62 protein-coding genes and 3 tRNA genes (2 of these 65 cut by a window edge) are annotated in these 53718 nt (G+C 67.2%); 30 read left to right on the top strand and 35 right to left on the bottom strand.

The features are described 5' to 3' along the window. Positions 1-719: the final stretch of an error-prone DNA polymerase gene (locus AC2YG9_RS20220; RefSeq protein WP_487299799.1), read on the top strand. The gene continues 2596 nt to the left of window position 1, outside the view; only the last 719 of its 3315 coding nucleotides appear in the window; the start codon falls outside the window, past its left edge; the stop codon is at positions 717-719. Between the two features lie 194 nt (positions 720-913). On the opposite strand, the gene AC2YG9_RS20215 is transcribed toward AC2YG9_RS20220, so the two are convergent. From AC2YG9_RS20215 to AC2YG9_RS20205, 3 genes are all read right to left on the bottom strand, one after another. Further along, complete coding sequence (locus AC2YG9_RS20215) at positions 914-1540, bottom strand: hypothetical protein (RefSeq protein WP_487299798.1); 627 nt, start codon at positions 1538-1540, stop codon at positions 914-916. 77 nt (positions 1541-1617) lie between these two features. Further along, on the bottom strand, positions 1618-2853 hold the full coding sequence (locus AC2YG9_RS20210) for an MFS transporter (protein ID WP_487299797.1): 1236 nt from the start codon (positions 2851-2853) through the stop codon (positions 1618-1620). Between the two features lie 155 nt (positions 2854-3008). Continuing rightward, positions 3009-3084: transfer RNA gene (locus AC2YG9_RS20205), tRNA-Ala, on the bottom strand. A gap of 161 nt (positions 3085-3245) precedes the next feature. On the opposite strand from AC2YG9_RS20205, the gene AC2YG9_RS20200 reads away from it, so the two are divergent. From AC2YG9_RS20200 to AC2YG9_RS20185, 4 genes are all read left to right on the top strand, one after another. Further along, positions 3246-3551: a YggT family protein gene (locus AC2YG9_RS20200; protein WP_487299796.1), complete on the top strand. Its 306-nt coding sequence runs from the start codon at positions 3246-3248 to the stop codon at positions 3549-3551. Then, on the top strand, positions 3548-3826 hold the full coding sequence (locus tag AC2YG9_RS20195; protein ID WP_487299795.1) for a DUF167 family protein: 279 nt from the start codon (positions 3548-3550) through the stop codon (positions 3824-3826). Before AC2YG9_RS20200 ends, AC2YG9_RS20195 begins: the two co-directional genes overlap by 4 nt. Positions 3827-3935: 109 nt before the next feature. Continuing rightward, complete coding sequence (locus AC2YG9_RS20190) at positions 3936-4877, top strand: hypothetical protein (protein WP_487299794.1); 942 nt, start codon at positions 3936-3938, stop codon at positions 4875-4877. A gap of 88 nt (positions 4878-4965) precedes the next feature. After that, positions 4966-5892, top strand: coding sequence for a hypothetical protein (locus tag AC2YG9_RS20185; RefSeq protein ID WP_487299793.1), 927 nt, complete (start codon positions 4966-4968; stop codon positions 5890-5892). Here AC2YG9_RS20185 and AC2YG9_RS20180 read toward each other — a convergent pair. Then, entirely contained in the window at positions 5889-6467 is a 579-nt protein-coding gene (locus tag AC2YG9_RS20180; protein ID WP_487299792.1) for an MORN repeat-containing protein, read from the bottom strand. The genes AC2YG9_RS20185 and AC2YG9_RS20180 overlap by 4 nt on opposite strands. 88 nt (positions 6468-6555) lie before the next feature. Here AC2YG9_RS20180 and AC2YG9_RS20175 point away from each other — a divergent pair, with 88 nt between their 5' ends. Continuing rightward, positions 6556-8151 (top strand): M28 family peptidase, encoded by a 1596-nt coding sequence (locus AC2YG9_RS20175; protein WP_487299791.1) that lies wholly within the window; start codon positions 6556-6558, stop codon positions 8149-8151. Positions 8152-8155: 4 nt separating this feature from the next. Here the strand turns inward: AC2YG9_RS20175 and AC2YG9_RS20170 are convergent, their stop codons facing one another. Both AC2YG9_RS20170 and AC2YG9_RS20165 read right to left on the bottom strand, forming a co-directional pair. Further along, positions 8156-8713 carry a hypothetical protein gene (locus AC2YG9_RS20170; RefSeq protein ID WP_487299790.1) on the bottom strand — a complete coding sequence of 186 codons (558 nt, stop codon included), beginning with the start codon at positions 8711-8713 and terminating at the stop codon, positions 8156-8158. Between the two features lie 75 nt (positions 8714-8788). Next, complete coding sequence (locus tag AC2YG9_RS20165; RefSeq protein WP_487299789.1) at positions 8789-9412, bottom strand: YceI family protein; 624 nt, start codon at positions 9410-9412, stop codon at positions 8789-8791. A gap of 638 nt (positions 9413-10050) precedes the next feature. On the opposite strand from AC2YG9_RS20165, the gene AC2YG9_RS20160 reads away from it, so the two are divergent. Next, positions 10051-10356, top strand: a complete 306-nt coding sequence (locus tag AC2YG9_RS20160; RefSeq protein ID WP_487299788.1) for a hypothetical protein — start codon at positions 10051-10053, stop codon at positions 10354-10356. 185 nt (positions 10357-10541) lie between these two features. Here AC2YG9_RS20160 and AC2YG9_RS20155 read toward each other — a convergent pair whose 3' ends face one another. After that, entirely contained in the window at positions 10542-11402 is an 861-nt protein-coding gene (locus tag AC2YG9_RS20155; RefSeq protein WP_487299787.1) for an alpha/beta fold hydrolase, read from the bottom strand. 69 nt (positions 11403-11471) lie between these two features. On the opposite strand from AC2YG9_RS20155, the gene AC2YG9_RS20150 reads away from it, so the two are divergent. Genes AC2YG9_RS20150 through AC2YG9_RS20135 form a run of 4 tightly spaced genes read left to right on the top strand, consistent with a single transcriptional unit; the run spans position 11472 to position 15985 of the window. Beyond that, on the top strand, positions 11472-11963 hold the full coding sequence (locus AC2YG9_RS20150; RefSeq protein ID WP_487299786.1) for a MarR family winged helix-turn-helix transcriptional regulator: 492 nt from the start codon (positions 11472-11474) through the stop codon (positions 11961-11963). Between the two features lie 11 nt (positions 11964-11974). Beyond that, complete coding sequence (locus AC2YG9_RS20145; protein ID WP_487299785.1) at positions 11975-13069, top strand: HlyD family secretion protein; 1095 nt, start codon at positions 11975-11977, stop codon at positions 13067-13069. Next, the gene (locus AC2YG9_RS20140; RefSeq protein WP_487299784.1) at positions 13066-14589 is read left to right on the top strand and encodes a DHA2 family efflux MFS transporter permease subunit; all 1524 of its coding nucleotides are present in this window, start codon (positions 13066-13068) and stop codon (positions 14587-14589) included. The genes AC2YG9_RS20145 and AC2YG9_RS20140 overlap by 4 nt, the downstream gene beginning before the upstream one ends. Further along, positions 14573-15985: an efflux transporter outer membrane subunit gene (locus AC2YG9_RS20135; protein ID WP_487299783.1), complete on the top strand. Its 1413-nt coding sequence runs from the start codon at positions 14573-14575 to the stop codon at positions 15983-15985. Before AC2YG9_RS20140 ends, AC2YG9_RS20135 begins: the two co-directional genes overlap by 17 nt. 161 nt (positions 15986-16146) lie before the next feature. On the opposite strand, the gene AC2YG9_RS20130 is transcribed toward AC2YG9_RS20135, so the two are convergent. The 7 genes from AC2YG9_RS20130 to AC2YG9_RS20100 all read right to left on the bottom strand — a co-directional run bounded on the left by AC2YG9_RS20130 (position 16147) and on the right by AC2YG9_RS20100 (position 21377). Next, entirely contained in the window at positions 16147-16629 is a 483-nt protein-coding gene (locus AC2YG9_RS20130) for a hypothetical protein (protein ID WP_487299782.1), read from the bottom strand. 147 nt (positions 16630-16776) lie between these two features. Beyond that, complete coding sequence (locus AC2YG9_RS20125) at positions 16777-17931, bottom strand: site-specific integrase (RefSeq protein ID WP_487299781.1); 1155 nt, start codon at positions 17929-17931, stop codon at positions 16777-16779. A gap of 352 nt (positions 17932-18283) precedes the next feature. After that, entirely contained in the window at positions 18284-19399 is a 1116-nt protein-coding gene (locus AC2YG9_RS20120; RefSeq protein WP_487299780.1) for an AAA family ATPase, read from the bottom strand. 360 nt (positions 19400-19759) lie between these two features. After that, positions 19760-20056: a hypothetical protein gene (locus tag AC2YG9_RS20115; protein WP_487299779.1), complete on the bottom strand. Its 297-nt coding sequence runs from the start codon at positions 20054-20056 to the stop codon at positions 19760-19762. After that, positions 20053-20430, bottom strand: a complete 378-nt coding sequence (locus AC2YG9_RS20110) for a hypothetical protein (RefSeq protein WP_487299778.1) — start codon at positions 20428-20430, stop codon at positions 20053-20055. Before AC2YG9_RS20110 ends, AC2YG9_RS20115 begins: the two co-directional genes overlap by 4 nt. 108 nt (positions 20431-20538) lie before the next feature. Next, entirely contained in the window at positions 20539-20931 is a 393-nt protein-coding gene (locus tag AC2YG9_RS20105) for a hypothetical protein (protein WP_487299777.1), read from the bottom strand. Between the two features lie 116 nt (positions 20932-21047). Then, positions 21048-21377: a hypothetical protein gene (locus tag AC2YG9_RS20100; RefSeq protein ID WP_487299776.1), complete on the bottom strand. Its 330-nt coding sequence runs from the start codon at positions 21375-21377 to the stop codon at positions 21048-21050. A 167-nt stretch (positions 21378-21544) separates the two neighbouring features. On the opposite strand from AC2YG9_RS20100, the gene AC2YG9_RS20095 reads away from it, so the two are divergent. From AC2YG9_RS20095 to AC2YG9_RS20075, 5 genes are all read left to right on the top strand, one after another. Then, positions 21545-21781 carry a helix-turn-helix domain-containing protein gene (locus tag AC2YG9_RS20095; RefSeq protein ID WP_487299775.1) on the top strand — a complete coding sequence of 79 codons (237 nt, stop codon included), beginning with the start codon at positions 21545-21547 and terminating at the stop codon, positions 21779-21781. 160 nt (positions 21782-21941) lie between these two features. Further along, positions 21942-22487, top strand: a complete 546-nt coding sequence (locus AC2YG9_RS20090; RefSeq protein WP_487299774.1) for a hypothetical protein — start codon at positions 21942-21944, stop codon at positions 22485-22487. Further along, a complete protein-coding gene (locus AC2YG9_RS20085; RefSeq protein WP_487299773.1) occupies positions 22484-23794 on the top strand; it encodes a 7-cyano-7-deazaguanine synthase in 1311 nt (436 codons plus the stop codon). Before AC2YG9_RS20090 ends, AC2YG9_RS20085 begins: the two co-directional genes overlap by 4 nt. Next, a complete protein-coding gene (locus tag AC2YG9_RS20080) occupies positions 23791-24924 on the top strand; it encodes a helix-turn-helix domain-containing protein (protein ID WP_487299772.1) in 1134 nt (377 codons plus the stop codon). Before AC2YG9_RS20085 ends, AC2YG9_RS20080 begins: the two co-directional genes overlap by 4 nt. A 4-nt stretch (positions 24925-24928) precedes the next feature. Then, complete coding sequence (locus tag AC2YG9_RS20075) at positions 24929-25453, top strand: PIN domain-containing protein (RefSeq protein ID WP_487299771.1); 525 nt, start codon at positions 24929-24931, stop codon at positions 25451-25453. 109 nt (positions 25454-25562) lie between these two features. Here the strand turns inward: AC2YG9_RS20075 and AC2YG9_RS20070 are convergent. The 5 genes from AC2YG9_RS20070 to hemC form a co-directional block, all read right to left on the bottom strand. Next, positions 25563-25638, bottom strand: a tRNA-Thr gene (locus AC2YG9_RS20070). Positions 25639-25669: 31 nt separating this feature from the next. Then, positions 25670-27190, bottom strand: coding sequence for a heme biosynthesis HemY N-terminal domain-containing protein (locus AC2YG9_RS20065; RefSeq protein ID WP_487299770.1), 1521 nt, complete (start codon positions 27188-27190; stop codon positions 25670-25672). Next, positions 27187-28068, bottom strand: coding sequence for a COG4223 family protein (locus tag AC2YG9_RS20060; protein WP_487299769.1), 882 nt, complete (start codon positions 28066-28068; stop codon positions 27187-27189). The genes AC2YG9_RS20065 and AC2YG9_RS20060 overlap by 4 nt, the downstream gene beginning before the upstream one ends. Before the next feature lie 37 nt (positions 28069-28105). Further along, on the bottom strand, positions 28106-28783 hold the full coding sequence (locus AC2YG9_RS20055; protein WP_487299768.1) for a uroporphyrinogen-III synthase: 678 nt from the start codon (positions 28781-28783) through the stop codon (positions 28106-28108). Between the two features lie 69 nt (positions 28784-28852). Then, complete coding sequence (hemC, locus tag AC2YG9_RS20050) at positions 28853-29806, bottom strand: hydroxymethylbilane synthase (protein ID WP_487299767.1); 954 nt, start codon at positions 29804-29806, stop codon at positions 28853-28855. 72 nt (positions 29807-29878) lie between these two features. Between hemC and tsaD the strand changes: the two genes are divergently transcribed. From tsaD to AC2YG9_RS20030, 4 genes are read left to right on the top strand one after another with little or no spacing between them, the layout of a single operon-like run. Then, positions 29879-30964: a tRNA (adenosine(37)-N6)-threonylcarbamoyltransferase complex transferase subunit TsaD gene (gene tsaD / locus AC2YG9_RS20045; RefSeq protein WP_487299766.1), complete on the top strand. Its 1086-nt coding sequence runs from the start codon at positions 29879-29881 to the stop codon at positions 30962-30964. Continuing rightward, a complete protein-coding gene (locus AC2YG9_RS20040) occupies positions 30961-31950 on the top strand; it encodes an NAD(P)H-dependent glycerol-3-phosphate dehydrogenase (RefSeq protein ID WP_487299765.1) in 990 nt (329 codons plus the stop codon). The genes tsaD and AC2YG9_RS20040 overlap by 4 nt, the downstream gene beginning before the upstream one ends. A 2-nt stretch (positions 31951-31952) precedes the next feature. Further along, positions 31953-32237: a YciI family protein gene (locus AC2YG9_RS20035; protein ID WP_487299764.1), complete on the top strand. Its 285-nt coding sequence runs from the start codon at positions 31953-31955 to the stop codon at positions 32235-32237. After that, positions 32207-32596 (top strand): Rieske (2Fe-2S) protein, encoded by a 390-nt coding sequence (locus AC2YG9_RS20030; protein ID WP_487299834.1) that lies wholly within the window; start codon positions 32207-32209, stop codon positions 32594-32596. Before AC2YG9_RS20035 ends, AC2YG9_RS20030 begins: the two co-directional genes overlap by 31 nt. A gap of 4 nt (positions 32597-32600) precedes the next feature. Here AC2YG9_RS20030 and AC2YG9_RS20025 read toward each other — a convergent pair whose 3' ends face one another. The 3 genes from AC2YG9_RS20025 to AC2YG9_RS20015 form a co-directional block, all read right to left on the bottom strand. Then, entirely contained in the window at positions 32601-32921 is a 321-nt protein-coding gene (locus tag AC2YG9_RS20025; RefSeq protein WP_487299763.1) for a hypothetical protein, read from the bottom strand. Positions 32922-33043: 122 nt separating this feature from the next. Then, positions 33044-33118: transfer RNA gene (locus AC2YG9_RS20020), tRNA-Gly, on the bottom strand. Positions 33119-33216: 98 nt separating this feature from the next. Continuing rightward, complete coding sequence (locus AC2YG9_RS20015; protein ID WP_487299833.1) at positions 33217-33960, bottom strand: DUF6065 family protein; 744 nt, start codon at positions 33958-33960, stop codon at positions 33217-33219. 174 nt (positions 33961-34134) lie between these two features. On the opposite strand from AC2YG9_RS20015, the gene AC2YG9_RS20010 reads away from it, so the two are divergent. Genes AC2YG9_RS20010 through AC2YG9_RS19990 form a run of 5 tightly spaced genes read left to right on the top strand, consistent with a single transcriptional unit; the run spans position 34135 to position 37711 of the window. Continuing rightward, positions 34135-35367, top strand: coding sequence for a hypothetical protein (locus AC2YG9_RS20010; protein ID WP_487299762.1), 1233 nt, complete (start codon positions 34135-34137; stop codon positions 35365-35367). Between the two features lie 2 nt (positions 35368-35369). Then, a complete protein-coding gene (locus AC2YG9_RS20005; RefSeq protein ID WP_487299761.1) occupies positions 35370-35888 on the top strand; it encodes a prolyl-tRNA synthetase associated domain-containing protein in 519 nt (172 codons plus the stop codon). 54 nt (positions 35889-35942) lie between these two features. After that, positions 35943-36842: a thioredoxin gene (trxA, locus tag AC2YG9_RS20000; RefSeq protein WP_487299760.1), complete on the top strand. Its 900-nt coding sequence runs from the start codon at positions 35943-35945 to the stop codon at positions 36840-36842. A gap of 10 nt (positions 36843-36852) precedes the next feature. Further along, positions 36853-37506: an LON peptidase substrate-binding domain-containing protein gene (locus AC2YG9_RS19995; RefSeq protein WP_487299759.1), complete on the top strand. Its 654-nt coding sequence runs from the start codon at positions 36853-36855 to the stop codon at positions 37504-37506. A 10-nt stretch (positions 37507-37516) separates the two neighbouring features. Beyond that, positions 37517-37711 carry a Trm112 family protein gene (locus tag AC2YG9_RS19990; protein WP_271067072.1) on the top strand — a complete coding sequence of 65 codons (195 nt, stop codon included), beginning with the start codon at positions 37517-37519 and terminating at the stop codon, positions 37709-37711. Here the strand turns inward: AC2YG9_RS19990 and AC2YG9_RS19985 are convergent, their stop codons facing one another. The 8 genes from AC2YG9_RS19985 to AC2YG9_RS19950 form a co-directional block, all read right to left on the bottom strand. Next, positions 37712-38260 carry a hypothetical protein gene (locus AC2YG9_RS19985; RefSeq protein WP_487299758.1) on the bottom strand — a complete coding sequence of 183 codons (549 nt, stop codon included), beginning with the start codon at positions 38258-38260 and terminating at the stop codon, positions 37712-37714. It abuts the gene before it with no gap. A gap of 12 nt (positions 38261-38272) precedes the next feature. After that, positions 38273-38461, bottom strand: a complete 189-nt coding sequence (locus AC2YG9_RS19980; RefSeq protein ID WP_487299757.1) for a hypothetical protein — start codon at positions 38459-38461, stop codon at positions 38273-38275. A gap of 8 nt (positions 38462-38469) precedes the next feature. Further along, positions 38470-39483 carry a hypothetical protein gene (locus AC2YG9_RS19975; RefSeq protein ID WP_487299756.1) on the bottom strand — a complete coding sequence of 338 codons (1014 nt, stop codon included), beginning with the start codon at positions 39481-39483 and terminating at the stop codon, positions 38470-38472. A 59-nt stretch (positions 39484-39542) separates the two neighbouring features. Then, positions 39543-42236, bottom strand: coding sequence for a type IV secretory system conjugative DNA transfer family protein (locus AC2YG9_RS19970; RefSeq protein ID WP_487299755.1), 2694 nt, complete (start codon positions 42234-42236; stop codon positions 39543-39545). Further along, a complete protein-coding gene (locus AC2YG9_RS19965; RefSeq protein WP_487299754.1) occupies positions 42233-42910 on the bottom strand; it encodes a hypothetical protein in 678 nt (225 codons plus the stop codon). The genes AC2YG9_RS19970 and AC2YG9_RS19965 overlap by 4 nt, the downstream gene beginning before the upstream one ends. After that, complete coding sequence (locus AC2YG9_RS19960) at positions 42907-43434, bottom strand: hypothetical protein (protein ID WP_487299753.1); 528 nt, start codon at positions 43432-43434, stop codon at positions 42907-42909. Before AC2YG9_RS19960 ends, AC2YG9_RS19965 begins: the two co-directional genes overlap by 4 nt. A gap of 82 nt (positions 43435-43516) precedes the next feature. Continuing rightward, positions 43517-44776, bottom strand: a complete 1260-nt coding sequence (locus tag AC2YG9_RS19955) for a UbiH/UbiF/VisC/COQ6 family ubiquinone biosynthesis hydroxylase (RefSeq protein WP_487299752.1) — start codon at positions 44774-44776, stop codon at positions 43517-43519. Positions 44777-44818: 42 nt separating this feature from the next. Beyond that, complete coding sequence (locus AC2YG9_RS19950; RefSeq protein ID WP_487299751.1) at positions 44819-45703, bottom strand: isoaspartyl peptidase/L-asparaginase family protein; 885 nt, start codon at positions 45701-45703, stop codon at positions 44819-44821. A 78-nt stretch (positions 45704-45781) separates the two neighbouring features. Between AC2YG9_RS19950 and AC2YG9_RS19945 the strand changes: the two genes are divergently transcribed. From AC2YG9_RS19945 to AC2YG9_RS19930, 4 genes are all read left to right on the top strand, one after another. Beyond that, the gene (locus AC2YG9_RS19945; protein WP_487299750.1) at positions 45782-46780 is read left to right on the top strand and encodes an NADPH:quinone oxidoreductase family protein; all 999 of its coding nucleotides are present in this window, start codon (positions 45782-45784) and stop codon (positions 46778-46780) included. Between the two features lie 69 nt (positions 46781-46849). Further along, positions 46850-47737: an SDR family NAD(P)-dependent oxidoreductase gene (locus tag AC2YG9_RS19940; protein ID WP_487299749.1), complete on the top strand. Its 888-nt coding sequence runs from the start codon at positions 46850-46852 to the stop codon at positions 47735-47737. Positions 47738-47752: 15 nt separating this feature from the next. Continuing rightward, entirely contained in the window at positions 47753-48475 is a 723-nt protein-coding gene (locus tag AC2YG9_RS19935) for a 2OG-Fe(II) oxygenase (RefSeq protein ID WP_487299748.1), read from the top strand. Beyond that, entirely contained in the window at positions 48475-49446 is a 972-nt protein-coding gene (locus AC2YG9_RS19930) for a DMT family transporter (RefSeq protein WP_487299747.1), read from the top strand. The genes AC2YG9_RS19935 and AC2YG9_RS19930 overlap by 1 nt, the downstream gene beginning before the upstream one ends. A 262-nt stretch (positions 49447-49708) precedes the next feature. Here AC2YG9_RS19930 and AC2YG9_RS19925 read toward each other — a convergent pair whose 3' ends face one another. The 3 genes from AC2YG9_RS19925 to AC2YG9_RS19915 form a co-directional block, all read right to left on the bottom strand. Then, the gene (locus tag AC2YG9_RS19925; RefSeq protein WP_487299746.1) at positions 49709-50458 is read right to left on the bottom strand and encodes a lysoplasmalogenase; all 750 of its coding nucleotides are present in this window, start codon (positions 50456-50458) and stop codon (positions 49709-49711) included. A gap of 77 nt (positions 50459-50535) precedes the next feature. Continuing rightward, entirely contained in the window at positions 50536-51414 is an 879-nt protein-coding gene (locus AC2YG9_RS19920) for a hypothetical protein (RefSeq protein WP_487299745.1), read from the bottom strand. Between the two features lie 48 nt (positions 51415-51462). Beyond that, positions 51463-51876, bottom strand: coding sequence for a YkvA family protein (locus AC2YG9_RS19915; RefSeq protein WP_487299744.1), 414 nt, complete (start codon positions 51874-51876; stop codon positions 51463-51465). A gap of 56 nt (positions 51877-51932) precedes the next feature. Here AC2YG9_RS19915 and AC2YG9_RS19910 point away from each other — a divergent pair, with 56 nt between their 5' ends. Continuing rightward, entirely contained in the window at positions 51933-52721 is a 789-nt protein-coding gene (locus AC2YG9_RS19910) for an SDR family NAD(P)-dependent oxidoreductase (protein WP_487299743.1), read from the top strand. A 157-nt stretch (positions 52722-52878) separates the two neighbouring features. On the opposite strand, the gene AC2YG9_RS19905 is transcribed toward AC2YG9_RS19910, so the two are convergent. Together AC2YG9_RS19905 and AC2YG9_RS19900 are read right to left on the bottom strand one after the other, a co-directional pair. Then, positions 52879-53463 (bottom strand): CC0125/CC1285 family lipoprotein, encoded by a 585-nt coding sequence (locus AC2YG9_RS19905; protein WP_487299742.1) that lies wholly within the window; start codon positions 53461-53463, stop codon positions 52879-52881. A 90-nt stretch (positions 53464-53553) separates the two neighbouring features. Further along, on the bottom strand, positions 53554-53718 hold the end of the coding sequence (locus tag AC2YG9_RS19900) for a LysE family translocator (RefSeq protein ID WP_487299741.1). Its footprint extends 465 nt past the window's final position; only the last 165 of its 630 coding nucleotides appear in the window; its start codon lies beyond the right edge, outside the window — the gene reads right to left on this strand; its stop codon occupies positions 53554-53556.

Here is a 53718-nt window from a genome sequence, read left to right as displayed (position 1 = left end):
AGCGGGCCGCCCTGCCGGCCCGCGCCCTCGAACTGCTCGCCGCCGCCGATGCGCTGGGCTCGCTGGACCTCTCCCGGCGCGGCGCCCTGTGGGCGGCGCGCGGGCTGCCGCGCTCCGCACCGTTACCGCTGTTCGCCCAGGCCGGCGTAGCCGAGGAGGACGGGCCGCCGCCGGTCAGCCTGCCGGCGTCCTCGCCCTCCGAGGATGTGGTCCACGACTACGAGAGCATCCGCCTGTCGCTGAAGGATCACCCGGTGACCTTCCTGCGGGATCGGCTGAGCAAGGCCGGGGCGATTCCGGCGAACCGGGTCAACACCGACCCCGCCGGGCCCAGGACCGCCGTCGGCGGCGTCGTTCTGGTCCGCCAGCGGCCGGGGACGGCCAAGGGGGTCTGTTTCATCACCCTGGAGGACGAGACCGGGGTGGCCAACATCGTCGTCTGGCCCTCGGTGTTCGACGCCTTCAGGCCGGTGATCATGGGGTCGCGGATGATGCTGGTGCGTGGCAAGCTGCAGCGGGCGGAGGGGGTCACCCACCTGGTCGCCGAAAGCCTGGAGGACTGGACCTGGTCTCTCGGCCTCTTGTCAGCCCAGCCCTTGAAGACCGTTCCGGCCCACGGCGACGAGGCCGCCTCGAGCGCGCCCGGCCGTGGCGAGGACCATCGCATGCGCCATCCCCGCGACGTCCGCGTCCTGCCGCGCAGCCGCGACTTCCACTAATCCCCGCTTTGGGCTGTGTCCGAACGCCGCCTTCGCGCGGGTCCGCGAATCATGCTCCGCTCGGGCTGGCAACTCTCAGGGAGGCAGCGCGTTCAGACGCTGGAGGGACTGCAAATGAAAGATGTCATGTACTGGACGCTCGGGGTCCCGACCCTCTGCATCCTCGCCCTGGCGGCGCTGAAGCTGATGGGCGTCTAGAGCGCGCCCTCGGCCACTCGGAAGATCATCTTTATCAATCCGCGGCTCTGCGCGGCCGACACACCGGTGCAGCCGAATAGAAGCGCGCCCTTGGGCGTCAGAACCACACCCAAAGCCATAAAGTCGTTACGCCCGCGCAAGGGCCCCGAGAACAGCGCCACGCGCACGGGCCTTCCCTTCGCGCCATCGGTCAAATCGATCATCCGGCGATCCTCGACGATTATCTGTTTCGCCGCGCCCTCCCCCCACTCGCCCGCGGGGTCCAGAATCCGATCAGCCTGAGCCTGCAGCTGCGACAGTCTCTTGCCCGCATCCGGACCGCCCGGAAAGCGTGCGGCCGAGCAGATTCTGACGTTGCCGCCGCCCTTGACGTCGAACAGCTTGGCGCCCGGCTGATTACCGTTGGTGATGACGTGCTCGGGCGGCAGCACCGCCGTGTACCAGCCCTCTTCGTCATAGTAGGTCGCGCCGTAGGCCGCATTGCCGCTGATCGGAACGGCCCTCCCGCGCTGCGCCCCCGGAGCCGTATCGATCTCGAAACCGTCTGCCGCGCCCGTTTGCGCCGCCGCCGACCCTGCCAGGGCCATCAGCCCCAGCGCCACCATGGTCACGAAACGCCGCATGCCGACCTCCGCCCAGTCTATGTCGGGAAGCTGACACGACGCCGGACCCGGTCAATGACCCGAAAGGGGGGCGAGCCTCAGGTGACGGTGGGGAGCGGCTGTTGGCCGTTCTCCGCATCTCCGCCGCTCTTGAAGGGCCGGAAAGTCAGGGCGACGAGGACGGCGATCACGCCCAGCGCGAAGGCGCCGAGGAACAGCCCGCCATAGCTGCCGAAGCGGTCGTAGATCAGGCCGCCGGTCAGCGGCCCGGTCGCCATCCCCAGGCCCCCGGCCATGGCCGTGCCACCGATCACCGTGCCCATCATCCGCATCGGGAAGTTCTCCCGCGCGATCACCGCGTACAACGGCATGGTCCCGGCGTAGATGAAGCCGAACATCGCCGCGACCGTGTAGAAGGCGAACAGTTCGCGGACCCAGAAATAGCTCAGCGCAACCAGCGCCTGGGCCATCAGGCCTATGATCAGGATCCGCCGCGCCCCGAAGCGGTCGCCCAGCAGGCCGAAACCCAGCCGTCCACCCATCCCGGTCAGGCCCTCGAGACTGTAGATCGACACCGCCGCCATGAGGGGGATGCCGCAGGACACCGCATAGCCGACGGTATGGAAGATTGGTCCCGAATGGGTGGCGCAGCAGAAAAAGTTGGTCGCCACCAGCACCAGGAACTGCGGCGACCTCAACGCCTGCTTGAGCGACATCGGTGGCGGGCCGGCGGCGGCGGCTGTCGCCGGAACAGGCGCCTCAGGCTGGGCCGGCGCGGCCCGCACCAGGAAGGCGGTCGGGATCATCAGCGCCGCCGCAATGCCGGCGATGATCAGCAGCGAGGTGCGCCAGTCATTGTGGCTGATCAGCCAGGCGGCCAGCGGCGACATGGTCAGCGGCGCCATGCCCATGCCGGCCGAGACCAGGGACACGGCCAGGCCGCGGCGGGTCTCGAACCAGCCGGTCACCGTCGCCATCAGCGGCGCGAAGATGGCGGCGATCGAGCCGCCGACCATCACTCCGAAGACCAGCTGGAACTGGATCAGCGAGGTCGTCCGGCTGGCCAGGGCCAGGCTGGCGGCCAGCACCACTGATCCGGTGATCACCACCACGCGCGGCCCGTAGCGGTCCGACAGGGCGCCCCAGGCCATGCTGGCGAAGGCCATGGCCAGGAAGGCGATGGTCATCGCCGTCGAGATGCCGGTCACCGACCAGCCCGTCTGGCGGGCCATGATCTGCAGGAACACGGGCAGCGAGAACATCGAGCCCATCGCCACGCAGCCCAGCAGCCCGCCGGCCGCCACGATCACCCAGCCGTACTTCGGATTGCCCATCCGACGCTTCCCATCGCTGTGACTTCTGGCCAAAGGACGGATGACCGATCCCAGATCCTACAGCAGGCGTGACAGAATTCACCGCCGCCGGAGGGCTGGCAACCTGACGATGTCAAAAGGGGATTGTCCTGGATAAACCAGAGCCAACCTGACCCTGGTGGAGCCGAGGGGAGTCGAACCCCTGACCTCGTCATTGCGAACGACGCGCTCTACCAACTGAGCTACGGCCCCCTCCCAGGATGAGGGAAGGGCGGCACATACGGCCCGGGGCCTTGGCCTGTCAAGAAGGGGGGCTGTCAAGGCGGTGACGGCGACAACTTCGGCGGCCGCGCATTGCCGTCGGGGGCGACGCTCACTAGGTTCCAGGCATAACGCAACGGAGACGCGCCCACATGGGTCACGCCATCGTCGGACTGGTCGGGATGATCATCAGCCTGATCGTCTTCATCCTCATCATCCAGGCGGTGATCAGCTGGCTGCTGGTCTTCAACGTCATCAACCTGACCCATCCGGCTGCCCGGCAGGTGGTCGACTTCCTGAATGCGGTGACCGAACCGATGCTGCGGCCCCTGCGGCGCATCGTTCCGCGCCTGGGCGGGGTCGATCTGAGCCCGATCGTGCTCATCCTGCTGCTCTATTTCGTGCGGACGCTGTTCTATTACACCCTGGCCGGGCCGCTATACCGCCTGCTGGGGTGAGCGAGACCCGTCTTGCCGTCCGCCTGACGCCCCGCGGCGGCGCGGACCGCATCGACGGCTGGGGCGAGGACGCCGCCGGTCGGCCCCTGCTCAAGGTCCGGGTCAACGCCCCGCCTGTCGACGGTGAGGCCAACGCCGCCCTGGAAAAGCTGCTGGCCAAGGCGCTCGGCTTGCCGAAATCGGCTGTCAGCGTCGCCGCCGGCCAGACGGCCCGCATCAAATCCCTGGCCGTTCAGGGCCTCACTCTCGAGGACATCCGCGCCCGCCTGCCCTGACCTGCGACCGGATGCCTCAGGGAAATGGGTATCTGGCCGCCCGTTTTGAGGAACGGGCGGCTGCTCTCGTTCGCCGAACGGAGTACATTCGCCGCAAGGGGGATGCCGGATGGCCCAACAGCCGCCCGTGCGGGTTCTGATCCGCAGCTATGCCGATATGAGCCTGCGCGCCGGCTATGCCGAGCGCGGGCCGTTTGACGGCGACCCTCTGAGCACCTTCATTTTCAAGACCCTCTACGGCGCCAACTGCGGCCACCTGCCCTACACCTCCGCAGGGGCGAGGCTGCTGGGCCAGATCGGACCGGCCGCGGCGGCCGCCATGGACGAGCGGCGGGCCCTGCTGCGACCGGTCAGCATCCATGCGGTGGCCCAGTCCCTGAACCTGCCCTACGAAACCGTGCGGGCGCGGGTCCAGGTGATGATCGGCCGAGGCCAGGCCGAACGGGTCACCGGCGGCCTGCTCGCCGTCGCCGGTCTGCAGGCCGATGGGCCGTTCGCCGAGGCCTTCGCCGGCACCTACGCCATCGTCCTGGAGAGCTTCCGGGCGCTCAAACAGCTAGGGTATGACTTTTCGGCGTCAGCCGCACCGTCCCAGGTCGAGGCGCCGCCGCCGCCGGGCCTGGTGGTGCGCATCGTCTTCGACATGAACAACCGTTACGCCGAGCTGCTCAGCCCGACCTTCGGCGGCATCCTGCCGACCACCATCTGGGCCGGGGCCATGCGGGCCAACGTCCGCAAGCTGATGGCCGATCCGGAGTTGGCCTGGCGCTACGCCGAACAGGACACACCGCCGCCCGACCATCTGCGCCAGCCGATCAGCGTCCGCGCCCTGGCCACCGAACTGATGCTGCCGTTCGAGACCACCCGGCGGCATGTGGCGACGATGATCGACAAGGGCTGGCTGGTTACCGTGCCGGGCCAGGGGGTCATCGCCCCGGCCGCGGTGCTCGGCGGCGACGCCCTGGGCCGCACCAATCTACAGCTGCCCGGCCTCTATGCCCGGATGATCGGGGATCTGACGCGGGCGGGGTTCGATCTCTCGACGCTGTGATCGAAAAGTCGGACTCCCGACCCAAATCGGGCACAAGGCCGCGAGCGCGATTCATGACGTCTGATAGATTCTCCAGGGGGAGAATCGCATGGCCCAAGACCTGCCTGTGCGCGTGCTTCTGCGCAGCTTCGTGGAGCTGTGGCTGGGGGTCAGCGCGGCGCGTGGCGCGGCCCACGACAATGACCCGATCAGCACCTACGTTTTCGAGGTTCTGGCCTGCGCCAACGCCGCCCATCTGGCCTATGCGGCCCCGGAATCGGCCCGGCTGGCGCAGCCTGGCCCCGCCGACGACAAGCTGGCCCTGCTGCGGCCCGTCAGCGGCAACGCCGTCGCCCAGTCGCTCAACCTCCCCTACGAGACCGTTCGCGTCCGGCTGCAGAAGATGATCGCCGACGGGCGCGTGCTGCGGGTGCCTGGCGGCCTGCTGGCCGTCGCCAACCTGGAAGACAGCGGGCCGGTCGCGGCCACCCGGCCCGCGACCTATCGCGCAATCCTGGGCAGCCTGCGCGACCTCAAGGCCATCGGCTACGATTTTGCGGCCCACCGCGAGGCCGTCCGGACGGAGGGGCCGCCGTCGCCCGGCCTGGTGGTTCGGGTCATAACCGGGATGATCAACCGGGTCGTCGAGCTGCAGGCGCCGGCCTTCGGCGGCCTGGTCAACATGACCATCTGGACGGGCGTCGCCCGGGCCAATGTCCGGGCGCTGGTGCGCGACCGCGAGGCCAGCTGGCGCTATGCCACCCCGGACTCGCCGCCGCCCAACGAGGTTCGCCAACCGATCAGCGTGCGGGCCCTCAGCGCCGAGCTGGACCTGCCGTTCGAGACCACCCGTCGCCACGTCGCCTCGATGACCGACCGCGGCTGGCTGACGGCGGTGCCGGGCCAGGGCGTGATCGGGCCGGTCGCCGTGGTTTTCGGGGACGGCCTGGGCCGGGTCCACCCCGACATTCCCGGCCTCTATGCCCGCGCCCTGACCAACCTCTGGCGGGTCGGCTTCGATTTCGAGGCGCTCTAGTCGATCTTGAGCACCGGCTGACGCCAGGCGGTGTAGCTCAGGGACCCGGTGGTCATCCGGCCGTCGGGCAGCTTGACCTTGCCGGTTCCGTTGACGTCGCCGCCGTACCAGGTCTTGTCGGCGGTGACGTAGGTGACATAGCCCCGCGCCTCGCCCTCCCGGAATGTGCCGTTGAGCGTGGCGCCGTCCTTGTAGGTCCATTCCCCCGGCCCATCGGCCACGCCGAAGACCCAGGTGGCGCGGAAGCGGTCGCCGTTTGGTGTGTAGTAGTAGCCCACGCCCTGGCGCATGCCGTTGACGACCGGCCCGTCGTACTTCGCCGCATACTGGTTGTTGCGATACCAGACGACCTGGCCATTGCCCTGGGCGACCCCGTCGACGCACTTGCCGTACCAGCGCACGAACATGCCCGGCTCAGGGCGCGAGGTGTAGACGACGCATTTGTAGAGCACGTCCTTCACCCAGTGCGGATCGTTGCCGTACAGGTCCGGCTTGCCTGGATCCTTGGGCGCGGCCTGGGCGGAAGCCGCCAGAAACGCCGCGGCGGTTGCGGCCAGGGTTATCGGTGTATTCAAGACGGGTCCTCCCGGACCGGCGCCCTGACGGGCGCCGCCCTGTTGGCCGAACGATGCTATGCTTTCGCATTCGGCGAAAGAGGAAGCGATGGTCTGGCGTAGCCTGCTGCTTAGTCTGTTGGCCCTGGCGCTGATCGGCGCCTCGCCGGCCGCCCCGGCGATCGATCCCGCCCGGCTGTCGGAGCATGTCCGCATCCTGTCCTCCGACGCCTTCGAGGGCCGGGGCCCCGGAACGCCCGGAGAGGACCGCACCCTCGACTATCTGGCGAACCATTTCGCCGCCGCCGGGCTGCGGCCGGCCGGCGAGGACGGCGGCTGGTTCCAGACGGTTCGCCTGCATCGCTTCCTCATTGAAGGCCCGGTCACCCAGTCGGTGCGCATTCACGGGCGGACCCGGTCTATCGCCTATCTCACCGAAGGCGCGGTCGGGCCTGAGCGCGCCTCCGGCCGCAAGGTGACGGATGCGCCAATGGTCTTTGTCGGCTACGGCGTCCATGCGCCGGACCTCGGCTGGGACGACTACAAGGGCGTCGACCTGCGGGGCAGGATCGCCGTGGTGCTGGATGGCGATCCCGACGCCCTTGCGGCCACGCCCGGCCGGTTCGGCGGATCCGAACAGGCCTATGACGGCGATTGGGCGCGCAAGTACGCCGAGATCAGCCGCCGGGGCGGCGTCGGCATGCTGATGATCCACGATCCGGCCGTCACCGGCTTTCCCTGGCCCGATCTGGCGAAGTTCTGGCCCGGCGCCCAGCTCGACATCGCCCGGCCCCCGGCCGAGCTGGCCCGCGCGCCGCTGACCGGCTGGCTGCGTGGCGACATCGCCGCCTCGATGTTCGCCGACGCCGGCCTGGACCTCGCCGCCCTCAAGGCTCGGGCGCTGGGAAGCGACTTCCGCCCGGTCGTCCTGCCGGGCGCGCGCTTCTCGGCTGCCTTTCAGGTTCGCCGCGAGGACCGTTCCAGCCGCAACATCCTGGCGGTCCTGCCGGGGGCCGAGCGGCCCGAGGAGGCCCTGCTCTATGTCGGCCACTGGGACCATCTGGGACGCGGCGAGGCTCAAGCCGATGGCGACGACATCTACAACGGCGCCCTCGACAACGCCTCGGGCCTGGCCGGTCTGCTGGAGCTGGCGCGGGTGTTTGCCGCCGGCCCGCCCCCGCGCCGCTCGATTGTGTTCATCGGCTTCACGCACGAGGAGTCGGGCCTGCTCGGCTCGCGCTGGTATGCGGCCCATCCGCTGCGGCCGCTCGAACGGACGGTGGCGGCGATCAACATCGACGGCCTGCCCAAGATTCCTGCCGGTCCGGTCCGCATCGCCTTCGGCGGATCCGATCTGGAAGAGGTTCTGAAGGCCGCCGCCGCCCGCCAGGGCCGCGAGGTCACCGGGCCCAAACCCTGGAAGAGCGGGGCCTACGCGCGCTCCGATCACTTCTCCCTGGCCCAGGCGGGCTTGCCGTCCCTGTTCGCGGGCGCCCGGGTCGCCGATACCGACTATTTCAGCAGGCAGTATCACCAACCGGACGACGAATGGGCCCCTGACTGGGACTGGACCGGGGCGGCGACCGAGCTCGAGCTCTATCGCCTCATCGGTCAGGACCTTGCCAACAGCCGCGCCTGGCCGGCCTGGCGGCGGGATTCCCCCTTCCGGCCGGCCCGCGAACGTTCGCGGGCCCTGCGCCGCTGAGCGGTCAGACCTTGCGCCAGTCCATGACCCACTGGTCCTCCCAGCTCTTGCCGCCGTCGCGCGAGATCAGCTGGCTCCAGCGGCAGGACCGGTCGGTGATATTGTCCCAGACGCCCTTGACCTTGATCGGCGTCTCGCCGTCGAAATCGTCGGCCTCGAAGATGCCGGCGCCGTTCTTGAAGTAGCCGGTCTGGCCCGGGGTGGTGACGACGCCGCTTTTGGCGTTGACCCAATGGTCGCTCCAGACCCTCTTCTCGACGTCGAGCAGCCGCAGGCCCATGCCCATGAAGTTCCGGCTCGGCACGCGCAGCTCCTCGACGCTGCCGACCCCGCCGAGAATGGTCCAGCAGGTCGCCTCGCCCTCGAAGGTTTCGAAGGCGGCGCCGGCCGCGGGGCGGCGGCGGTGCTGAATGCGCCACTCCCCGGCCAGGAAATCGAAGTCCCCCGGCTTGCCGGGCGGCGGCGCTTCAGCCGCGGCGGCGCCTGTGAGGGCGACCGGCGCCAAGGCCAGGCCGGCGGCGGACTTCAGCACGGCCCGGCGGCCGGGACGATGGGTAGGCATGGTTGGGATCCTCGCGATTTGGGATCGCGAGGATGCCTGGCGCCACCTGACAGCGGCTGTCAGGATTTATCTGCCTCAGCCGACTTTCTTCAGCTCGGCTTCAAGCTCCAGGGTCACCTCGTCACCCAGCGCCGGCGCGTAGGCCGACACACCGAAGTCGGTGCGCTTGATCGTCGCCTTGCCGGCGAAGCCCAGGGAATAGGTCTTGTCGACCGGATTAACGCCCGCCTGGTTGAAGGTCGCCTTGACGATGACGGGTTTGGTCACGCCGCGCAGGGTCAGGTCGCCGGTAATGTCGGCCGTGCGCTTGCCGGTCAGCTTGATCGACCTCGCCTTGAAGGTCGCGGTGGGGAATTTGGCCGTATCGAGGAAGTCGGCGGTCTTCAGGTGGGCGTCGAGGGCCGGGCTAAGGGTGCCGACGGAGTTGGCGTCGATGGTCACGTCCAGCTTGGCGTCAGCGGCCTTCTTCGGATCGACGCTCAGCGTCCCCTCGACCTTGCTGAACTGGCCGACATAGGTCGAGAAGCCGAAGTGATCGATCGACCAGGTGATCTTGCTGTGGGCCGGATCAAGCCGGTAGTCGCCGGCCTGGACCTGGGTGGGATCGCTGCTGAAGGCGCCTTGGGCGACAACGGCCAGGGGCGACAGGACCAGCACGGCGCCGAGGCCGGCGATAGCGAAGGGACGGACGGTGGACATGGGGAGGGCTCCGGGAAACACAGGGGCCCTGCAGATAGGGGATAAAATTGAAACCTCAACTGTTGCAGTTAAGTTTTCGGCCTGGCTGGAGCGGGCTGCGCGCCGGACGTTTGGGGGAGGAAGAATGGTGCCGCTTACAGGACTCGAACCTGTGACCCCCTCATTACGAAATCTAGTCACGAGGACGCGAAAAGGCGAACAATAGTATGAACTTACGGCCCATTCGGGTGCCTGCTGGTCACCCTACCCAGCCCCTACCCAAACCGCCCCAAATGGCTGGACCAACCGTTTCCTAAGTTAGGTGCTTTGACGTGGGAAACGCGGAAAATGTGACCTGCGCCAAACCTGCGTGACCGCCACCCAGCAGCCGAAGGTCTGCTCTCCGACCCCCTGGGGTTAGCTGCTTTCGACCCATTGTGGACAGTGGCCCACTGCCGGAGGGGTTGATCCGTTAGGACACCTCATACGCCCCATCTTTGGTTCGGGTAAATCGGCAACGCCCGGCCCGGACGGACTTACCGTTATCGCTGGCGTCAAGGATGGCCTCCGCTTGCCGCAATTTGTCGACCGAAACCCCACATTTTCGGGTGAGTTCTTGGTCGATGGTGGGAGCAATACAGGCGCTTAGGGCCCCCAAGTTGATCCCGCTGCTGTCGCATCGCTATTTGCCTGCGGAGCCGCACGAGCCCGGCAACCCTGTGTTCTCGATTTACCAGTCTGATGTGATCTACTACGGCTTCGATTTGGCTGACTACTTCAAGCGCGAATTTGGCGACCCCACCCGGCCTGTGGCGCAGCAGGTCAAACGCATCCCGTTCTGGTCTGAACTAGTCGAACGCGGTGGGCAGGGCGAAGGTCAGCATCCGACCGATTTTGTTGAAAAAGTCGCCCCGGCATTCATCGGGCACGAAAATGAGCAACGTTCTTGCTCGTCGCCCATCTAACAGGGAGAACTGTTCCGCAGTTCAGTTCGTCCGAGGCAAGACCGACCCCGACTTCGCGACGCTCCAGCCTTTTTCAACAATATCGACCCAAAGCGGAAGTTGACGCCCGTCACTCGCGCCCAACCTCCATTGTCGGAAAACGCGAAACGTCACTGGCGTTTCAAATGCGGCGCGCACCGCTTCGATTATTGAATGGCCTCACGCAGTGACAGAAACCCGACCACCGCCTCGATGAACGCATCGTTCCTGTCTCCGGCGACCATGTGTCCGGCGTTCTCGACGTCGGTGAAGGTCGCCTGGGGCAACATCGTCAGAAACTCCTGGGCTGCTTCTTGGGAAACCAGCTCGCTCATGCGCCCCCGGATCAGGTGCACGGGTATGCTGATGTCGCCCACTCGCGTGCGGAAGTCTTCCATGGAGTGAGTGTCGCGGCTTTCCATCACGCTCGTTACGAAGCGCGGATCCCAATGCCAGCGGTAGCGGCCGTCGGGGTGCTGGCGCAGGTTCTTTCCAAGCCCGGTGAGATCGGTTCTTCGGGGCCGGCTCGGCATGTAGCTGGAGATGGTTTCGGCCGCTTCTTCCAGACTAGCGAAGCCGTCGGCAACACGCGCCGACATGAAACCCATGACCTTCGCCACGCCGTCAGCCTCCATACGCGGCGTGACATCGACCAGGGTCAGTGACGAGAAGGTCGCGGGCGCGACCAGCGTCTCGACCATCATTCCAGCGATCCCGCCGAGCGACGCGCCAACCAGGGCCGGCTTGTCCCCGAGTTGGTCAGCGACTCGCACGATGTCGGCGGCGAACCGGTGCATTCTGTAGTCCCCCGTGGGAGACCAGCCGCTGTCGCCGTGACCCCGCAGGTCGAGTGCGACCGCCCGCCAGCCAGCGGCGGCGAGGCGTTCACCCGTCTTCGCCCAGGCATGCCGTGTCTGCCCGCCGCCGTGGGCGAGGAGGACTGTTCCTCGATTTGGTGTCCCATAGCTGTCCGCTGTGAGCGCAACCGCCTCATCCCCCAAAAAGGTCAGCGGCGAAGGTCCGGTCATGAGTGGAACTTTCATTTGCAAGGCACTTGATGATAAGGACCATTACATAGTCATCACCAAAGGTCCAAGTTGTCCGACCCCAGGCCAATCGAAGAGCCGGAACGCCGGAAGGAAGCCGCCCATGCGCGCTTCGACGCGGGGTTCGCCCTTGCCGAGGTCACGCGCCTCCTTCGGCTCGCCTTCGACCAACGGATGCGGAGAGTGGGCCTCACCGGCGCGACCTGGCGGGTGCTCGCCTATCTCTCGCGAGAAGATGGGCAGACGCAGGCCTCGCTGGCCCAGAGATTGGAGATCAGCCGGGTCGCGGTCGGCGAGGCCGTGGATCGCCTGGAGCGGTCGGGCCATGTCGAGCGCCGGGCTGATCCCGAAGACCGCCGCAAATGGCGTGTGCATCTTACGCAGGCGTCCTTGGACCTTTTGCCGGACGTGATTACCGCCGCCACTGACCTGCAGGCGGAATGCTTCAGCGGACTCACCGACCTCGATGTCAGCCAGCTGCAGTCGTTGCTCGCGCGGCTGAGGGACCGGTTGGTGGAAATGAAAATTGGATCGGCCGAGTAGGAGAGTGGATCATGAGCGACGCGGCTGAAGCCGAGGACGACCAGGGTGCAAAGCCGGCGGGTGGCATTCAAGGGCTGCTGCGGCGGCGTCGCCTGCTGTTCATGATTTCCGCGCCTCTCTCGGTGTTGGCAGTGATCGCATGGTTCATGCTGACCGCCGGCCGTTACGAGGAAACCGACAACGCCTTTGTCCAAGCGGCGCGAGTGCCGATCAGCACCAGTATCACCGGTCGGATAGTCGAGATGCGGGTGCGTGAAAACGAGCATGTTGCGGCCGGGCAGGTCTTGTTCGTTCTGGATCGAGCGAACCCGGAAGCGGACCTGAGCCAGGCACAGGCCGCGTTGGCCGCGGCCCGGACCCGTGTGGCGGCCCTTGAAGCGACGTTCGGCTCCCGTGTAGCGGCGCAGCGCAGCGCGGAGGATGAGTTGGCCTTCGCGAGGAAGGAACAGGCGCGGGCGCGACTGCTCGCTACCGAGGGCATCGCATCTCGGCGGGACGTTGAGGCCGCAGATCATGCGGTGGACGCCGCCGCTTCCGCGCTGGCCGCCGCAAGACAGGGCGTGGCGGTGGCGCTGGCGGAACTTGGCGGCCGTGTAAATGCCGCGATTGATGATCATCCCGCCGTCCGCGAAGCCGCCGCGCGTCTGGAGAGGACGCGGCTGGCGCTGTCTTACACCCTGGTCATCGCGCCGCAGACCGGCGTGGTGACCAAGGTCGATCAGGTCCAGCGCGGATCGTTTGTGAACGCTGGGCAGACCCTTTTCTGGCTGATTGCCGGTGATCCCTGGATCGAAGCCAATTTCAAGGAAGACCAGATCGAGAGCATGCGGGCGGGCCAAAGCTCCACGGTGCGCTTTGACGCCTATCCCGGAAAGGTCTTTGAGGCCCGGATCGCCAGTTTCAGTCCGGGCACAGGCGCGGTGTTCTCCGCGCTGCCGCCTCAGAACGCCACGGGTAACTGGGTGAAGGTCGTCCAGCGCATCCCCGTGCGCCTTGTCCTGGTCAATCCGCCACCCGGCTTCCTGATCGGGGCCGGGATGAGCGCCAAGGTGCGCGTCGATACGCGACCCAAAACAGCCAAAATCAAAGGCAAGGGCCCTTCGTGACCACAACGCGGCCGATTGCTCGGGGTCCGATCACCCTGTCGGTCATGCTGGCCACCAGCATGTACACTTTGGACAGCACGATCGCGAACGTCGCACTGCCGCATATGCAAGGAAGCCTTTCGGCTGGTCTTGACCAGATTACCTGGGTTCTGACGTCTTTTATTGTCGCACAGGCCCTGATGACCCCCCTTGTCGGCTGGGTGTCTGAACGCATTGGCCGCAAGACTTTGATGGTTATCTCCATCGTAGGCTTCATACTTTCATCGTTGGCCTGCGGACTCGCCGCCAACCTGCCGCAGATGATCGTTTTTCGGATCATTCAGGGTCTCTGCGGCGCGTCATTCGTGCCGCTCTCGCAAGCCATTCTGTTTGAGATCAATCCCCCCGAACGACACCCGCAGGCAATGGCGACGTTTGGAGCCGGCGTCGTATTGGGCCCCGTGCTTGGCCCCGCCTTGGGGGGATGGATCACCGAACAGTTCGGCTGGCCGTGGGTATTCCTCATCAACCTCCCGGTCGGAATTCTCGCCCTGCTTGGCGTCCTCCGATTTTTGCCGGAAAGCCGCTCGGCCTCAACCCGAAAGTTCGACTTCCTCGGGTTTGGCGCGCTCGCCCTCTTTATCGCGGCATTGCAGCTGATGCTCGACCGAGGCCCGGGCGAAGGCTGGTTCGAATCCTGGGAGGTGACTATTGAGGCTGCTCTGGCGGCAATCGGACTCTACGTATTCGCCGTCCATACAATCACGGCCGAGCGCCCGTTCTTTTCCCGCGTCCTGCTGCGAAACTGGAATTTCACCGTAGGAGTTGTGCTGAGTCTGGCGACCGGGATGCTGATGTTCAGCTCTCTGGCCCTGCTCCCACCCATGATGCAGAACATCCTCGGCTATCCGGTGGTCACCGTCGGCCTGGTCACCATGCCGCGTGGCCTGGGCATGCTCGTGAGCATGATGGTTGTCGGCCGGTTCATCGGGCGCGCTGACCCTCGGGCTGTTCTCTTCATTGGCTTCGCCCTGAATGCGACGGCGATGTGGCAGATGTCCATGTCTTCGCCTCAGATGGACGCCCATCTGATCATGGTGTCGGGCCTGCTGCAGGGGCTTGGTCTTGGTCTGATCTTCGTATCCTCGAATACCCTGGCCTTCGCGACCCTTCCGGGGAGTTTGCGGACCGACGGGTCCGCAGTGATCACTCTGGCCCGAAGCCTTGGCTCTGCCGTGGGGATTTCCCTGATGCAGGCATTGTTCGTAAGCAACCTCCAGACCTCCTATTCGGTCCTGGTGCAGAACGTCCGCCCCGATAATCCGGTGTTTCAGGGCCAGATGGGGGGCTTGATCGATCTGGGTTCCGTTCAGGGTCTTTCGATGATGGCTGCAGAGGTCGGACGACAGGCTTCGATGGTCTCCTATGTGAACGGGTTCCATATCTCGATGTTGCTTACCATCGTGACCATTCCACTCATTCTATTTCTGAAGCCGCCGCGCGATGCCGTGGCTGGAGGCAGCGATGCATTACCGGACTAGATTGAACACGGGCGTCTGTTTGATGGCGGTCCTTCTGACCGGCTGTGCAACGGTGGGGCCGGACTTCACCTCCCCATCCGCTCTTGCTCCTTCGCGCTACCAGGCTGTTGAGAGCACGGGAGGTTTCGTCTTTGCTGGTGAGAGCGCAGGACCACCGTGGTGGACGTCGTTTGGCGCGGCTGATCTCGACACCCTCGTCTCCACCGCCTTGAAAGGAAGCCCGACGATTGCGGAGGCGGAGGCAGCGCTGGACTCCGCGCGCGCCGCTGCAGCTGTCGTCGAAGGCGCAAGCTCGCCACAGGTCGGTCTATCCAGCGGCGTGGAGCGGGCCCGCATCAACGGCGCCGCCTTCGGCTTCGATGGATTCCCAAACCGCACGATCTCCCGGTACACGGTCGGGAGTACGGTCTCCTACGATCTGGACCTCTTCGGCGGCAATCGTCGGGCTCTGGAATCCGCGTCAGCCAAGGTTCAAGGCCAGGGCTATCAGCTAGATGCGGCCCGCCTGGCCATCGCCGGGAACACGACGCGCACGGCCATCCATATCGCCGCGCTTCGCGCGCAAATCACCATTGCCGAGGCCGTGGTGGCCGATGACCGTCAGACCTTGGCCCTGGCCCAACGGTCAGTCGACGTCGGCGCATCGGGTCGGATCGATCTGCTGAGAGTGCAGACACAGCTGACGCAAGACCTAGCTGTCCTGCCCGCACTTCGACGCGATCTCGCCTCGGCTCAGAACGCGCTGGCCGCGTTGACCGGCAGCGCGCCAGGCGACTGGACGGATCGGACCTTTTCGCTGGAAGACTTCACTGTGCCATCCAGCAGGCCATTGGCGATCCCCTCGCTGCTGTTGCATGGGCGTCCGGATATTCTGGCCGCCGAGAGCGCCTATCATGCAGCCATCGCCCAGATTGGCGTCGACCGTGCGCGTCTCTATCCCAATATCAACATCACCGCCCAGTTCGCGCAGACGGCGCTCAGCCCGGACGGCCTGTTCGGCCCTGCAGGCGCCGGCTGGAATCTCGCGTCAGGCCTCACCGCCCCGCTCTGGAATGGCGGGTCGCTAAGAGCCAGGGTGCGTCAGGCCGAGGCTGAGGCCAGGCGGGCTGAGGCGCGCTATCGAGCGACTGTTTTGAAAGCCTTCGTCGAGGTCGCTGATGGTTTGGAGGCAGTGTCGGCCAGCGAGGCGGAATTGCGCCTGCGCCAGACGGCATTCACGACGGCTGAGGAGAATCTGCGCCTGGCCCGGCGGGCATATGAACTGGGGTCCCTGCGCCTGCTCGATGTTCTTGATGCGCAGCGCCAGGCCAACGGCGCGAGACAGGCGTTCGGACGGGCCCAAGGGCAGCGCCTACTAGCCTACGCGGATCTGTTTGCGGCGACGGCGACGGTGTGATCTTCCCCCGAAAAAGTGGACGGGGTTATGCCGCTCTGCGCTTGGCCTCACAAAGTCCGCTAGCCACCCTTAGCTGAAGCCGTCCGGGTCCGCTCCAGACCACCACTCCGGCCAAGACCCAGAGCAGCCCCCACTTCGCGAACCCGGTGTATTCGTCCATCCTAGGCCCACGAGATGATTGGAAGGGAGGCGCACTTGCAACCAGCCTCTTCGCCGGGGCGCACGTATCGGTCTCCCATCGGGAATCCTTCCGCCAGCCGGTATCGCTTTCCGCTGGCCGCAAGGTGCTCGGCGTTCTGAAGTTCCTCTGCGGGCGTTGGCTTCTTCGGGTTGGTCATGCAGGGTGCTCCGGAATAGAGCCACTCAGCTTCGACGATCCCAAGGGCTAGGCTTCTGTTCCGCTGGATCAATGACGACGTGCGGAAATGGACCAGTCGGGTTATCTCTGAAGCCCGCGCCTTGGGTACTCCGCCGTCCACCAGAACCTTGAACAGCGCGGCCTGATCGCCACCCCTGCGGATCATCGTCAGAGCCGCTTCGTAGGCCCGCTCATGGCTTTCCTCGCCGACGTCGGGAAACTTCTGGAGGGTCGTTCGGGCCTCAGCTTCGACTTCGGCAGTGACCCAACTTTCGTCGAATCGCACGGTGGGGATCTGGGGTGGCGGGGCCATGCCTCGACGCTAACACGTCATCGTCACCCGCGCTCAGCTTCGGCCGAGCAAAAAAAATACGCCACCGCCCCCACCTGCATGCCGGATGAGACCAGCACGAGGTGGGGGGGTGGGTTTGGTTCAGGCGACCTTCTGCTTGGCCTCTCCGGCCTCTACAGCGGCCAGCAGGGTGGCGTTTGCGAGGTGGGCGTACCTCTGGGTCGATTGGTAGCTCGCGTGCCCCAGGACCTTGCCGACGGCGAAGATATCGACGCCGCTGTTGACCATGAAGGACGCCGCCGAGTGCCGCAGATCATGGATCCGAAGGCCCTGCAACCTGGCCACCCGTCGCGCCTGCTGCCAGCCGTGCTTGATCGACACGAAAGGCTTCAGCGTATCCGGGTTGGGCACCAAATACGGGCACCCCTTAAAGCGGGGCAGGGCCGCCACGATTGCCACCGCCGCAGTTGAGAGGGGCACGTGCCTCGGCTTACCGGTCTTGCTGGTCGGTATCAGCCAGGAGCGGCGTTCGACATCGACGTGTTCCCACCGCGCGTTGAGCAACTCGCGGACCCGCGCTCCCGTAAGGAGCAGGAGACCGACGATGTGCTGCAGCTGGGGGTTCTTGGATGCCGCCACCGCCTCCCGCAGCCGGGCCGCCTCCTCGGCCGATAGGAAGCGTTCACGGGCGTTGTTCAGGGGCGGTCGGGCTATTCCGCGCGTCGGGTTCTTATCGGCTCCTGGGATGTTCCAGCGCAGGCCCAACACGAAGGACCGCCCGAAGATGACCCTGATCTTCTCGACGGTCGCCGGGGCCAACCCCTCGGACCGCTTTTCGGCGAGCCAGTGGGCGACCGTACGACTGTCGATGTCGATCAGCCTGACCCTGCCCCACTTCGGCAGGATGTGACGGCGGATCACCATCTCGGTGGTCGAATAGGACTTCTGGTGGAGCTTCGCGTCGGCCAAGTGCATTTCCGCAAGCTCCCGGTACAGGGGGATCGACTTCGCCAGAGCCTTTTTGGCTCCGGGGTCGCCACCCATCACGACTTCCGACCGCAGCTTCTGGGCAGCCTTCTTCGCTGCCGTGAAGGTGATGTCTTCACAGCGGCCGATCTTATGCTGCTTTGGGCGTCCGCATTGGCCTTGGTAGCGAAGATAATAGGTCCGGCCGCCACTGCAGCGACACTCTAGGACAAAGCCGGTGATGGTCTCATCGTACCAGTCTGTTTTCTTCGCGCCCTGCTTACATGTGGCAGTGTCGGCGAAAGCTTGGCTGAGTTTTGCGTAAGGCATGGTGAGTTCTTTCTGATGGAGATCGGCGAGGAGCGCCGGGAGAGCCGCGACGGGCGCGGCGGGTCGGGTGGGGGGGTAGGCCAGGAGGGGTCGCGCTGGCCCAGAGGCGGCCGGAGAGGGCACACGCGAGGGTCGGGATGGGTCGGGCCCAGAAATCGCTCGGAGGGGCCCAGGGACCGCCGGAGCGACACCGGCCGAGCAGACTTCCAGAATCGCAGTTTCGCGCCGTCCGCAGGCGTTGCCCGGAGACCGCCGAAGTCTGCGATTCTGAAAATCTGACCTCTGGTCGGCTCCGGACGCGGCCGAGTTGGAGGGAGTCGATAACCCGCTCAAACTCATCGGAAAGGGCCCTCTAAGCCCCGTCCGTTGACTGGTCGATGAGGCGGTAGTGCCTTACGCCCCGGTCGCCCCTCTCGAAGGCCCACAAGTGATCCCGAGGGGTGTTGCCGGTGTAGCGTTCCAGAACCTGCATCGCCTGCCGCTGAGACACCCCAGTCTCCTTGGCGACGGCCTTTGAGATCGCCATCTTGCCTTCCAGAGACCCGGCCGTGATGAGCCGGACGATCGCATCCATGACCAGAGGATCGTTCACCGGCTGAACTTCAGGGGCGTAACCATCCAGGTCATCGGGATGGACGGAATGAATCGATGCCAGCTTCGATTCATAGCTAAGACCTGGAAGAACATCGTAGGCATAGGCGATGGTCTCGGGACTCTCCGCCCGGCTCTTGAGTCTGGTGAGCTTGACGAGCCTTTGGGTTGCCTCGCCTTTTGAAACCAGCGGCTGGGCCATGTAGACCGCGTCAAAGTCCTCCAGGATGTCGGTGGTGCCTTGGTATCGCGGTGTTCCATCTGCATTGGGGTTTTTGGCCGTATGGCCCAAGGCGACGACCGTTCCACCCGCCATCACGTACTGGCGACAGACTTGGGCGAACGCGCTGGTCCGCTTCTTGTCCATGAGATCGCTGAACTTCTTCAGCGTATCGATGATTACGCAGGTGCCTCGTGCCGAGCCCGCTTCGATGGCCTGAGTAAAGTAGTCGACCAGCGAATCGGTCTTCAGTCCTTCGTATCCCGGCGCAAGCATGTGCGCACCTACGTCTTGTAGCAGGCGCAGCTTGACGGCCAGGCCGGCGCTGTTGTCGTCAGCGTTTACATAGTAGAGATTGTTGGGATCGATCCGCCCCATCTCAATCGCCTGTAGGCAAAGGCTGATGAGCAGCAAGGTCTTTCCGGTGCCCGGCTCGGCATAAAGCATCGTTGCCTGACCGTGCATTGCGAACTCGCCAAACAGAGGCTTGGTGTCCGCCGCCATGGCTTCAAGCTCGTCGGCCCGACCCCTGAGACTGAACTGGCGGAGCGGGTTCTTTGAAGTCGTTGGCCTGGAGGGTGGAGCAGGGGTTTGTGCTGACGTTCCGGGGGACTCCTCGGAGGCGTCAGAAGTTGATGGATTGGATTCAGAGTCCATGTGTTCTCTCTGCATGAATGGATGTGGGGGTCTGCACTTGCAGGAGAGTACGAAGCTCCCCAGTTGCGGAGCTTTCTGGCCACTTGGCTCAAACAGCGCCAGTTGCCTTGGCGGCGCGCTGTAGTGGCCGTTTAGATGGTCGGCGCGGGTGCGTCAATCGACACCTTCCAATTTCGTGGAAAGTGGTGAATGTGATTTATGGTGTTATTTGGTATCGGCCATAACTATTGAACAGATCCATCCCATTGCTGAAAGGCCGTTAGCTAAGGAATTTCCCAGAGCCCTGCCGAAAGCACCCTTCGCTAGGAAGTCGGAGAGTGATCAGCTGAAAGGCACTCAGCTGACCAACCCGGAAATTTCCTAGTTTGAGTGGTGTTCACGACCGTCGGTCAGGCGGAGCTGATTTCGCGGCGAACGCTTTGCGCCTGCCACCACTGCAACGATGCCGACAATGCCCAGGGTGATGACGCAGGCGAGCGGGCGCGTGTTGGCAAGGCCCAGCAGCGCGAAGGTGCCAATGAACACCAGCGTCTCGCGCGGCCGAGTGATGAAGGACAGGAGCGCGGTGAGCGCCAGCGCCACAACCAACACCGTCAAAGCCGCTTTGAGGGCGGCGCAGACGACGCATAGGGCCAGGAGCCCGACGACCTTGCTCATTGGTCGCCACCGCAGTCATCGGGCCAAAAGTACGACAGACACAGGTAGTGAAGCTCCAGCTCAGTGCCGGCCCCGTTCTCGACGAAGATGAGAGCCGGACCGCCGCTGCGTTCATAGGCGAGCTCGAACCACTGGCCGTGGTGCTTGATCCAAGTGAAGCTAGGCTCCTCGGCGTGGTCGCCCGTGATGGCAAAGCCGAGCGCCTTGTTGATGACCTCAGGGGTGTCTCCACCCTGGACGACGAAGTACCCGACGTTTTGGCTGAGGGGCCGCTGGTGATCAGCGCGAAGGCCGATCAACGCCTTCAGATGGGGGTCGAGATCAGGATCGTTCAGCGCCTTCAACAGGGCGGCGCGGTCGGTAAGTGAAAGCACGGTGTGCTCCTTTCAGACATGAAAAAAGCCCCCGCGACGGTGTCGAGGAGGCTCGGGATGGGTGCTGTGGTTGGCCGCTAGGCGGCGTTGGTTGAGATCAGGCCGCGCCTAGCTTTCCGTGGCCGCCGGACGGTTTGCAAAGCCGAGGCAGTTGAAGCGCAGGACGAAGTTGGTGTCCGGGTGGTCAGCGACGAACACAAGCATGCCGAAGTCATCGGTCAGGACGTAGGCAAGCTCGAACCATGAGCCGTGGTCATTCATCCACTCGAAGCCCGGCTGGTCGGCCTGGTCCCACGTGATCGGGAAGCCCACCGCCTCATGGATGACCTCAGGAGGGTCGCCGGGCTGGACCACGACGATCTGGAGGGTCTCGCCGAGCGGCTGCTGGCGATCGGTGTCCACCTGCCACACGCGAAGGCCGATCAGGGCACGCAGGGTAGGGTCTAGCTGTTGGTCGGTAAGGGCGGCCGTGACTGCATCGCGATCGGTGATTGAGAGCATTGGTTGGGTCCTCTCTGGACAAAGAAAAAGCCCCCGCGACAGACGTCACGAGGGCTCGGGATCGATGGGTGTTGTTCGCCGCGAGGGCTGCGCAGGGAGTCGTCTAGGCCTTTGCGCTATTGGTCCTTCTTCCGGACGATGAAGGCGTAGGCGTAGTATGCGCCAGCAATGAGCGCGAGCATGATAAGCCAGTTGATGAATAGCCCCGGCAAGCTTGTGCCGTAGAAGAACCATTTGTCGTAAATGACTTCGGCGTATCGTCTTTCAACGAAGAACACCTTCCACTGAAAAGGTATGAGAAGTCGTACGGCGTTCCCGCCGGTGAATATCCAAAGGAAGCCGATAAAATACACGGCGGTCGCGACGATAAGAACGCGAGTTATAATCTGTGGAATGCGGGCGATGAGGCCCTTCACAGCAGTAAGCTTGTTTGAGTGTTCAGTCATGTTTCCCCCTGATACGCTTCATTGCGATCATCATATAAGATACCGGCTTTTCCGCCTTGCCCGAGGGCCTACCCACTTCCCCCGGACAGACCACAACGAGAATAACCCGTTCTGGGATATCCCAAGATCGGATTTAACGGAAGCGCCTCACCTCTTAGGGGCGCCCAGTGCCATCGTCGGTCTTCACGCAGCGGCACCAGGAATTCATCCAGTTCCTTGTGGCGGCACGGAAGGCTGCCGGCGTCACGCAGGTCGAACTGGCCGAGCGCCTGGGGCGGCCTCAGAGCTTCGTATCGAAGATTGAGCGGGGTGAGCGACGGCTGGACGTGATCGAGTTCTGTCAGGTCGCAGAGGCGCTTGGGCTAGATCCTGCTAGGCTGCTGAGGGCCTTCATCGCTGCCTAATGGGCGTGGTTAGTAAGGCCGCCACCTGATCCGTGAACATTGCCAAAACCTGCGCATAGGCGGCCAAACGCCGTGCCGGCCAGCCAAAGCGTTTGGACAATGTCAGGAACTGGGACGTCTAGATGTTGACATTGTCCGCATTCGTGCCATCGTTGTGGTCATGCGCGACGACATCCACAAGCGAGTCCCGGTTTCGCAGGCCATGAGAGCGGTGCTTCGCCGTTGCATGCGATCGGCTGACAGACAACAACCCGAGCTCTTGATAGCCAAAGCTGCGGCTGCGCTAGGCCAAGACGTCAGGGCGAACTTAGACGCGGCTCTATCCGCGACTGTCGCGGCCGAAGCAAACCAGCCAAGTCTTTTCGGCTTTGAAGGGATAAGCGCTTCACCGCGTTCTGCGCTGCAGGCCGAGGTGATCAATCTGCTCAACAGCAACCAAGCGGCAAGTCTCGGCGACGCTCTCCAAGCAGCCCTAGTGAGTCACATTACGAGTGTTGTTTCTGAGACCAACGCCTGCATGATCGCGGAGGGTGTCAGCCGGTCTGAACGACAGGAGGTGATTGCTACGCTGGGTTCGGTGCTCGCCGAGGCCACCGGACCCGCCGTCGCCACCTATCTCATGGGCGAACGCCCACCTGCGCCCGCGAAAGTTCAGCTCGACGATTTCCTTGTGCTCGGTCCCCGCGCGCCGGGAATCTCTCAATGAGGCAGACCGTAAGCATCGTTGGACAGTCGGGTTCGAAGCAACCAGCCAAGCCGGTTCTCGCTGTGCTCGGCGAGATGATCCGAACGAACCCGACGCCGATTGCGAAACACTGCCTAAGCGAGTTGGCCCCAGTAAGCGAAGACCTGGCGACCATAGTCGAGGCCGTGGCGTTGGCTGATCGAGTTCAGACTCGGCTGCTCACCGAGGGGTGGGCAAGGCGGCTGACTCTAACCATCCCTGTGTTCGAGCAAGTGCTTTTCTCCCGAAGTGATGTAGCCACCGCTTTGGTCGATGCTTTGGGCTTCTTGACCGGGGACGCTTGGTGCATCGAGTTCACTAAGCGAACTGATGAGCCGGTCAAGGAGCGGTACCTGCCGCTTTCTGACGGCCCTCCTCGCTTTGTCGTGCCGTTCAGCGACGGTCTAGACTCGTTTGCGCAGGTAGCTCTCCTGAGGAAGGACTTCGGCGATGAGGCTGTCCTCCCGTTCAGAGCCGGGAAGCTTCAATCGGGACGCGCTGGAGGCCAAATCCTGCAGGTCCCTCGGAGGTTTTACGCAGGGCATCCGAGGGAAAAATCTTACCGAACCAGACCGTTTGTCTACTTCTCTCTGGCAGCGGTCGCTGCAGCAACTGCGAAGGCGGAGGCAGTCGTAATCGGCGAGAATGGGCAAGGCGCTTTGGGGCCGTCGTTTGCTCGCTTCTACAACGAATGGCCGTTTCGCAGCACCCACCCAGGCTTCATCGCCCGTCTAAGCGCCTTTCTGTCACTGGTTCTGGATCGGAAGGTCGAGTTCAAACAACCACAACTTTGGAAGACGAAAGGCGAGGTGCTCGCTGAGTTGCGAGACAAGGGCCTCATCGCGGGCTTTGAGGCTACCCGCTCCTGTTCGCTAAGGCCCTACCAGAGAAGGGAACGGGGCGCTTGCGGGTATTGCGGTGGGTGCGTTCTGCGCCAAAGCGCGCTGGTCGCAGCCGGCATGGGCTTCCAGGATGATACGGCCTTCGACCTCCGTGATGCGGAGTTGAGGCTTAAGGCGCGTTCAGGGGCTTTCGAAAATTTCACTAGGAACGAGAAGGAAATCCTGGCGCGCGCCGCCTCGTCGATGGCTATTTTCGCGGATATGGCGATAACGAACGACACGCATAGCCGCGTCACGCTCGAAGCACGCGACATCCCCGACATGTCAGCCGATCAAGCGGACACGGCCTTTAAATCCCTGTTCCGCCGGCACCGGTCCGAATGGGGCGGGCTTCTAGATGCGTTGCCGTCCAGTGCTTGGCTGCGCAGAGAGTTTGAATACCAATGACCCCAGGCCAAATTGAACCTCACGCCCTAGGGGAACGTCTTCGGATCGCTAGGTCGGGCGTAAACCTCACGCAGGAGGCTGCGGCAGCCCAACTGGGCATCTCGCGGCCCACGTTGGTTGCGATCGAGAAAGGGCAGCGTCGTGTGCGCCCGGAGGAACTGATCGCGTTTTCTAAGACCTACGCGACTTCGGCAGGGAAACTGCTCGCGAGCGACGCGGTTCACGTCGACCTGTCTGCAAAGTTTAGGCGGCTAGAAACCGATGGTGAGGCACCGACGGTCTCGGATGCTGTTCAGCTGCTAAATAAGCTAGCGACGGGGGCCGTAGAGCTCGAGCGAATCCTAGGAGCGGAACTGCGAACCGACTACCCGCCACCGCTTCGAATCGCTTCTAGCGGTTACCTTCAACAAGCTGAGGACGCAGCCGTAGCATTTCGCCAACGCATGGGGATTGGCCTTGGCCGTGTCGGCGATCTCTTTACTTCCCTCGAACTCGACATGGGCATCCGTGTGTTCGCTAGAGGGCTTCCGGACGGCTCCCTTTCGGGCCTCTACGCCTACGACCCGGCCGTAGGAGCTTGCATTCTAGTCAATGCAAACCACCCTCGCCGTCGCCGCCTTCAGACCTTGGCGCACGAGGCGGCTCACTTCGTTGCTGATAGGTCGCTTGTCGATGTTCTTGACGAACGGCCGACGCCTTTGACGGTCGAAGAGAGGTTCGCACGCCGGTTTGGCTACGCTTTTTTGATGCCCTCGGCGATGGTTCGGCAAAGGTTTGACGCCTTGCTTGATCAACGGAAAGGCGTCGATGTTAAGGGGCTGATCCTTCTCGCTCACCAGTTTGATGTGACCACCGAGGGCATGTGCCGGCGACTAGAAGAACTGGAACTTTTGGCGCAGGGAGCATGGGCATCCATCAAGGACCGTGGCTTTAGTTTAGCGATGGAACGCGAAGTCCTTGGTGACGCGGAGCCAGCTTCTCGCCCCCCGTTGGTGTCCCCACGCCTAGCCTACTTGGCCGCCCGCGCGCTGGCAGACGGCATTCTCAGTGAGGGTCAGGTCTGCGAACTACTCGTGGTGGACCGGAGCGAATTGTCGAGCGTAGTCGAGCCGTTCGGCGAGGTCGGCTGACCCTATGACGGCGTTCGAACCACGCTCCCTCGTCCTGGACACTAGCGTATGGATCAACCTGCTGGCCACGGGACATGCCTCTGCGATCGTGGAGGGATTCGCTTGCCCGATCGCCATTCCAGAGCAGGTCTTGGGCGAACTTAAGCTGGATCCCGTTACGCGACGACCATTTGACGGCGACATCCACCCGGCACTTCAAAATCCGATGGTCGAGCTAGTGTCGCTCGGTGGTGACGAGCTCGATACCTTTGTTGAACTGGTGTCCGCTGAAGCACCAGACAGGCTTGGTGACGGCGAAGCTGCTTCGATAGCGATCGCATTGAGCCGCCAACTTCAGCTTGGGATAGATGAGAAGAAGGCAAACCGCATTCTTCGCGAGCGGTTCAGCTCGATCCCAGTGTTCCGCTCAACGGACTTGTTGACCCACCCCTCTATAGCCCAGGGACTCGGGCATGCCACCGCGTCTGATTGTTACGAGCGTGCCGTGAAGTACGGACGGATGCACATTGCTCGGAGTTCGGAAGCGTAGTGCTACCGCCGAAAGGTGGGTGTGAAAGCCACACCCACTGGGGACCCACTCGGCGACTAAGGTTTGAGGCCTTTCGGCAGCTTCAAACTCGATGTCGTGCTGGAAGTGGTGGTGCCGCTTACAGGACTCGAACCTGTGACCCCCTCATTACGAATGAGGTGCTCTACCAGCTGAGCTAAAGCGGCCTGACAGACGGGTCTGTCTTCTGGAGGGGCGCTATTTAGCTGGACGCGGCGTCGTTGCCAAGCGTCGCCGTTTGGCTGGCGGTTTGGTCGGGGCCGGTTCGTCCGGAACGCCCTCGTAGAAGCTGTCGATGCCGGGGTCGTCCGGGATCGGCAGGGCCATGGCCCCGGTCTCGGCGGCGGCCAGGAAAGGCGTCGATTCCACGTAGGAGACCGGAAGCTCGGGCAGATCACTCATCGCCCGCTCGCGGCGCTCCAGGCGCGGGTGGATCAGCTCGCCGGTCTCGGCATAGGCCGAGACCAGACGGGCCCAGTCGTCGGGCTGGTAGGCGAAGGCCTGGCCCTCGGGATCGAGGTCGGACCAGTCGGCCTCCTGCGGGGCGGCGGCGCCGCGGGCGATCCAGGCGCGGGCCTCGTCGACGAAGCCGGCAGCGTTGGCGGCGCGGGCCAGCAGGCCGGCAAGGCGGGCCGTGAGGGGCTCGGCCTCCAGCTCGGCGGCGGCGGCGCGGGCGGCGCTGATTTCGCCGGCGATCAGGGCCTGCTCGACCATCAGGATGCGGCTTTCGCGGTCGGACGGGTTGAGCGCGGCGAGGGCGGCCAGGCGGCGGGCCCGTTCGCGCGGCGTCTCGGTGGTCTTCAGGTCGCGGTAGGCCAGCCACAGGGCCGGGTGCGGCTTCTGTTTCCAGGCGGCCTCGATGAAGCCGGACGCGCGGGCGGCGCGCGTTTCTCCGCTCAGCCGGGCGGCCATCACCGCGCCGGGGGCGAAGTCGGGGGCCAGCTTGGCCGACTGGGCGGCGTAGTCGTTGGCCTGGCGGCGGGCGCGGTCGTCGCCGTGCTCCAGGCTGGCGGCGGAGGCGGCCAGCAGGGCGGCGCGGGCCCGGTCGGCGACGATCGGCGAGACGATCTTGCGCTCCAGGGCGCTCTTGACCAGCTCCAGGGCCCCGGCCCAGTCGCCGGCTTCCAGCCGGGCTTCGAGCACCGCGCGCCAGGCCCAGCGGGCGGTGCGGGCCAGGCCATAGGCGGCCTCGGCATGCTTCAGGGCGCCGGCCTTGTCGCCCTCGGCCAGGGCGGCGGTCATCAGGCCCTTGTGGCCGGCCAGGCGCATCTCGGGGAAGGCGACCATGGCCCCGTAGGCGCCCTTGGCGGCGGCGACATCGCCAGCCGCTTCCGCCGCCTGGGCGGTGAGGATGCGGACCAGGGCGGGGGAATCATCGGCCAGCTCGCCGGCCTTCAGCGCCAGGCGACGGGCCTCGCCGCCATCACCGGCGGCGGCCGCAAGGAAGCCACGGGCCAAGGCTTCGCCAGCCTCCTTGCGCTTGCGCTCGATGCGGGCCAGTTCGGCCCGACGGGGAATTTCCAGCAGCCAGATGGCCAGCCGCCACAGCAGGGTGGCGGTCAAGGCCGTGAAGATGACCAGCAGTACGGCCGTCGAGGCGGTCATCTGTACCCGCCAGCCCAGCCAGACCAGGTGCGCCTCGCCGGCGTCGCGGGTCAGCGCCATCAGGGCGACGGCCGCCGCGGCCAGGATAAAGACGACGATGGCGGTGCGGATCACGGCCGGGCGCCTCCAGCAGAGACAGAATTGGCAGAGGCCAGGTCAGCCAACGCCTGGGCCCGGATGTTGGCCAGGTGCTGGTCCAGCGACACCCGCTGCTGGGCGCGGGCCCGCCACGGGGCCATGGCGTTGGCGGCGCCGGGCGGCAGGGCCCGCAGGGTGGAGAGGGCGCCGACCAGGTCGCCCTCGGCCGCCTGGCGTTCCGCTCGGGCGAGGATGGCGTCGGGGGTGTTGCCCGTGGTCTCGCCGATCCGGCGGATGCTGACGATGCCGGACAGGGCGTGGAGAATGCGTTCGACGACGCCGGACCCTTCGCCGGGCTCGCGGGCGGCGGTCGAGGCGCGGGCGGCGATGTCGGCATATTCGGCGGCCAGGGCGGAACGGCTGGGGACGCCGGTCTCGGCCATGGGGGCCAGGGCGCGGGCGTCGGCGGACAGGGGCAGGACCCGCTGCAGGGCGGCCAGCTCGGCCTCGAAGGGGCGCGAGGTCTGGGCCGCCTCGGCCAGGCCGGCGGCGGCCAGGGCGGCGCCGGCGGCCGACAGGGTGCGCTGCTGGCTGGCCTCGACGGAGGCCAGGCGGGCCTCGAGGTCCTCGTAGCCGGAGGCGGTGACGGGCGCGGCCGAGGGGGCTCCGGCCAGGGGCGGCGAAGGGGTGCGCGGCTGGCCCTCGAGGCTGGGCGGGTTGGCGGCGAGGGGCGCCGGCGCGGCCGGCTCCCTCGGTGCGACCCAGCCGGCGACCTGCGATCCGACGAAGCCCAGGGCAACGCAGATCACGCACAGGGCGGCGATGGCGAAGATGCCGATGCCGCGTCCCCGGGGCCTGGCGAAGGCGGCCGGATCACGGGGCGGGGTGATGTCGTCGGTGTCTTGCACGGTCATCGGTGAAGCGAATCGTTCCGGCCAGCCTTGGCGGCTTTCAGAGCAGATTAAGCAGGGAAGGCTCGTTGGGGAACGGGGCGACGACGATCTGGGAACTTTTCACGGCGCGAAGGGGGGCGGCGACGGTGTCGGAGAGGGCGAGGAGGCGGATTTTCGGGGCTGGATGGGCAGTCAGGACTTCGGCCAGCAGGGCGGCGGCGCGGGGGGAGTGGACGAGGACGTTCGTGATCTCGGCCAGGCGGGCAAGGGCGGGGGCCGGGTCTACGGGGCGGGTGTCATAGAGGGCGACGGCGCGGGCCGTGAGGCCCCGGCCGGTCAGGTCACCGAGGAGGTCGCCCGCCGGGTGCAGGGCGCCGGCGTGGAGGATGGGGCCGGGTCGGGCATTGGCGATCAGGGCGGCGAGGGCGGTGACGTCGCCGGCGGCCGATTGAACCGTTTCGAAGCCGGCGGCGCGGGCGGCCTCGGCGGTGGCGTCACCGACGGTGAAGGCGGGGAGGCGGGCGTCGGTGCGGGCGGTGAAGGCCCTGACGCCCTGGGCGCTCGTGAAGGCGAGGGCGGCCACATCGGTGAGGTCCAGGGCGACGTCCGGCAGGGTCCGCGCTTCCAGAAGCGGGGCGACCAGGGGCGTCCAGCCCTTCGCCACGACCCGTTCGGCGGTCGCTGAAGCGCCAGGCTCTGCGCGAGTGATCCAGACGAGGCGCGAGGGGTTGGGCACGGCGGCAGGCTGGCCGCTCCGCCGCGCCCGATCAATCCCCTACCGTTGCTCGTTTGAACGGGCGGCGGCTCAGTCGTGCAGGATGATGGCGTCGCCGCCGGCCAGGCGGACGGCGTCGCCCAGCTGTTGGCCCAGCGCCCGGGCGGCGGCCTCGGCGTCCGCTTCCGGCAGCATGACGCCGCCCTCCTGTCGGAAACGCCTGGTCCCGTCAGGGGTCAGGGCCTCGACAATCAGGGTCAGGTGGGCGCCGTCGAGCTGGGCATGGGCGCCGATGGCGGTGCGGCAGCTGCCCTCCAGGGCGGCTAGGGCGCCACGCTCGGCGGCCACGGCGATCACCGTCGCCTCGTCGCGGACGGCGGCCAGCCAGTCGGCGCCGATATCGGCCTCGCGGGTCTGGATGGCCAGCGCGCCCTGGCCGGGGGCCGGCGGGTTGGCGACCGGGTCGAGGAAGCTCTTGACCACCCCGCCCAGACCCAGCCGGTTCAGGCCCGAGGCGGCCAGCAGGATGGCGTCGGCCTCGCCGCGCGCCAGCTTGGCCAGTCGGGTGTCGACGTTGCCGCGCAGCATGATGATCTCGAGATCCGGCCGGGCGGCCAGGCACTGGGCGGCGCGGCGCAGGGAGGCGGTGCCCAGGCGGGCGCCCCGCGGCAGGGTTTCCAGGCTGTCGAACTGTTCGCTGATGAAGGCGTCGCGGACGTCTTCCCGCTCGGGGATGGCGGCGATGACCAGGCCGGGCGGCATCTCGGCCGGGACATCCTTCATCGAATGGACGGCGGCGTCGATGCGGCCGTCGAGCAGGGCCTCCTCGATCTCCTTGGTGAACAGCGCCTTGCCGCCGACCTCCAGCAGGCGGCGGTCCTGGATGCGGTCGCCGGTTGTGGTGATCCGGACCAGCGGCGCGACCTCGTCGGCCCGGTCGGGCGCGCCAAGGGCCGTGGCGATGCGCAGCTGCATCATGCGCGACTGGGCCAGCGCCAGCTTGGAGGCGCGGGTGCCGATCCGGACGACAGGTTGCGGCGACATGGCGGGAGGGTTACCTCGGGCGTTCAACAATGGAGGGCTGCTACAGGAGCGGCCCCGGAACCGCAAATCCGTATGAGTACGCAGACCGTCCTTGGCCTCGAAACCAGCTGTGATGAAACCGCCGCTTCGGTGGTGCGGCTGCATGCCGATGGTCAGGCGGAAGTGCTGTCCTCGGTGATCGCCAGCCAGATCGACGAACACGCCCCGTTCGGTGGGGTGGTGCCGGAGATCGCCGCCCGGGCCCATGTCGAGAGCATCGACGGCATCGCGGCCAAGGCGATGGCGGAAGCGGGCATCGGTTACGACGACCTCAGCGGTGTCGCCGCCACGGCCGGGCCGGGGCTGGTCGGCGGCGTCATGGTGGGCCTCAGCTTCGGCAAGGCGGTGGCCCTGGCCCGCGACCTGCCGCTGGTGGCGGTCAACCATCTGGAGGGCCATGCGGTCTCGGCCCGGCTGGGGGCCGACATTCCCTATCCCTTCCTGCTGCTGTTGGTCAGCGGCGGCCATTGCCAGCTGCTCGAAGTCGAGGGCGTGGGGGCCTGCAAACGGCTCGGTTCGACCATCGACGACGCGGCCGGCGAGGCCTTCGACAAGATCGCCAAGGCCATGGGCTTGCCCTATCCGGGCGGCCCGGCGCTGGAAAGGCTGGCGGTCGGCGGGGATGCCAAACGCTTCCCGCTGCCGCGCGCCCTTCTGGGCCGCGAGGATTGCGATTTCTCGTTCTCGGGCCTGAAGACGGCGGCCGCCCGCATGGCCGAAAAGGTTACCGCGCCGGAGGATCAGCGCGATCTGGCGGCCTCGGTGCAGGAAGCCATCGCCCGGCAGCTGACCGAGCGCTCGGAGCGGGCCATGAAGGCCTATGCGGACCGTCACCCGGGCCAGCGCCGGTTCGTCGTCGCCGGCGGGGTGGCGGCCAACAAGCATGTTCGGGCCCGCCTGCAGGCAGCGGCGGAGGCCCACGGCTTCAGCTTCACGGCCCCGCCGCTGGCCTACTGCACCGACAACGCCGCCATGATCGCCCTGGCCGGGGCCGAACGGTTGAGTCTTGGCCTCAGCGATGGCCTCGACGCCGTCGCCCGGCCGCGTTGGCCGCTTGATCAGGCGGCGGCCAGCAGCAATCCAATGCACGTTCCGGGACGCAAAGGCGCCAAGTCATGAGAAGAGCGGCTGTCATCGGCGGCGGCGCCTGGGGCACGGCCCTGGCTCAGGTCGCGGCCCGCGCGGGCCTCGAGGTCTGCCTGCAGATCCGCGAGGCCGAGGCCGTCGCCCAGATCCGCGAGACCCGCGAGAACGGCCTGTTTTTACCCGGGGTAAAACTCGACGACGCCATCTCGGCCACGACCGACATGGCCGACCTGGCCGGCGCCGACCTGGTGCTGGCCGTCGCCCCCGCCCAGTTCCTGCGCTCGGCCCTGAGCGAGTTCGCGCCCCACGCCCACGCCGGCCAGCCGATCCTGCTCTGCAGCAAGGGGGTCGAACAGGGCTCCCTGAAGCTGATGACCGAGGTGCTGGCGGAGACCCTGCCCGACTGCGCGCCCGCCGTGCTGTCAGGCCCCAGTTTTGCCGGGGAAGTGTCGCGCGGCCTGCCGACGGCCGTAACCCTGGCCTGTCCCGACGAGGCCCTCGGAAAGGTCCTGGCCGAGGCCCTGGCCACCCCCACCTTCCGGCCCTATCTGGCCAGCGACATGATCGGGGCCGAGGCCGGCGGGGCGATCAAGAACGTCCTGGCCATCGCCTGCGGCATCGTCGAGGGCAAGGGGCTGGGCCGCAGCGCCCACGCCGCCCTGATCACCCGGGGCTTTGCCGAAATGACCCGCATGGCCGTGGCCCTCGGGGCCAATGCCGAGACGGTGGCGGGACTCTGCGGTCTCGGCGATCTGGTCCTCACCTGCTCCAGCCCCCAGTCGCGCAATATGAGCGTCGGTCTGGCCCTGGGCGGCGGCATGACGCTGCAGGAAGCGCTGGCCGGCAAGCTGTCGGTGGCCGAGGGCGTCGCCTCGGCCCCGGCGGTGCGGGCCCTGGCGGCGAGCAAGGGCGTCGAGATGCCGATCTGCGCCGCCGTCGCCGCCATCCTGGCCGGCGAGGTCGGGGTCGACGAAGCCATTCTCGGGCTGCTCTCGCGGCCCCTCAAATCGGAAAGATAACCATGGCCCTGTTCGTGATTTCCTGGCTCGACCGCGAGGGTGGCCTGCCGATCCGGCTGGCGACGCGTGAGGCGCATCTGGCCTATGTGGCCGCCAATCCGGGCGTGGTGAAGCTGGGCGGGCCCTTCCTCAACGGCGACGACATGGCCGGCTCGATGCTGATCGTCGAAGCCGCAACCCAAGCGGCCGCCCAGGCCTTCCACGACGCCGATCCCTACAAGCTGGCCGGGCTGTTCGAGACCAGCACCGTGCGGCCCTGGCGCGTCACGGTCGGGGGTCTGGCCTGAACCCGGCCCCCCTCAACCCGGCAAGGCCGCCGGCGGGAACGCCGCTCTGCCCGCTGGAGGGGATCGACGATCCCGGGGCCAAGGGCTTCCGCTTTCGCGCGGGCGACGCCCTGTTCGCCGGCTTCGTTGTCCGCAAGGACGGGGTCCTGCATGGTTATGTCGATGTCTGTCCGCATGCCGGCTGGCCCCTGGCCATCATGGACAACTATCTGACCCGTCAGAAGGACCGGCTGCTCTGCGCCGGCCACGGGGCCCTGTTCCGCATCGCGGACGGTGTCAGCACGTCCGGTCCCTGCGCCGGCCAGGCCCTTGAGGCCTGGCCGGTCGAGGTCCGTGACGGCGTGATCGTCGTGGCCTGAGGCCCTACTTCTTTTCCGGCGCGACGCTGTCGGCCGCCTGCTGGGCGGCGCTGGAGACGCCATCGGCGGCCTTGCCGGCGGCGTCCGAGACATTGGCCGCCGCGTCGGTGACCGCCTCGGTGCGGATGGCGTCGTTCTTGTTCTGGCTCATCAGGAAGAAGGCGACGATGGCGATCAGCGCCAGCACGCCGATGCCGATGAGGATGCCGCCCATTCCGCCGCCACCGCCGCTGCGTTCGATGTAGACCGGCGCCGCGGCGCCGTCGCGGGTGACTTCCCGTTCGGTGGTGACGCCGTCGGTGCGCTCAACTACGCGTTCGACCATGACAAAATTCCCTGTGTTCAAGTCCCAGCCGCTGACAACGGGGGGCTTGGTCCAGAGTTCCGGTCACCGGGCCTGAAACGACAAAGGGCGGCCCGAAGGCCGCCCTTTGCGAGGTCTCGAATTGGAGCGGGCGAAGAGATTCGAACTCTCGACCCCAACCTTGGCAAGGTTGTGCTCTACCACTGAGCTACGCCCGCACTCCAGGGCCGCTTGCGCCGCCCGAATTCGAGAGCGCGGCTTATGGCAGAGGGTGCAAATCTTTGCAAGCGGCGCCCGGCAAAGAATCTTCGGGTTCTCAGAATCCCATTTTCGGGGCCTTGAGGCGGCGCTTGTTGACATGCTTGGCCGGGGCCGGGCCGGTCTCCTCGGGCAGCTCGCCGCGGAAGTAGAACCGCTGCCAGGCCTCACGCATGGTCTCGGGGTCCTGCTTGGCCAGCTTGGCGTTGAACTCCGAGCGCGACTTGTACCAGGCCTCGTACTGGTCGCGCAGGTCGGGGTTCTTGTTGAGGCTCTTGGTCAGGGGCTGGGTCTGCTGCAGCGCCTGGTCCGGCATAAGGGTGATGAAGCAGAAGGGCTCGCCCTTCTCGAACCGGATTCGGCCCGGGCGGGTGAACATCCAGTTCATGGTGAAGGGGAAGGGCAGCCAGTCGGTCTCGACGAGACCGGTCAGCGGCTGCACCCCGTCCTTGATGTGGTTGGGGGGACCCGCGCACCACATCGACCAGCCCGGCGGCGTGCGGAACAGATAGCCGGTGTGGAAGGTGATGATGCCGCGCGAGAAATGACTCTTCACCAGGTCGTGGAAGCCCGGGTGCTGCTGGTCGGGCGTGAAGGTGATGCAGTCCTGGTGGGCGCCGCCGTTCCATTCGGCCGTGAAGCCGACGGGATTGAGCACCTCCCAGCCGGTGGTGTTGGCCATGGTCAGCGGCAGGCAGCGGTAGGGGTGACGCTCGGCGAAGGCGTCCATCCAGGCCCGCTGCGGGCGGCCGGGCACGATGTCCGGCGGCCGCTCGTTGGTCGGATAGCATTCCAGGATCAGGGGCGGCTTGATCAGGTCGTCACTCATGGAACTATCCTCTCGCGCCCGGTGGGAATTTTCGCAAGAGGCGCGGGCGCCTTGGTTGCGGCGAATTCCGGCGCCAGACTGGACCCAACCGGCGGAAATCGGCGATAGATCGTCCCCCGCCTGACGACCGGCCGCCCAAGGACTTCGATGACACCCACCGACAAGCCTTCCGATTCTGGCGACCAGACCCCCGACGACGCTCCGGATACGAAGAATCCCCCGCAAGCGACGCCGGAGGCTCCCAAGGCCGCCGCCGCGCCGGAAGCCGACCGCACGCCGGGCAGTTGGGCCCGCTCGCGGGGCGTTTCCCTGACCATGGGGCCCCTGCCCAAGGCCGCGCCGCCCAAGCCCCGGCCCCACATGCAGACCAGCGCCGTGCCCAGCATGGCGCCGCCGACCCTGCGCAGCGCGCCCGAACCGGCCGCCCAACCGGCCGCGCCGCCGCGCGAGAGCAGCATCCTGACAGGCTCGGCCATTCCCAACGCCCGCCCCTGGGCGCCCAGCAAGCCGACCGGGGTGATCCCCACGGCCGGTCCGATGTCTCTGGACCGCGAGCTTGATCCCGCCGCCCTGCGCGCCCTCGGCCTCGCCGGCCGTCCGCAGCCGCTGGAACGGCCGACCTTCAAGGCCATGCCGGCCGCCTCGCCCCTGTCCTCGCCTCAGCCGGAGATTCCGGCCCAGCGGCCGGCCCCGCGGCCCCGTCCGGCTCCCGCGCCGGCTCCGGTCCCTGAGCGGATGGTGCGTGGCCCGGCCGCGCCGATGCCGGTGGCCGATGCGCCTGTCGCCAGGACGCCTGTCGCGGAGCCGGTCCGTCGTCCCGCACCCGAGCCCGTGGCCTCCGAACCCGTTGGCGCCCAGCCGGAAGAGGCCTTCACCCCGGTTCGCCCCGCCGCCCCGGCGAAGAAGAAGCCCGCCATCGGCCTGTTGCCTATGATCGCCGGCGGCGTGGCGATCACCGCCATTCTGCTCGTCGCCGTCGGCCTGCTGATGCGCAAGGACCCGGACGCGCCGCAAATCGTTCCGGCCCCGACGCCGCAGACCGCCCCGGCCAGCCAGCCGCCGGTCACCGCCGAGCCGGCGCCGTCCCCGGCCCCGACCGACCTGCGGCCCTCACAGGACCCGACCGCGCCGGCGCCCCAGCCGGCCGCCGCGCCGAAGGCCGTTGCTCCGACCCCGAAGGCCGCGACCCAGCCTGCGCCCAAGGCCGCCGCTCCGCCGCCGGTCGTCGAGACGCCGCCTCCGGCCGTGGTCGCACCGCCGCCGCTGCCCGTTCCGGAACCGCCGGCCGCCAAGCCGGCCCCGCCGCCGCCTCCGGCCGCCAAGCGTCCGCCGTCCGACCCGGACGCCCCGCTGTCGACCCGCGATCCCGGCGGCCGCTAGGGATGCGGACCAAGGCTGAGCTGCTGGCCTTTCTCGAAGGCCTCGGCATCGCTCACAACAGCCTCGACCACCCGGCCGTGTTCCGGGTCGGCGAGGGCGACGCGTTCAAGGCTGGCCTGCCGGGCGGCCACACCAAGAACCTGTTCCTCAAGGACGCCAAGGACCGGCTGTGGCTGATCTCGGCCCTGGGCGAGACCCGGATCGACCTCAAGCGGCTCCACCCGGTCATCGGCTCGGCCCGGCTGTCGTTCGGATCGGCCGAACTGATGGAAGAAACCCTGGGCGTCACCCCGGGGTCGGTCACTGCCTTCGCCCTGGCCAAAGACACCGACCATCGGGTGACCTTCGTCCTCGATGCGGCCCTGGCGCAGAGCGATCCGGTCAACTTCCACCCCCTGACCAACACCGCCACCACGGGGGTCAGCCAGGCCGACTTCCGAAAGTTCCTGAAGGCCCTGGGGCGCGAGCCGATCATCGTCGATTTCGCCGAATTGAAGCGGATCGACGCATCGGCGCGTTGAACCGGCGCCGGCTAGCGCCCATCTTTCGCGCCTGAACCAAATCACGGACCACGTATGACCCTCATCGGCGAGACCACCCCCGGCCCCAGCAAGGAAGACCTGATCAAGGAGGGCTCCGACGCCGGCTTCATGGCCGACGTCATCGAGGCCTCGAAGGTCCAGCCGGTCATCGTCGACTTCTGGGCCACCTGGTGCGGGCCGTGCAAACAGCTGACGCCGGTGATCGAGAAGGTCGTCGCCTCGATGGGCGGGGCCGTGAAGCTGGTCAAGATCGACGTCGACAAGAACCCGGCCTACGCCGGCCAGCTGCGGGTTCAGTCGATCCCCACGGTCTATGCCTTCGTCAACGGCCAGCCGGTCGATGGCTTCCAGGGCGCCCTGCCCGAGAGCCAGGTGCGCCAGTTCGTCGAGCGCCTGGCCGGCCCGCCGCCGGCCAATGCCATCGACGAGGTGCTCGCCCTGGCCAAGGAATCGGTCGAGCTCGGCGACGTCGGGGGCGCGGCCCAGGCCTATGCCCAGGCCCTGCAGATGGACCCGGCCAATGTTAAGGCCATCGGCGGCCTTGCCCGCATCTATGTCGCCCAGGGCGATCTGGAGCAGGCCGCTGAGATCGCCGCCCTGGCGCCGGCCGACGCCAAAGACCCGGACCTCGAAGCCGTCCGCGCCAGCCTGACCCTGGCTGAGGGCGCCGCCAGCGAGACCGCGCCACTGGAAGCGGCCGTCGCCGCCGATCCGAACGATCTGCAGGCCCGCTTCGACCTCGCCGGCGCCTATGCCGGCCAGGGCCGCCACGAAGAGGCCTCCAGCCTGCTGCTGGACATCATCGCCGCCGACAGAGCCTGGAACGAGGAAGCCGCCCGCAAGCAGCTTCTGGTGGTCTTCGAGGCCGCGGGCCTTACATCCGACGTGACCAGGGCGGGACGGCGCCGGTTGTCGTCCATCCTGTTCAGCTAGGAGGCTCACGATGGTCACGGGCTATCGCAAGATCGACGACCTGCCCCAGGCCATACCGGTCTTCCCGCTCGACGGCGCGGTCATGCTGCCGGGCGGTCAGCTGCCGCTGAACATCTTCGAGCCGCGCTACCTCAACATGTTCGACGACGCCATGGGCGGCGACCGGATGATCGGCATGATCCAGACCAGGGCCGGCGGCGACCGCGAGCGCCCCGCCCTGGCGCCGGTCGGCACGGCCGGCCGGGTCACCGCCTTCGCCGAGACTGGCGACGGCCGCTACCTGGTCACCCTGACCGGCGTCTGCCGGTTCCGGGTGCGCGAAGAGCTGGGCATCATGGCCCCCTATCGTCAGGTCCGCGCCGACTACGAGCCCTTCATCGGCGACCTGCAGCCGCCGCCCGACTGCGCCATCCAGAAGGCCGAGTTCCTGCAGGCGCTGCGGGGCTACCTCGAACCGCGCGGCCTGGCCGTCGACTGGGACGCCGCTGGCTCGGCCCCGGCCGAAAGTCTGATCGACAGCCTGGCGATGGGCCTGCCGTTCGAGCCGGCCGAGAAGCAGGCCTTGCTGGAGGCGATCACCCATGCCGACCGCGCCGAGATCCTCATCGCCTTGCTGCGCATCGGCTCGGTGATCGGGGACGACGACGACACGACGATGCAGTAAGGGACTGGCTATGACTGAAGCGCCCTCCCCCATCGACGTCGATCCGCGCCTGCTCGAGGCCCTGGTCTGCCCGATCACCCATGGCCCGCTGGAGTATGACCGCGCGGCCGGCGAGCTGATCAGCAAGGGCGCCAAACTGGCCTACCCGATCCGCGACGGCGTGCCGGTCATGCTGCCGGAAGAGGCGCGGGAACTCAGCGAGTAGTTACCGGCTCCGGCCGCGCGGCTGTTCCTCCGCCTGCGTCTCGCCCTCGGAAGGCGGCGGCGGCGGCGGCGGGGGTGGCCAATGGGCGTCCATCTGGCTCGAGGCGGAAGAGGTGGAACCTTTCCTGGCCGACGGCGCCGGCTTCTGGTCCTGCAGCGCCGCGTACCCACCCGATTCTACCGACGGCTGCTCCGGCAGGCCATTCCGCGCCCGATAGTCCGCGTCGTCCTTCTTCAAAGACTCGTAGTAGTCAGGCCCATCGTCCGGTTTGAAAGCCGTCCCGTGGTCCTTTGCTTTGGGATTGGAGCCGACAAACGTGTTGGTATCGGCGTTGTACAGCTGGTCGCGGCCATCGGCGGCCTGAAAGCCCTTCGTGTTTCCATCTTTGAGCGTGCCGGCGATGTGGTCCCGGTACTGCTCGCGATCCGTCACTGGCAAGGCGGGTCCGTGTTCGTCCGCCTGCGAGAACCTGTCGATGTGTTTGTCGTAGCCGTGGCCGTTGGCGATCCTGTCGGCGATCTGGTCCGCGTCCTTATCATGTTTCGACATCGGGGGCGCCGATCAGTAGCTCATGATGACGCCGCGCATGGTCTTGACCAGCTCGGCCAACTGTTCAGCGTTCAGTTGGGCGATCTCTTCGTCCAGGCCTTCAAAGTTCTGCCGCGCGGCGGTCGCCAGCCTGTAAAGGGCGCTGAACTCCTCACGCGTCATCTCCACGCCGGCGCCCCGGTGATCATCGAACGCTTTCATGGCCACTCCTACGGCGCGGCCAGCCGGGCCAGGGCCCGTTCGCTCTGAGCCTGAATGTCGATCCCGAAGCAGCCGCCCGTCTCCTCGAAGGTACGGCAGAACTTGTAGTAGTTGAGGCTCTTCAGGTTGGTCCGCTTGAGGGCGGTCCGATAATAGCTGACGGCGGCCTCGCGCTTGCCGAAGTTCTCGGCGGCCACGCCCAGGAAGAACCATCCCAGGTCGCTGTCGCAGTCGGGGCCGGTCACCTGGCGGACCAGACTGTTCCAATCGTCCGCCTCATAGCTGGCGCGCATGGTGGACCGGTAGGCGGTGTCCTCGTAGAACTTCTTGCAACCGCCCTTGGGCCCGTCGCCCAGCCGGAACTTGCCCTCGGCGAAGCCCTTGGCCAGGTCGGGCGCCATGGGAAACCAGGCCGGATTGGCCATCTCGGCGCCGGACCTGTCGACGAAGACCCGCTCGCCAAAGCGGAACTGGCGGCGTGAGGCGTCGTAGTCCAGCCGCAGCCGGCAACGCTGGCGACGGGGGGCGAAGCCGCAGGGGTCGCCATCGACGACCAGGAGGAGCCAGGACATCTCGCCCTCGCGCTCGACGCGGCTGTCCCAGGCGTTGACGTGCAGTACGCGGCCGGCCGAGTCCGGCTGGCCGGTGAACAGCGCCGCCTCGGCGAGGGTCCCGCGGGGTGGCGGCGCGCCGCTGGTGCAGCGCAGGCGGTGCTGGTCGACGAAATAGTCCATCAAGCCGTCGCCGTTGAAATCGCCAAGCTGCAGCGCCCCCTCCGGGTCGACAGGCCGGCCTCCGGAGCGGCCGCACAGTTCGCTCAGATAGGTCCCGACCGTGGCTGGAATCATCAGCCGGGGCTTGGCCGGCGCTTTCGGCGCAGCCTTGGGGCGGGCGGGCGGCCGCGCAGGGGGCTTAGCCGCGGGCTTGGGAACCGGCTTGGGCGCCGCCTTGGGCTTGGGCAGGGGCTTGGGCACTGCGGTGGGGGCGACGGGCTTGGGAATAGGCTTCGGCGGCTGGGCCACGGCGAGCGTGGGCCCGGCCGCGATCAGGCAAACCGCAAGAAACGCCGCCAGCCGCAAACTCAGGCCTCCCGATCAAAATCGTGCGTCAGGCGGACGATGTCCTGGCGAACCGCGCCCGCCCGCTGAATATGGGCGAAGGCGTGCCATCTGCCCATATGGATGATGTCAGCCGGCGAGAGGGCCGGTTGGCGTTCGTTGCCCTGGGTGCGGTATTGCCGGGTCAGGTCCTCTGAGCGCCAGACCGCCCGTTCCGCCGCGTTGATCAGGGGGGCGTCGGTCCGGTCCAGGCCCCAGAAATGGCTGGAGCCGTCGGTGGTCACGAACCGCTCGTCGACCTCGTAGGTCGCCTTCCGGCGGGCCGCGGCAAGGGACAGGCGCGAAGGGAACAGCAAACCCAGGGCGGCGGAGAAGAAGGCCCCCGGGCCGGCGATGATTTCCTCCCGCTCGTCGATCGGAGCCAGAGGGTCGAAGCCGTCGATCAGCCAGCGGTACTCCAGACTCTCGCGGTGCTGGTCCTCATAGACGCGGTTGCGCTCGAACTCGCCGGCGCACCAGCAGGCGTAGTCGACGGTCGCCTGTTCCTCGACCCGCATGAAGATCTTGGAGCGGGCCTGCTGGACGAAGTTGTCGGCGGCGTCGTGGCCCATGGCCTGGTTCAGGGCCGCCAGGCTCTGGCTGGCGAACACCCCGGCCAGACCGGTCGAGCGGGCGACGTTCCAGAAGCTGGCGTCGCTGAGCCCTGAGGCCGGATCGACCGTGGCCAGCTCCTGAACCTCGTCCATCAGCACCAGGCAGGGCCGGTCCTGCGGCGAGCCGGCGCCCTCTGTCGCCTTCCAGTCCGTTTCACGCTGCCGGGCCTCGCGGTAAAGGGCGGTCTTGATCAGGATGGCGGTCAGCCGGGCGGGCAGGCCGTCCTCGATGGTCGAAAGGGCGTTGAGGATGATACCGCCGTCCAGGGCCTTGCGCAGATCGACGCTGTCAGGCCGCGGTCCGCTGGCGAAACGCTCACGCAGCGTCCGGGCCCCGGAGAACCCGTCGAGCAACTGGGTGGTGTTGGCGATGATGCCGGTGCGGGTTTCCTCGGCCATGTCCGGCCAGGCGCCGGACATGTAGCGGATCGAGGCGGCCAGATCGGCGGAGAAGGTGGCGGTGAACTGCTCGACCAGTCCGGCGGCTCCCTTGCTGTCGCCCTTTTTTTCGGCAGCAACGACCTTGGCCCGCCAGGCTTCGCGCTCCTGCTCGAGGGCGGCCAGGACCGGGGTGAGGCCGTCCTTCGACACCACCGCCTGATAGGCCCACCACAGGCTGTAGGGGTTGACGCCGGTCCGCTCGCTCTCGGCTTGTCCCGCCGGTGTGGCGGCATAGGCCTTGCCGATCGTCAGGGCATGGCGCAGCACGGTGGCGGCCATGTCGGGCCAGAAGCTGTCCTGGGACTCCCCGCCGCCCATCTGGCGCAGCACCGAGCGCAGGACGCTGGCCACCTGGGTCGGCTGCAGGCTGGCGATGGGATCGAGGCCCCTCTGACCGTCTCCCGTGCCGAGGACGACCACGTCGCCGCCTCGGCCCAGCGCCTCGGCGACCTCGACCGCGTCGCGCCAAAGCACGCCCTTGGCGTCACTGATGAAGGCGCCAAAGTCCGGGTCGGCCAGAACCTGGCGCAACAAGGGCTTGATGACGGCCGTGGTCTTGCCCTCGCCTGTACCGCCGAGCACCAACAGGTGCTGGAAGAGGGACTCCCGGTCCAGCTTGAGGGGCTGGTTGGGGGTCGGGGCCGCCAGGTCTCCGCGGGCTCGCAACGTCCCGGTGGCGGCGCCGACAAGATAGGTCGAGGCCCCGTTCAGATAGCCGACCGCGTGGCGGAGCTGCTTGCGATAGGTTTCGCGTATCAGGTTTCGGCTCTCGATACGGAACGGCCAGCGGACGTCTGCGTCCTTGGTCGCCAGCCGGTAGGGCTCGGACTTGGCCCGCAGCCAGGTATTCAACAGGATCAGGAAGATGATCACACCGACGCCCGCCGCCAACAGGGCGGTGGCCGGCAGGTAGACGATCAGAGCGCCGAGCTGCCCCGCCAGGTTGGAGACGGCCGGTCCCAGGTTGGCGCCGATCAGGCTCCAGGTGGAAACCTTGACCGGCTCGGCGCCGGGCCATTGCTCGATCACCGGCCGTGCGCCCTCGAACAGCGCCGGGACGAAGTCGAAGACCTGCATGATCATGGTGGTCAGGATCAGGGTCAGCAGCAGGATCAGTACGACCACTGCTCCCTTGAAGCCGCCGCGCAAGGCCGAGCGGTAGGCCGCTTCATGCAGGTAGCGGTCGGCCAGCCAGGTGATTTCCAGGCCGCCGAGCAGCCGTCCGTCCTCATAGGGCGGCCGGACGAGATCTTCCGGAGGGTGTTCATAGAGGTCCGGATAGGGCCCCGGCGGCCACATGCGACGGGCGACAGCGGCGCGGTCGCCACGGACGAGCGGCATGCGGCTGAACCGGGCAGGCAGAGCCAGCAGCCAGGCAGCGCCGCGGTCGAGCGGGATGAAGCGGAGCAGAATGTCGGTCACTGGCCCGACCAGCCACCAGACCAGGATGCTGAAGGCGCCGACCAGGACCAGGAGCAGGGCCGGGATCAGGGCGATGGCGAAGAACAGGATGCGCCGGATCCAGCCAACCTGCGACAGCCAGGCCAGTCCGCCGACGATCACCAGGCCGATCAGGGTCAGGCCCGGGAGGCTGCCGAGAAGCCAGTTGAGGAAGGACATCATGGCTTGGCCTTCTCCCGGGTCTTGAGCAGGGGTTTGAGGGTGACCGGAATGTCGCCGGCGTTGACGATGGGCTGGTCCTGCAGGCCGACGAAGTCGCCGCCGTAGATGGCGACGTTCTCCCAGCCGCCGGGGCGGCGGCTGTAGACGCTGAGCCAACGAGCCGGAACCGGAAACTCGGCGGTCCCGGCGTTGAAGATCGCCCCGACCAGCTTCAGCTTGCCGTTCTGGGCGATGATGATGCGGTCGGCCGGCCACTCCGTGCGCCAGAACTCGGAGGCGGAGACCTTGCTGTACTTCACCCGCTTGGGCAGTTCGCTGGTGCGGTTGAGCTCCTGCAGGATCAGCTTGTGGGTTTCGGCCAGACTGTCGGCTGGAACCAGCCGGGCAAGCTGGCTCCGGCGCACCGCCGGTGACGGAATGAGAAGGAAGGCTTCCTCCGCGGTCCGCCGAACCTTCCGCATTTCCTTGTCGAGAACGATCTCACGGTTGTTGACGGCGACCTCCGGGCGGACCTCGGTCAGCATGCGCTGGCCCAGAAGGATCAGCACCAGGCCGATGGCCAGCAGCCAGGGTTGCAGCCGGCGCAGGCGGGCGGCGTTCACGTGGCCGGGCGTGACCAGGCTTTCCCAGACCTGGGGAGGCCCTTGGCCGGGCTGTTCGAAAAGGTTGCTCATGGGGCGACGCACTGGATGAACAGCAGGCCCTGTTCGGCGTCCTGCAGCATGATGGGGTGGCGCAGACCCTCGCCAACGAAACCGTCGGCGGTGGCCTTGGCCTGCGGGAAGCGCTCGCCGATTTTCTGGCGGACCGCGGCGGCGTCGGCGCGCACATAGGCCCCGACCCCGACGGGGGCGCCGTCGCGGCTGTGGCGCTCGACATAGAGAGCAGGGAATCCGAACACGGTCAGGCCGGTCCCGTCGAAGGTGTCGACATCGACTTCTCGGCCGGCGGCGTCGGGACGTTTGCTCTCCTCGAGCCGCTTCAGATCCGGCTCGGTCGCCGCCGCCGTGGCGCACTCGAACTCGGAAGACCCGCCGGCGGCGGCGGTCGGAGCGACCGGCTGGGTCACGGCGGGGTCGGGATCATCGACCACCCGGATCGGGTCCGGCGCGAAGGGCAGTTCCTTCTCCGCGGCAGGCTTGGAACAGCCCGCGAGCGTCAGCACCAGGACGAATGCGGCAGTTATTGCTCGGCTCACGCGTTCCCCCTTGAAGTGACCGCCAAAGCTGTAGCAGTCCAAAGGGATCGCGAAAAGATCGCCGTTCGACGACCCTCGATGTCTACAGCGACTCGCCCCGCAGCAGTCGGGGCAAGTCGCCGACCGCACCGCCGGCTTCGCGCATGAAGAAGCGGCGGGCCGGGGCGATCTGGTTGACCACCGCAAGGCCGAGGCCCCGCGCCGCGCGCAGGGGCGCGATGTCGTTGCTGAACAGGCGGGTGAAGAGGTCGGTGGCCACCGCCAGCATTGTGTTGTCGAAGCGGCGCCAGGCGGCGTAGCGCTCCAGGACCGCCTCGGCGCCGATGTCTTCACCGAGCCGCAGGGCCTCGACCAGCACCTCCGCGAGCGCCGCCGCGTCCTTGAGGCCGAGGTTCAGGCCCTGGCCGGCGATGGGGTGCACGCCGTGGGCCGCGTCGCCGAGGATGGCCACGCGGGGGGCGCTCATCTGCTCGGCCAGCGACAGGGCCAGGGGATAGACGAAGACCGGGCCGACCACCTTGGGGGCGCCGAGGAACTCGCCGAAGCGGCGCTGCATATGGGCGTGGACGATCTCGGATCGGGCGCCGCGCAGGGCCTCGGCCTGGGCGGTCCTTTCTGTCCAGACCAGGCTGGCGCGCTGGCCGGTCAGGGGCAGGATGGCGAACGGTCCGCCGGGCAGGAAGTATTCGTGGGCAACGCCCTCATGGTCGCGCTCCAGTTCGACGGTGGCCACGACCCCCGACTGGGCATAGGGCCAGCCAACGACGCCGATACCGGCCTGCTGGCGGATGACGGAGTTCTTGCCTTCGGCGCCGACAACCAGCGGGGCCTTGAGGACGCGGCCGTCGGACAGGGTCACCCGGGCGGCGGCGGGCGTGACCTCCAGCGAGACGACCTTCATCGGGGCGAGCACGGTCAGCTTGTCGGACCGTTCGACGGCGGCGCCGAGGGCCGCGCGGATACGGCGGTTCTCCAGCATATAGCCGAGGGGTTCGCCATCGCTGACGTCGCCGATCTCAGCGGAGTCAAAGCGCAGGAAGGCCGAGCCCGGGCGGCTGGCGGCGGCCCCGGGGCTGGTCCCGTCGGTGACCAGGATCTGTTCGATCCGCTGGGCGTGGGGTTCGAGATCGGGGCCGGCGCCCAGCGCCTTCCACTGGCGGAAGCTGGCGTAGGCGATGGCGCTGGAGCGGCCGTCGAAGGTCGGGGCCAGCTGGGCGTCGAACGGCGCGGGATCGACCAGGATGGCGGTCAGACCGGCGCTGGCCAGGGCCAGGCCGAGGGTAGCCCCGGCCATACCGGCTCCGGCGATGATGACGTCTGCGTCGTAAGCGGTGTCAGTCATGACCGGGATATGGGCCTCAAGAGACGAAACTGTCCAGCCGCCCTACAGGGCGAAAGCCGCCGAGACGATGTCGCCGTCCGGCGTCAGGGCGGCGCGCTTCATGCCCTGCGACACATAGGGCATGGCGATGGTTCCGTCGGCGGCCACGGCGATCAGGCCGCCATCGCCGCCCATGGCGGCGATCTCGCCGAGCACGGCGTCCGCCGCCTCGGCCAGGGACTGGCCGCCGAAGCGCATGCGGTGGGCGACCTGGGCGGCGGCGGCGACCTTCACAAAATACTCGCCCTGGCCGGTGCAGCTGACCGCCACCGTGCCGTCGGCCCAGCAGCCCGCGCCGATGATCGGGGTATCGCCGACGCGGCCCGGCATCTTGCCGAACACCCCGCCTGTCGAGGTGCAGGCGGCCAGCCGGCCCTCGCCATCACGCACCACGCAGCCGACCGTGCCATGGGCCAGGGTTCCCGGCGGGTGATTGTCCTCGAAGGTCCCGGCGTGGGTGAACCAGGATTCCGGGTCGGCGATCCGGGCATAGCCGCGCGCCGCCGCCAGGCCGGCCGCGCCGCTGCCGGCCAGCATCACATGCTGGGTCCGCTCCAGAACTTCGCGGGCCACGGCGATGGGGCTCTCGAAACCTTCCAGAGCCGCCACGGCTCCGCAGCGCAACAGAGCGCCATCCATGATCGCCGCGTCCAGCTCATAGACGCCATTGGTGTTGGGCGAGGACCCGCGCCCGGCGACGTAGAGGCCCGAGACCTCCAGCTCACGGGTGATGGTCTCGGCCACGTCCAGGGCGCTCATCCCGGCCTTCAGCATGTCGCGCCCGGCCTCGACCTGGCCGCGCATGTGGGCGACCTCGCGATCATAGTCACGCCCGGCTTTGGCGCCGGCGCCGCCGTGCAGAACGAGACTCAAACAATTGTTCGCCATCGCGGGCCTCCGGCCTTATGAACGTTTCAACGGCGGCGATAGCCTCTGTCGCCTCAACAGAAAAGCGGGAGAGTTGGCATGAAGGCGGTGCTGAGCAAGGTCGTGGGCGGTCCGGAGACCCTGGTGGTCGATGAGATCGATGAACCGACCGCCGGTCCGGGGCAGGTTCTGCTGTCGGTGAAGGCCTGCGGGGTCAACTACCCCGACGTGCTGATGATCCAGGACATGTACCAGTTCAAGCCGCCGCGCCCCTTTTCGCCGGGCGGTGAAGTGTCGGGCGTGGTCAAGGCGCTCGGCGAGGGCGTGACCAATGTGAAGGTCGGCGACCGGGTGCTGGCCAGCACCGGCAGCGGCGGCATGGCCGAGGTCGTGGCGCTGGACGCCAGCCGCCTGACCCCCATCGCCGACGCCATGCCCTTCGACGAGGCGGCGGCCTTCATGATGACCTATGGCACCAGCTGGTACGCCCTGAAGGATCGCGGCTACCTCAAGCCCGGCCAGACCCTGCTGGTCCTCGGCGCCGCCGGCGGTGTCGGCCTGGCGGCCGTCGAGCTGGGCAAGGCCATGGGCGCCCGGGTGATCGCGGCGGCCTCCTCGCAGGAGAAGGTCGACCTGGCCATCAAGCACGGCGCCGAGTCCGGCGTCGTCTACCCCACCGGTCCCTTCGACAAGGAGGGGACCAAGGCCCTCGCCCAGCTGTTCAAGGACGCCTGCGGCCCGGCGGGCTGGGATGTCGCCTATGACGCGGTCGGCGGCGACTATGCCGAGGCCACCATCCGCGCCGCCGGCTGGGGCGGCCGGTTCCTGGTCATCGGCTTCCCGGCCGGGATCCCCAAGGTGCCGCTGAACCTGACCCTGCTGAAAAGCTGCGACATTGTCGGCGTCTTCTGGGGCGCGGCCGTGGCGCGCGATCCCAAGGCGCACCAGGAAAACGTCAAGCAGCTGATGGACATGTACGCCGAGGGCAAGATCAAGCCCTTCGTCTCCGAGCGCTTCAGCCTGGAGAAGGCCGGCGACGCCATCGCCCACCTGGCCGCCCGCAAGGCCATGGGCAAGGTGGTCGTGGTCACGGAATAGGATTGCCGAAGGCCTGCCTGGCTCGATCCGGGCAGGCCCAATAATCAGAATCTGAGGGAAGGACGAAGCATGGCCGGAAGGCTTGAGGGTAAGGTCGCGGTCATCACCGGCGGCGCATCGGGGATCGGGCTGGGCGCGGTCGAGCTGTTCGTGGCCGAGGGCGCGAAGGTCATCGCCGCCGACCTGCAGGACGACAAGGGCGCCATGCTCGAGAAGCGGTTCCCCGACGCGGTCCGCTATTCCCACTGCGACGTCACCGTCGAGGCCGATGTGGCCAGGACCATCGCCCTGGCCGAGCGGGAGTTCGGCGGGCTCGACGCCCTGTTCAACAACGCCGGTCACGGCGGCACCACGACGGGCGTCGCCGATATGGACCCGGCCGGCTGGGACGCCACCTTCGCCCTGCTGGTCAAGGGCCCGATGCTGGGGATGAAGCACGCCCTGCCGCTGTTCCAGACGCGGGGCGGCGGCAGTGTGATCAACACCGCCTCGATCGCCGGGCTGCAGGCCGGGTTCGGCCCCATTGCCTACAGCGCCGCCAAATGCGCCGTCATCCACATGAGCCGCTGCGCCGCCGCGGAACTCAGCCCGCAGAAGATCCGCGTCAACGCCATCTGCCCCGGCCTGATCGCCACCTCGATCTTCGGGGCCAGCATGGGCCTGCCCCGTGAGGTCGCCGACCAGATGGCCGCCCAGGTCGCCGAGATCGGCCACAGGGTGCAGCCGATCCCGAAGTCCGGGGCCGCCGAGGACATCGCCCGCGCGGCCCTCTATCTGGCCTCCGACGACTCGGTCTTCGTCACCGGCACCCACCTGGTCGTCGACGGCGGCATCACCATCGGCGGCCGCGGCAGCTGGGACCCCAACACCGTCTCGCCGATCCTCGAGGCCCTTGGGATCACCGCCGAACAGGCGCAACAGATGCGCGCCGCCATGCAGGCCCAGCAGGCGGGCTAGACGGAGTTCCAAGGGGTGCAGCTTTCCATCGACCCGGCCCTCGACCCCGCCAGCATGGCGAAGGTCTTCCGGCGTCTGGGTCGGCTGCATATCCCGGGCTTCCTGGCCGGCGACGGCGCCGACCAGGTGGCCGCGGCGCTGGCCGGGCCGGAGGTCCCCTGGATCAAGACCTGGCGCACAACGGGCCCCAGCCTTGACGGCGACCTGGCCCAGTTCGACGGCCTCAGCCCTGAGAATCGCGCCGCCTTCGACGCCGAGATGAGATGCGCGGCCGCCACCGGCTTCTGCTTCCAGTTCGACGCCTGGCGGGTCAGCGACGACATCGACAAGGGCGTCCGGCGCGGCGGCCCCCTGGCTCCGATCGAGGCGGTGCACGACCTGGTCAACAGCGCCGCCTTCCTGGGCTTCGTCGCGGCCCTGACCGGCGATGGGCGCGGGACCTATGCCGACACCATGGCCAGCCGCTATAGGCCCGGCGATTTCCTGTCGGCCCATGACGACCACATCAGCGGCAAGAACCGCCTGTTCGCCTATGTCCTCAACTTCACCCCGGTCTGGCGGCCCGACTGGGGCGGGGTTCTGAGCTTCCTCGACGAGGATGGCCATGTCGCCGAGGGCTACACGCCCTGCTTCAACGCCCTCAACATCTTCGCCATCCCCAGCGCCCATGCGGTGTCCTATGTCGCCCCCTTCGCCGGGGCCAACCGCCACGCCGTCACCGGCTGGGTGCGGTACTGATGCCGGAGGAACTGCCGCCTCTCGGCCACAGGGAACGGGTCCGCGCCGCCTACCGGGGCCTGACGCCGAATGTACGGGGCGCGCTGTGGATGCTGGCCTCGGCCATCGCCTTCACGGCCATGACCAGCATGATCAAGCTGCTCGGCTCCAGCTATGACGCGGCGCTGCAGACCTTCTACCGTTCCGCCGCCGGGCTGGTCGTCCTGCTGCCGATGATCTTCCGCGATGTGAAGGGCGCCTTCCGCACCACGCGGCTGGGCATCCTGCTGTTCCGGTCGGGGGCCGGCACGGTGGCCATGATCCTCAGCTTCTACGCCTTCCAGAAGCTGCCGCTGGCCGAGGCCAACGCCCTCTCCTTCACCCGCACCCTGTGGCTGGTCCCCCTGGCCTTCTTCATCCTGCGTGAGAGTCTCGGGGTCTGGCGGGTCGGGGCGGCGCTGGTCGGGTTCGCCGGGGTCTGCGTCATGCTGGCGCCGGGCTTCACCAACGGCGGCCACGGCTTTGGCATGGCCCAGTTCGCGGCCCTGGGCTCGGCGGCCCTGTTCGCCATGACCATCACCGGGATGAAGGTGATGACCCGCGACCACAGCCCCTTCACCCTGCTGGTCTATGCGGCGGTGCTGGGCGTGGCCTTCGCCATTCCGCCGGCCCTGTTCGTCTGGGCCTGGCCGACGCCGCTCGACTTCGTCCTCCTCTGCGTCATGGGCGTGCTCGGGATCATCACCCAGGGCTGCTACATCAAGGGCATGCAGATCGGCGACGCCGCCGCCATGGCCCCGATCGACTACACCCGGCTGGTGTTCACCGCCTTCGTCGGCTTCGTGGTCTTCGCCGAGGTGCCGACCTGGACCACCCTGCTAGGCGCCGCCATCGTGGTGGCCTCGACCCTGGTCATCACCTGGCGCGAACAGCGGGCCGGCAAGCTGGAGCGGGAGATGAAGGCGCGGGAGCTGGATCAGCCGGCCAACTGACCGCTGTCGAAGCGGTCAACGATTATACCACGACGTCGGGTCGGCAAGAGGACCGAAGTGAATAACGCATTGATCCGCCGTGATAATTCGGTGGCAAGCGGGCGGGGAATGTAGGCGCCGGCGTTGGCATGACGTAGGCGCCGGGGCTGCGATTGTTGACAGCCAGGTGAGGTCAGGCGCCTACGCCGACCGGATCTGGCAGGGCGCGGGGCCGTGAACCCGATTTTGGGTGATGAATATGTCTAGACATATTCATTTTGGCTTACAGCGACGAGATCCACAGCGACAGGAAGCGGTCGGCGAACAGCAGCTGGGAGCCGAAGTAGAGGAACCAGATCAGCCAGGCGGTCAGGCGGGGCGAGCCGAACACCTTCACGCCCTTGAACATGTCGGCGGCGAGGATGGCGTCGGAGGCCATGAACAGGAGGGCGGCGACGGCCAGGTGGGCCCCCTGCTGCGAGACGGTCAGGCTGGCGGCCACCATGGCGGTGATGACGGCGGCGTAGGCGACGACCGGCCAGCGCATGTCGCCCAGGGACGGCCACAGCCAGCGGACCATCCAGATGGCGGCGGCGACCACGAAGCCGGCGACGATCCAGCCGGGAACGCCCAACCCCGGCTCGCCCCAAGGCGCGGGCACGGGCATCAGGAACATGGCGACATAGGCGATGTGGCCGAGCAGGAAGGCGACGAGGCCCGGCAGCAGCCACTTCTTCGGATCGCCGGCCAGGAAGCCGTCGCCGATGGCGCAGAGGGTCAGGCCGATGGCCGCCATACCGCCGATCCATCGGGTGCTCTGCAGGAAGGCGGCGAAGCGCGGGTCGGCGGCGTCCTGGGTCAGGCTGGCGTCGCCCAGCCACATCCACAGGCCGAACAGGGCCAGCGAACCGACCGCCATCATCTTGACGATGGTCCGCAGGGCCGACGGCGGCTTGCCGGCGAAGCCCAGGCCATAGATCAGGCCGGCCGCCAGCGAGACGACCAGCGCGAAGGTACCGCCGTTCAGGACCATGCCCCGCCCTCCAGCCCAGATTGAGGGGAGGAGACGGTGCGCCGGGGGGTGGCGTCAAGTTTTGGGCCGTCGTGGGCCTAGTAGAGGAGCCACATGGTGATCCCCATGACGACAAGAATCAGCGCCAGCCAGCTGAGCACCCAAGCCATCCGGCCGGTCAGGCCCTGCCAGCCGACCAGTCCCATGCCGCGCAGTCCCGCCCCGGTAACCGCCGCGACCGTGAAGCTGACGGCCAGGAAGACAATCACGTCGTTCATGACGCTCGACAGGAAGGTTCCGCCCAGGACGATGAGCCCAACGGTCCCGATCAGAAGCAGGACATCGAAAAGGCGTCCATCGAAGCGCCGCCAGGCCAGCAGGAGAGCCAGCCCGGCCGGGATGCCCAGGTAGCCGCCAAGGACGGCTGCCCAGCGGAAGCTCAGGGCGCCGTCTTCCATCAGCCAATAGATGTTGACCCCGAGCGCGAGCGGCAGGACCGCGACAGCGAGGCCGGCCGCCGCCATGGCGGCCACGCTCCGGGCTCGCGAACGGCCGGTGACGGGCATGAGGGCGTCAGAGAGCAGTCGCAGGAAGCTGACCGCCAGCAGGGCCAGGCCGAGACCGGCCTTGACGGGAGCAACGAGGTGAAACGGCTCTGGAAGGACGAGGGGCGGGTCGAGCGACGGGAGCATGTTCCATGCGAGAAGCCCGGTCAGTAGCAGGCCTGGCGCCAGGCGTAGGGCCGAGAGGTCCACCGCCCGCCCGAACGCCTTGATCCCGCGCGGCGCCAAAGTCAGCAGAAGGGCCAGCATCATCAAGAGGGATGTCGGCCCGTCGGGACCCGCACAGAAGCAGGTGACCGGCGTCAGCTTGCCGCCGTGGCTGTCGATGACCGGCGGGGCCTTGCCTTCTTCGAAGGCTTCCTGGGCCGGTGCAGCGGGCGCCGGCGCAGCGGCGGGTGTGGCGGCATAGGCCATCGGTCTCTCCCCAATCAGGGAGATTACAACCCTAATTTATTATTGTTGTCAAACCGGCGGATCGGCGTCCGGATTGAGGAACTTGCGCGCCGCCGCCCGGTGGCGGTCCTTCACATTCTTGCCGACCACGGCCAGCAGGGCGGCGATGACGGCGGCGTCGTCGGTGAAGCCGACGCCGGCCAGGACATCGGGAATGACGTCGGTGGGCAGGACGAAATAGGCCAGGGCGGCCATGATCATCCCCTTGGCGGCCAACGGCGTCTCCGGGTCGCGGGCGCACCACCAGACGCTCAGCACGTCGTCCAGGAAAGGCACCTTGGCGGCGACCTTCTTGACCTTGGGCCAGAACCCCTCCTTCACCCGCATCTCGTTGACACGCAGGGTTTCGGGGACAAGCGCCTTCGAGCGGTCGATAACTTCCGCAGGATTGACGTTGGGTGACGGCTTGGCTTTCGCGCTCACGGGGCTAAACCCTCTCCTCGAAACAACATTCAACACGATCTCGATGGGAGACGTCCATGAAACTCGATAGTTCCATTTCCGCCGTTGTCACCGGCGGCGCCTCTGGCCTCGGTGAAGCCACCGTCCGCGCCCTGGTCGCGCAAGGCGTCAAGGTCGCCATCTTCGATCTCGACCGTCAGCAGGACCGTGGTGAAGCCCTGGAGAAAGAACTGGGGGTCACCTTCTGCGCTGTCAACGTGACCAGCGACGCCGATGTCGACGCCGGCTTCGAAAAGGCCCGCGCCGCCAACGGCCAGGAGCGGATCCTGGTCAACTGCGCCGGCACCGGCAACGCCGCCAAGACGGCCAGCCGCGACAAGACCACCGGCGCCATCAAGCACTTCCCGCTGGCCCACTTCGACATGATCATCCAGATCAACCTGATCGGCACCTTCCGCTGCATCGCCAAGTCGGCGGCCGGCATGCTGACCCTGGACCCGCTGGAAGACGGCGAGCGCGGCGCCATCGTCAACACCGCCAGCGTCGCGGCCGAAGACGGCCAGATGGGCCAGGCGGCCTATTCGGCCTCCAAGGGCGGCGTCGTCGGCATGACCCTGCCGATCGCCCGCGACCTGATGAGCGAAGGCATCCGCGTCAACACCATCCTGCCGGGCATCTTCAACACCCCGCTGATGAACGCCGCGCCGGAAGCGGTGAAGGCCGCCCTGGCCGCCTCGGTGCCCTTCCCCAAGCGCCTCGGCCTGGCCGACGAATACGCCCAGCTGGCGCTGCAGATGATCACCAACGGCTACTTCAACGGCGAAGACGTCCGTCTCGACGGCGCCATCCGCATGGCGCCGCGCTAGCCCAACCGTTGAGCTGAAAAGCGAAGGCCCCGCCGGCGACGGCGGGGCCTTTTCTCTTAGAGCGGGACCAGATTTGATGGAATCAAATCGGCCGCTCTAGAGTCTTCGTGGTCGCGCGTTTGATCCGATAACCGGTTCCCACTTATCGGAACGCGCTCTAGCGCCGCAGATCTTCCGGCCGCACGATGCCGGGTCCGAGGTTGGAGACGACCTCGCGGGCGTTGAAGCTTTCCGTGGCCGGCGAGGGCGAAGCGCCGCGGTACATGACGATCTCGGCGTTGGCCTCGTAGCGGGTGACGGTCCGCATATCCATGTCGTCGGCCCAGAAGCGGTTGCTGTAGAAGGGGTCCCAGGCGCGCCAGCCGTAGCGCGGCCCGAAATAGCGCCAGCTGGGCCGCCAGTAGCCGTAGCCATAGCCGAACCGGCCGCCGGGCGGCGGGTCATAGTAGGTGCGGCTGTCGCGGTTGGTCTCGCGGTCGGCCAGGACGAAGCCGTCGTAACCCTGGGCGAGCGTCAGCTCGGCGGCGCGGAACAGCAGATAGCGCTCGACGGTGTCCCGGTTGGTCAGGCTGTTGCCCGAGAAGCTGATCTTGAAGCGGTTGTCGGTGATCCGCTGGTCCGTGAAGCCGCCCGACACCGAGTTGCCCCGGACGTTGGGCTGGTAGGGCGTGGCGGTGGCGCAGGCGGTCAGGCCTGCGGTGGCGAGGATGGCGGCGATTGCCGCGGCTCTGGCGAATTTCATCGCGCGTTCTCCTGAGGACCGGGCTGAAACAGACCGGCAGCGTCCCTGCATCGGTTAACTCCGCCATCGTGGCGAAAGTTGCGCAAGCCCTCAGTGGCGGAGCGCGATCATGATCGCCGCCGCGATCAGCAGCCCGCCGACGATGAAGCGGAACAGCCGCCGGAAGGCCGGCCGGGTCATGAACCCCGCCAGGGCCGCGCCGCCGAGGCCGTAGGTGGTCATGGTGACCATGTCCATGCCGATGGTGGCCGCCGC

The sequence above is a fragment of the Caulobacter sp. SRI_014 genome (genome assembly GCF_057586315.1).
Note: the sequence above shows the minus strand (reverse complement) of the source record. Positions and strands in the feature narration are given on the sequence as shown.

Coding starts and splice junctions, on each gene's coding strand:
- AC2YG9_RS20215 (WP_487299798.1), bottom strand. CDS start 1,540: ATGCGGCGTTTCGTGACCATGGTGGCGCTGGGGCTGATGGCCCTGGCA.
- AC2YG9_RS20210 (WP_487299797.1), bottom strand. CDS start 2,853: ATGGGCAATCCGAAGTACGGCTGGGTGATCGTGGCGGCCGGCGGGCTG.
- AC2YG9_RS20200 (WP_487299796.1), top strand. CDS start 3,246: ATGGGTCACGCCATCGTCGGACTGGTCGGGATGATCATCAGCCTGATC.
- AC2YG9_RS20190 (WP_487299794.1), top strand. CDS start 3,936: ATGGCCCAACAGCCGCCCGTGCGGGTTCTGATCCGCAGCTATGCCGAT.
- AC2YG9_RS20185 (WP_487299793.1), top strand. CDS start 4,966: ATGGCCCAAGACCTGCCTGTGCGCGTGCTTCTGCGCAGCTTCGTGGAG.
- AC2YG9_RS20175 (WP_487299791.1), top strand. CDS start 6,556: ATGGTCTGGCGTAGCCTGCTGCTTAGTCTGTTGGCCCTGGCGCTGATC.
- AC2YG9_RS20170 (WP_487299790.1), bottom strand. CDS start 8,713: ATGCCTACCCATCGTCCCGGCCGCCGGGCCGTGCTGAAGTCCGCCGCC.
- AC2YG9_RS20165 (WP_487299789.1), bottom strand. CDS start 9,412: ATGTCCACCGTCCGTCCCTTCGCTATCGCCGGCCTCGGCGCCGTGCTG.
- AC2YG9_RS20155 (WP_487299787.1), bottom strand. CDS start 11,402: ATGACCGGACCTTCGCCGCTGACCTTTTTGGGGGATGAGGCGGTTGCG.
- AC2YG9_RS20145 (WP_487299785.1), top strand. CDS start 11,975: ATGAGCGACGCGGCTGAAGCCGAGGACGACCAGGGTGCAAAGCCGGCG.
- AC2YG9_RS20135 (WP_487299783.1), top strand. CDS start 14,573: ATGCATTACCGGACTAGATTGAACACGGGCGTCTGTTTGATGGCGGTC.
- AC2YG9_RS20125 (WP_487299781.1), bottom strand. CDS start 17,931: ATGCCTTACGCAAAACTCAGCCAAGCTTTCGCCGACACTGCCACATGT.
- AC2YG9_RS20120 (WP_487299780.1), bottom strand. CDS start 19,399: ATGGACTCTGAATCCAATCCATCAACTTCTGACGCCTCCGAGGAGTCC.
- AC2YG9_RS20115 (WP_487299779.1), bottom strand. CDS start 20,056: ATGAGCAAGGTCGTCGGGCTCCTGGCCCTATGCGTCGTCTGCGCCGCC.
- AC2YG9_RS20105 (WP_487299777.1), bottom strand. CDS start 20,931: ATGCTCTCAATCACCGATCGCGATGCAGTCACGGCCGCCCTTACCGAC.
- AC2YG9_RS20100 (WP_487299776.1), bottom strand. CDS start 21,377: ATGACTGAACACTCAAACAAGCTTACTGCTGTGAAGGGCCTCATCGCC.
- AC2YG9_RS20090 (WP_487299774.1), top strand. CDS start 21,942: ATGCGCGACGACATCCACAAGCGAGTCCCGGTTTCGCAGGCCATGAGA.
- AC2YG9_RS20085 (WP_487299773.1), top strand. CDS start 22,484: ATGAGGCAGACCGTAAGCATCGTTGGACAGTCGGGTTCGAAGCAACCA.
- AC2YG9_RS20080 (WP_487299772.1), top strand. CDS start 23,791: ATGACCCCAGGCCAAATTGAACCTCACGCCCTAGGGGAACGTCTTCGG.
- AC2YG9_RS20075 (WP_487299771.1), top strand. CDS start 24,929: ATGACGGCGTTCGAACCACGCTCCCTCGTCCTGGACACTAGCGTATGG.
- AC2YG9_RS20060 (WP_487299769.1), bottom strand. CDS start 28,068: ATGACCGTGCAAGACACCGACGACATCACCCCGCCCCGTGATCCGGCC.
- hemC (WP_487299767.1), bottom strand. CDS start 29,806: ATGTCGCCGCAACCTGTCGTCCGGATCGGCACCCGCGCCTCCAAGCTG.
- tsaD (WP_487299766.1), top strand. CDS start 29,879: ATGAGTACGCAGACCGTCCTTGGCCTCGAAACCAGCTGTGATGAAACC.
- AC2YG9_RS20040 (WP_487299765.1), top strand. CDS start 30,961: ATGAGAAGAGCGGCTGTCATCGGCGGCGGCGCCTGGGGCACGGCCCTG.
- AC2YG9_RS20035 (WP_487299764.1), top strand. CDS start 31,953: ATGGCCCTGTTCGTGATTTCCTGGCTCGACCGCGAGGGTGGCCTGCCG.
- AC2YG9_RS20025 (WP_487299763.1), bottom strand. CDS start 32,921: ATGGTCGAACGCGTAGTTGAGCGCACCGACGGCGTCACCACCGAACGG.
- AC2YG9_RS20010 (WP_487299762.1), top strand. CDS start 34,135: ATGACACCCACCGACAAGCCTTCCGATTCTGGCGACCAGACCCCCGAC.
- AC2YG9_RS20005 (WP_487299761.1), top strand. CDS start 35,370: ATGCGGACCAAGGCTGAGCTGCTGGCCTTTCTCGAAGGCCTCGGCATC.
- trxA (WP_487299760.1), top strand. CDS start 35,943: ATGACCCTCATCGGCGAGACCACCCCCGGCCCCAGCAAGGAAGACCTG.
- AC2YG9_RS19995 (WP_487299759.1), top strand. CDS start 36,853: ATGGTCACGGGCTATCGCAAGATCGACGACCTGCCCCAGGCCATACCG.
- AC2YG9_RS19990 (WP_271067072.1), top strand. CDS start 37,517: ATGACTGAAGCGCCCTCCCCCATCGACGTCGATCCGCGCCTGCTCGAG.
- AC2YG9_RS19985 (WP_487299758.1), bottom strand. CDS start 38,260: ATGTCGAAACATGATAAGGACGCGGACCAGATCGCCGACAGGATCGCC.
- AC2YG9_RS19980 (WP_487299757.1), bottom strand. CDS start 38,461: ATGAAAGCGTTCGATGATCACCGGGGCGCCGGCGTGGAGATGACGCGT.
- AC2YG9_RS19970 (WP_487299755.1), bottom strand. CDS start 42,236: ATGATGTCCTTCCTCAACTGGCTTCTCGGCAGCCTCCCGGGCCTGACC.
- AC2YG9_RS19965 (WP_487299754.1), bottom strand. CDS start 42,910: ATGAGCAACCTTTTCGAACAGCCCGGCCAAGGGCCTCCCCAGGTCTGG.
- AC2YG9_RS19955 (WP_487299752.1), bottom strand. CDS start 44,776: ATGACTGACACCGCTTACGACGCAGACGTCATCATCGCCGGAGCCGGT.
- AC2YG9_RS19950 (WP_487299751.1), bottom strand. CDS start 45,703: ATGGCGAACAATTGTTTGAGTCTCGTTCTGCACGGCGGCGCCGGCGCC.
- AC2YG9_RS19945 (WP_487299750.1), top strand. CDS start 45,782: ATGAAGGCGGTGCTGAGCAAGGTCGTGGGCGGTCCGGAGACCCTGGTG.
- AC2YG9_RS19940 (WP_487299749.1), top strand. CDS start 46,850: ATGGCCGGAAGGCTTGAGGGTAAGGTCGCGGTCATCACCGGCGGCGCA.
- AC2YG9_RS19930 (WP_487299747.1), top strand. CDS start 48,475: ATGCCGGAGGAACTGCCGCCTCTCGGCCACAGGGAACGGGTCCGCGCC.
- AC2YG9_RS19925 (WP_487299746.1), bottom strand. CDS start 50,458: ATGGTCCTGAACGGCGGTACCTTCGCGCTGGTCGTCTCGCTGGCGGCC.
- AC2YG9_RS19920 (WP_487299745.1), bottom strand. CDS start 51,414: ATGGCCTATGCCGCCACACCCGCCGCTGCGCCGGCGCCCGCTGCACCG.
- AC2YG9_RS19910 (WP_487299743.1), top strand. CDS start 51,933: ATGAAACTCGATAGTTCCATTTCCGCCGTTGTCACCGGCGGCGCCTCT.
- AC2YG9_RS19905 (WP_487299742.1), bottom strand. CDS start 53,463: ATGAAATTCGCCAGAGCCGCGGCAATCGCCGCCATCCTCGCCACCGCA.